Source organism: Arthrobacter sp. TE12231, assembly GCF_054062895.1.
Window position 1 is genome coordinate 3030584 of sequence record NZ_JBSSFS010000001.1, and the last position, 57671, is coordinate 3088254.

Annotated in this window: 52 protein-coding genes, 1 tRNA gene and 1 pseudogene (2 of these 54 running past the window's edge); 15 read left to right on the forward strand and 39 right to left on the reverse strand. The window is 67.3% G+C overall.

Annotated features, from left to right (window positions below):
- Together ACVWYS_RS13600 and ACVWYS_RS13605 are read right to left on the reverse strand one after the other, a co-directional pair.
- Positions 1-785, reverse strand: the 5' portion of a protein-coding gene (locus tag ACVWYS_RS13600; RefSeq protein WP_456507233.1) for a PhoH family protein. The gene continues 655 nt to the left of window position 1, outside the view; 785 of the gene's 1440 nt are visible here — the first part of the coding sequence; the start codon lies at positions 783-785; its stop codon lies beyond the left edge, outside the window.
- A gap of 233 nt (positions 786-1018) precedes the next feature.
- Positions 1019-1780: an isoprenyl transferase gene (locus ACVWYS_RS13605; RefSeq protein ID WP_456509067.1), complete on the reverse strand. Its 762-nt coding sequence runs from the start codon at positions 1778-1780 to the stop codon at positions 1019-1021.
- Positions 1781-1935: 155 nt separating this feature from the next.
- On the opposite strand from ACVWYS_RS13605, the gene trhA reads away from it, so the two are divergent.
- Entirely contained in the window at positions 1936-2652 is a 717-nt protein-coding gene (gene trhA / locus ACVWYS_RS13610; RefSeq protein WP_456507234.1) for a PAQR family membrane homeostasis protein TrhA, read from the forward strand.
- 463 nt (positions 2653-3115) lie between these two features.
- Here the strand turns inward: trhA and ACVWYS_RS13615 are convergent, their stop codons facing one another.
- The 4 genes from ACVWYS_RS13615 to mca form a co-directional block, all read right to left on the reverse strand.
- Entirely contained in the window at positions 3116-3781 is a 666-nt protein-coding gene (locus tag ACVWYS_RS13615; protein WP_456507235.1) for an HAD family hydrolase, read from the reverse strand.
- Positions 3778-6024: a thioredoxin domain-containing protein gene (locus ACVWYS_RS13620; RefSeq protein ID WP_456507236.1), complete on the reverse strand. Its 2247-nt coding sequence runs from the start codon at positions 6022-6024 to the stop codon at positions 3778-3780. Before ACVWYS_RS13620 ends, ACVWYS_RS13615 begins: the two co-directional genes overlap by 4 nt.
- Complete coding sequence (locus ACVWYS_RS13625) at positions 6002-6331, reverse strand: hypothetical protein (protein WP_344364192.1); 330 nt, start codon at positions 6329-6331, stop codon at positions 6002-6004. The genes ACVWYS_RS13620 and ACVWYS_RS13625 overlap by 23 nt, the downstream gene beginning before the upstream one ends.
- Before the next feature lie 136 nt (positions 6332-6467).
- A complete protein-coding gene (mca, locus tag ACVWYS_RS13630; protein WP_344364195.1) occupies positions 6468-7373 on the reverse strand; it encodes a mycothiol conjugate amidase Mca in 906 nt (301 codons plus the stop codon).
- Positions 7374-7567: 194 nt separating this feature from the next.
- Here mca and ACVWYS_RS13635 point away from each other — a divergent pair, with 194 nt between their 5' ends.
- The 3 genes from ACVWYS_RS13635 to greA all read left to right on the forward strand — a co-directional run bounded on the left by ACVWYS_RS13635 (position 7568) and on the right by greA (position 10097).
- Positions 7568-8020, forward strand: coding sequence for a DUF4307 domain-containing protein (locus ACVWYS_RS13635; protein WP_116766002.1), 453 nt, complete (start codon positions 7568-7570; stop codon positions 8018-8020).
- Positions 8021-8282: 262 nt separating this feature from the next.
- Positions 8283-9392, forward strand: a complete 1110-nt coding sequence (locus ACVWYS_RS13640; RefSeq protein WP_456507237.1) for an alkaline phosphatase family protein — start codon at positions 8283-8285, stop codon at positions 9390-9392.
- A 210-nt stretch (positions 9393-9602) separates the two neighbouring features.
- Positions 9603-10097: a transcription elongation factor GreA gene (gene greA / locus ACVWYS_RS13645; protein ID WP_091250802.1), complete on the forward strand. Its 495-nt coding sequence runs from the start codon at positions 9603-9605 to the stop codon at positions 10095-10097.
- Between the two features lie 171 nt (positions 10098-10268).
- Here greA and ACVWYS_RS13650 read toward each other — a convergent pair whose 3' ends face one another.
- From ACVWYS_RS13650 to ACVWYS_RS13665, 4 genes are all read right to left on the reverse strand, one after another.
- Entirely contained in the window at positions 10269-10892 is a 624-nt protein-coding gene (locus tag ACVWYS_RS13650; protein WP_116766001.1) for a rhomboid family intramembrane serine protease, read from the reverse strand.
- 8 nt (positions 10893-10900) lie between these two features.
- Positions 10901-12139: a threonine ammonia-lyase gene (ilvA, locus tag ACVWYS_RS13655; RefSeq protein WP_091250807.1), complete on the reverse strand. Its 1239-nt coding sequence runs from the start codon at positions 12137-12139 to the stop codon at positions 10901-10903.
- Between the two features lie 21 nt (positions 12140-12160).
- A complete protein-coding gene (locus ACVWYS_RS13660; protein ID WP_456507238.1) occupies positions 12161-13474 on the reverse strand; it encodes an AI-2E family transporter in 1314 nt (437 codons plus the stop codon).
- A gap of 84 nt (positions 13475-13558) precedes the next feature.
- Entirely contained in the window at positions 13559-14536 is a 978-nt protein-coding gene (locus tag ACVWYS_RS13665; RefSeq protein WP_456507239.1) for an aldose 1-epimerase family protein, read from the reverse strand.
- A 75-nt stretch (positions 14537-14611) separates the two neighbouring features.
- Here ACVWYS_RS13665 and galK point away from each other — a divergent pair, with 75 nt between their 5' ends.
- Both galK and ACVWYS_RS13675 read left to right on the forward strand, forming a co-directional pair.
- Positions 14612-15772 carry a galactokinase gene (gene galK / locus ACVWYS_RS13670; protein ID WP_456507240.1) on the forward strand — a complete coding sequence of 387 codons (1161 nt, stop codon included), beginning with the start codon at positions 14612-14614 and terminating at the stop codon, positions 15770-15772.
- A 20-nt stretch (positions 15773-15792) separates the two neighbouring features.
- Positions 15793-16973, forward strand: a pseudogene (locus tag ACVWYS_RS13675) (acetyl-CoA C-acetyltransferase).
- Between the two features lie 138 nt (positions 16974-17111).
- On the opposite strand, the gene ACVWYS_RS13680 reads toward ACVWYS_RS13675, so the two are convergent.
- Together ACVWYS_RS13680 and ACVWYS_RS13685 are read right to left on the reverse strand one after the other, a co-directional pair.
- A complete protein-coding gene (locus tag ACVWYS_RS13680) occupies positions 17112-18017 on the reverse strand; it encodes a Bax inhibitor-1/YccA family protein (protein ID WP_456507241.1) in 906 nt (301 codons plus the stop codon).
- Positions 18018-18236: 219 nt separating this feature from the next.
- A complete protein-coding gene (locus tag ACVWYS_RS13685) occupies positions 18237-19136 on the reverse strand; it encodes a hypothetical protein (RefSeq protein ID WP_456509900.1) in 900 nt (299 codons plus the stop codon).
- A gap of 577 nt (positions 19137-19713) precedes the next feature.
- Here ACVWYS_RS13685 and ACVWYS_RS13690 point away from each other — a divergent pair.
- The 4 genes from ACVWYS_RS13690 to ACVWYS_RS13705 are packed head-to-tail and all read left to right on the forward strand — an operon-like array spanning position 19714 to position 23851.
- Positions 19714-20997: a branched-chain amino acid ABC transporter permease gene (locus ACVWYS_RS13690; RefSeq protein WP_202615791.1), complete on the forward strand. Its 1284-nt coding sequence runs from the start codon at positions 19714-19716 to the stop codon at positions 20995-20997.
- Between the two features lie 9 nt (positions 20998-21006).
- Complete coding sequence (locus ACVWYS_RS13695) at positions 21007-21975, forward strand: branched-chain amino acid ABC transporter permease (protein WP_116765995.1); 969 nt, start codon at positions 21007-21009, stop codon at positions 21973-21975.
- Complete coding sequence (locus ACVWYS_RS13700) at positions 21972-23081, forward strand: ABC transporter ATP-binding protein (RefSeq protein WP_456507243.1); 1110 nt, start codon at positions 21972-21974, stop codon at positions 23079-23081. The genes ACVWYS_RS13695 and ACVWYS_RS13700 overlap by 4 nt, the downstream gene beginning before the upstream one ends.
- Complete coding sequence (locus ACVWYS_RS13705; RefSeq protein ID WP_116765994.1) at positions 23078-23851, forward strand: ABC transporter ATP-binding protein; 774 nt, start codon at positions 23078-23080, stop codon at positions 23849-23851. Before ACVWYS_RS13700 ends, ACVWYS_RS13705 begins: the two co-directional genes overlap by 4 nt.
- 654 nt (positions 23852-24505) lie before the next feature.
- Here the strand turns inward: ACVWYS_RS13705 and ACVWYS_RS13710 are convergent.
- The 24 genes from ACVWYS_RS13710 to ACVWYS_RS13825 all read right to left on the reverse strand — a co-directional run bounded on the left by ACVWYS_RS13710 (position 24506) and on the right by ACVWYS_RS13825 (position 50768).
- Positions 24506-25855: an ABC transporter substrate-binding protein gene (locus tag ACVWYS_RS13710; RefSeq protein ID WP_344364226.1), complete on the reverse strand. Its 1350-nt coding sequence runs from the start codon at positions 25853-25855 to the stop codon at positions 24506-24508.
- 290 nt (positions 25856-26145) lie between these two features.
- Positions 26146-26219, reverse strand: a tRNA-Leu gene (locus ACVWYS_RS13715).
- Between the two features lie 32 nt (positions 26220-26251).
- Positions 26252-27196, reverse strand: coding sequence for an N-acetyltransferase (locus tag ACVWYS_RS13720; RefSeq protein WP_456509901.1), 945 nt, complete (start codon positions 27194-27196; stop codon positions 26252-26254).
- Positions 27197-27337: 141 nt separating this feature from the next.
- Positions 27338-28813, reverse strand: coding sequence for an NAD(P)/FAD-dependent oxidoreductase (locus ACVWYS_RS13725; protein ID WP_456507245.1), 1476 nt, complete (start codon positions 28811-28813; stop codon positions 27338-27340).
- Positions 28814-28851: 38 nt separating this feature from the next.
- Positions 28852-30279: a S8 family serine peptidase gene (locus ACVWYS_RS13730; RefSeq protein WP_456507246.1), complete on the reverse strand. Its 1428-nt coding sequence runs from the start codon at positions 30277-30279 to the stop codon at positions 28852-28854.
- 81 nt (positions 30280-30360) lie between these two features.
- Positions 30361-31344, reverse strand: coding sequence for a Ppx/GppA phosphatase family protein (locus ACVWYS_RS13735; protein ID WP_344364236.1), 984 nt, complete (start codon positions 31342-31344; stop codon positions 30361-30363).
- The gene (locus tag ACVWYS_RS13740; RefSeq protein ID WP_456509068.1) at positions 31341-32009 is read right to left on the reverse strand and encodes a DUF501 domain-containing protein; all 669 of its coding nucleotides are present in this window, start codon (positions 32007-32009) and stop codon (positions 31341-31343) included. The genes ACVWYS_RS13735 and ACVWYS_RS13740 overlap by 4 nt, the downstream gene beginning before the upstream one ends.
- A gap of 209 nt (positions 32010-32218) precedes the next feature.
- A complete protein-coding gene (locus ACVWYS_RS13745) occupies positions 32219-33040 on the reverse strand; it encodes an FtsB family cell division protein (protein ID WP_456507248.1) in 822 nt (273 codons plus the stop codon).
- An 86-nt stretch (positions 33041-33126) separates the two neighbouring features.
- Positions 33127-34407: a phosphopyruvate hydratase gene (gene eno / locus ACVWYS_RS13750; RefSeq protein WP_091250844.1), complete on the reverse strand. Its 1281-nt coding sequence runs from the start codon at positions 34405-34407 to the stop codon at positions 33127-33129.
- Between the two features lie 203 nt (positions 34408-34610).
- Positions 34611-35204 (reverse strand): MazG nucleotide pyrophosphohydrolase domain-containing protein, encoded by a 594-nt coding sequence (locus ACVWYS_RS13755; protein WP_456509069.1) that lies wholly within the window; start codon positions 35202-35204, stop codon positions 34611-34613.
- A 76-nt stretch (positions 35205-35280) separates the two neighbouring features.
- The gene (locus ACVWYS_RS13760) at positions 35281-36450 is read right to left on the reverse strand and encodes an adenosine deaminase (RefSeq protein WP_116765986.1); all 1170 of its coding nucleotides are present in this window, start codon (positions 36448-36450) and stop codon (positions 35281-35283) included.
- A gap of 32 nt (positions 36451-36482) precedes the next feature.
- On the reverse strand, positions 36483-37244 hold the full coding sequence (locus ACVWYS_RS13765) for a DedA family protein (protein WP_456507249.1): 762 nt from the start codon (positions 37242-37244) through the stop codon (positions 36483-36485).
- 283 nt (positions 37245-37527) lie between these two features.
- Complete coding sequence (locus tag ACVWYS_RS13770) at positions 37528-38163, reverse strand: DedA family protein (RefSeq protein WP_344364246.1); 636 nt, start codon at positions 38161-38163, stop codon at positions 37528-37530.
- A 154-nt stretch (positions 38164-38317) separates the two neighbouring features.
- Positions 38318-39649: a thymidine phosphorylase gene (locus tag ACVWYS_RS13775; RefSeq protein ID WP_456507250.1), complete on the reverse strand. Its 1332-nt coding sequence runs from the start codon at positions 39647-39649 to the stop codon at positions 38318-38320.
- Complete coding sequence (locus tag ACVWYS_RS13780) at positions 39646-40050, reverse strand: cytidine deaminase (protein ID WP_091250852.1); 405 nt, start codon at positions 40048-40050, stop codon at positions 39646-39648. Before ACVWYS_RS13780 ends, ACVWYS_RS13775 begins: the two co-directional genes overlap by 4 nt.
- A gap of 2 nt (positions 40051-40052) precedes the next feature.
- A complete protein-coding gene (locus ACVWYS_RS13785) occupies positions 40053-41363 on the reverse strand; it encodes an ABC transporter permease (RefSeq protein WP_456509902.1) in 1311 nt (436 codons plus the stop codon).
- Complete coding sequence (locus ACVWYS_RS13790) at positions 41360-42760, reverse strand: ABC transporter permease (RefSeq protein ID WP_456509903.1); 1401 nt, start codon at positions 42758-42760, stop codon at positions 41360-41362. Before ACVWYS_RS13790 ends, ACVWYS_RS13785 begins: the two co-directional genes overlap by 4 nt.
- Complete coding sequence (locus ACVWYS_RS13795) at positions 42753-44408, reverse strand: ABC transporter ATP-binding protein (protein WP_456507253.1); 1656 nt, start codon at positions 44406-44408, stop codon at positions 42753-42755. Before ACVWYS_RS13795 ends, ACVWYS_RS13790 begins: the two co-directional genes overlap by 8 nt.
- A gap of 166 nt (positions 44409-44574) precedes the next feature.
- Positions 44575-45681 (reverse strand): BMP family lipoprotein, encoded by a 1107-nt coding sequence (locus tag ACVWYS_RS13800; RefSeq protein ID WP_425547158.1) that lies wholly within the window; start codon positions 45679-45681, stop codon positions 44575-44577.
- Between the two features lie 330 nt (positions 45682-46011).
- Positions 46012-47043, reverse strand: coding sequence for an NADP-dependent oxidoreductase (locus ACVWYS_RS13805; RefSeq protein WP_116765980.1), 1032 nt, complete (start codon positions 47041-47043; stop codon positions 46012-46014).
- A complete protein-coding gene (locus tag ACVWYS_RS13810; protein WP_456507254.1) occupies positions 47040-47471 on the reverse strand; it encodes an organic hydroperoxide resistance protein in 432 nt (143 codons plus the stop codon). The genes ACVWYS_RS13805 and ACVWYS_RS13810 overlap by 4 nt, the downstream gene beginning before the upstream one ends.
- A 150-nt stretch (positions 47472-47621) precedes the next feature.
- Positions 47622-48086, reverse strand: coding sequence for a MarR family winged helix-turn-helix transcriptional regulator (locus tag ACVWYS_RS13815; RefSeq protein ID WP_456507255.1), 465 nt, complete (start codon positions 48084-48086; stop codon positions 47622-47624).
- Between the two features lie 253 nt (positions 48087-48339).
- Positions 48340-49539 carry an amidohydrolase gene (locus ACVWYS_RS13820; RefSeq protein ID WP_116765977.1) on the reverse strand — a complete coding sequence of 400 codons (1200 nt, stop codon included), beginning with the start codon at positions 49537-49539 and terminating at the stop codon, positions 48340-48342.
- A 95-nt stretch (positions 49540-49634) separates the two neighbouring features.
- Entirely contained in the window at positions 49635-50768 is a 1134-nt protein-coding gene (locus ACVWYS_RS13825) for a mannose-1-phosphate guanylyltransferase (protein ID WP_116765976.1), read from the reverse strand.
- A 291-nt stretch (positions 50769-51059) separates the two neighbouring features.
- Between ACVWYS_RS13825 and sdhC the strand changes: the two genes are divergently transcribed.
- From sdhC to ACVWYS_RS13850, 5 genes are all read left to right on the forward strand, one after another.
- Positions 51060-51440 (forward strand): succinate dehydrogenase, cytochrome b556 subunit, encoded by a 381-nt coding sequence (sdhC, locus tag ACVWYS_RS13830; RefSeq protein WP_091250876.1) that lies wholly within the window; start codon positions 51060-51062, stop codon positions 51438-51440.
- Positions 51441-51443: 3 nt separating this feature from the next.
- A complete protein-coding gene (locus tag ACVWYS_RS13835; RefSeq protein WP_456507256.1) occupies positions 51444-51908 on the forward strand; it encodes a succinate dehydrogenase hydrophobic membrane anchor subunit in 465 nt (154 codons plus the stop codon).
- Positions 51909-52097: 189 nt separating this feature from the next.
- Entirely contained in the window at positions 52098-53897 is a 1800-nt protein-coding gene (gene sdhA / locus ACVWYS_RS13840; protein ID WP_344364279.1) for a succinate dehydrogenase flavoprotein subunit, read from the forward strand.
- Position 53898: 1 nt separating this feature from the next.
- A complete protein-coding gene (locus ACVWYS_RS13845; protein ID WP_026537821.1) occupies positions 53899-54681 on the forward strand; it encodes a succinate dehydrogenase iron-sulfur subunit in 783 nt (260 codons plus the stop codon).
- A 97-nt stretch (positions 54682-54778) separates the two neighbouring features.
- On the forward strand, positions 54779-55543 hold the full coding sequence (locus tag ACVWYS_RS13850; RefSeq protein ID WP_116765974.1) for an alpha/beta hydrolase family protein: 765 nt from the start codon (positions 54779-54781) through the stop codon (positions 55541-55543).
- Here ACVWYS_RS13850 and ACVWYS_RS13855 read toward each other — a convergent pair.
- The 3 genes in view from ACVWYS_RS13855 to trpS are tightly spaced (at most 4 nt apart) and all read right to left on the reverse strand, a layout consistent with a single transcriptional unit that may run on beyond the window.
- Positions 55506-56684 (reverse strand): YihY/virulence factor BrkB family protein, encoded by a 1179-nt coding sequence (locus ACVWYS_RS13855; RefSeq protein WP_456509070.1) that lies wholly within the window; start codon positions 56682-56684, stop codon positions 55506-55508. The genes ACVWYS_RS13850 and ACVWYS_RS13855 overlap by 38 nt on opposite strands.
- On the reverse strand, positions 56629-57243 hold the full coding sequence (locus ACVWYS_RS13860; RefSeq protein ID WP_116765972.1) for a 2'-5' RNA ligase family protein: 615 nt from the start codon (positions 57241-57243) through the stop codon (positions 56629-56631). The genes ACVWYS_RS13855 and ACVWYS_RS13860 overlap by 56 nt, the downstream gene beginning before the upstream one ends.
- A gap of 4 nt (positions 57244-57247) precedes the next feature.
- A protein-coding gene (gene trpS, locus ACVWYS_RS13865) for a tryptophan--tRNA ligase (protein ID WP_456507258.1) crosses the window boundary here: on the reverse strand, positions 57248-57671 show its final stretch. The gene runs 683 nt beyond the window's last position; only the last 424 of its 1107 coding nucleotides appear in the window; the start codon falls outside the window, past its right edge; the stop codon is at positions 57248-57250.

Sequence of the window (57671 nt, forward strand, 5' to 3'; positions counted from 1 at the left end):
CCCTTGACGAGCCGGACCTGCTTGTCCGACCCGACCCGGCCGAGGGCCGAGCCGCGGCTGGAGAGCAGGACAAGCCCCGTGTTGGTCGGCATTTCGGCCGCGGCCGGGATGAAGACCGGCTCGTGCCCGTAGAGGGTGGCGACCTCGTCCTCGCCCGCGTCGATCTCGGCGACGCCGGTCCAGCCGGAGTCCTTGACGAGTTCATTGCGGTATTCGTCGGCCATCAGCCCCATGGCCGAGGCTTTGACGCGCATCGGCAGGTCCTTGGACACCACCGTCACGTCGCGGCCCTCGTTGGCCAGGTTTTTGGCCACCGCGAGGATGCGGCTGTCATTGTCCGCCCCGCGGAAGCCGGCCGGCAACACCTCCGCGGAGATATGGTTCAGCTCCACCATGAGCGTGCCGCCGTCGCGGCCCAGCGGGATGGGACGGTCCAGGCCGCCGTGCTCAAGCCGCAGGTCATCCAGGAGCCGGAGCGCCTTGCGCGCGAAGTACCCCAGTTCAGGGTCGTGGCGCTTTCCTTCGAGTTCGGTGATGACGACGATCGGCAGGATGACCTCGTGCTCGGCGAAGCGCAGGAGGGCCCGCGGATCGGAGAGCAGCACGGAGGTGTCGATCACGAAACTGCGGGCCGTGCCCCGGATTCCTGTTCCTTCCCCGGAAACAGCAAGACCGGCCGCGGCGGAATCCGCTGCACCGGTCTTTGAGGTGGCTCGCTTGGCGCGAGAGGTAGCTTTCTGTCCCTGGTCGGAAATGACATCGGGCAGTTGCTCAGAAATAGCCACATCGACTCCAGCCCCGGGGCAATGCCCGGATTTGTTATTGGTGAGGCGGCTCGGCCTGAAGGCCGCACGCGGCCTCCCATACACCCGGTGCGAACTTCCGCTCCATGTACTGGCCTCCCCGATCGGCCGGCGAATTGCCCGCCGATGGGATAAACGTACGTCTCAAGGGGTGGGTTTGTCCGCCAATTTGACGGCGATTCTTGTTGCCGGTTTGTGAACTCCGCGTGAACGGTTCAGGCGCCGAAGCGGCGCTGCCTGCCGGCGTAATCGCGCAGGGCGCGCAGGAAGTCGACTTTGCGGAACGCCGGCCACAAGGCCTCGCAGAAGTAGAACTCACTGTAGGCGCTTTGCCACATGAGGAACCCGGATAGCCGCTGCTCCCCGGAGGTCCGGATCACTAGGTCCGGATCCGGCTGGCCCCTTGTGTAGAGGAACCGCGAGATGTCATCGACGGTGAGTTCATCGGCCAGTTTTCCGATGTCCGCTCCCCGGCTGACGGCGTCGTGCAGCAGCTCCCGGACGGCGTCGACGATCTCCCGCCGTCCGCCATAGCCGACGGCGACATTGACGTGCAGCTTTTCGTGCGCCGGAGTGCGGGCCGTGAGTTTGTTCAGCCGCTCGGCCAGATAGTCCGGCAGCAGTTCCGGGGCGCCCATGGCGTGGACGGAAATGTCGGCGTCCTCGTCCAGCCGGTCCAGGGTGTTGGCGATGATGCCCATCAGGAGGTCCAGTTCCTCGCCGGAGCGGTTCATGTTGTCCGTGGAGAGCATGTACAAGGTGACCACTCTGACGCCGAGTTCCTGGCACCAGCCAAGGAATTCGTGGATCTTGTCCGCGCCGGCCTGGTGCCCCTGGCTCGTGGGGGCGTTGAACTGGCGGGCCCAGCGCCGGTTGCCGTCCACCATGACGCCGATGTGCCGGGGGATCCGCTCCGGGTCCAGGGAGCGCTGCAGTTTGCGCTCGTAAAAGCCGTAGAGGAACCCGGGCATTTCCATCCGGAGATTCACCTGGCTTCCTTGAGATCCTTGGTTCAGTGCACATCCTAGGCTACCTGCCGGAGCGCCCGGCCGCGCGCAGGACTGCCGCCGGCTAGCCTCCGAACCATAGTTACCCGCAGGTAACTTACCAGTGCGTAGTTTATTATTGCGGCATGGAAAGCAACAGTCTGGAGCCCCGGCCGGAGCCTCCGGCAAAAAAGGGGACCCCGGTGGACGACGCCGCGGTGAAGCTTGCCGAGCTGCTCATGATCAAGCCCAAATGGCGGGGCTGGATCCACACCGTGACCGCTCCGCTGGCGCTCGTCGCCGGGCTGGTGCTGGTGCTCCTGGCTCCGCCAGATCTGAAGGTTGCGTGCGCCGTCTACGCCGTTACCGGGGTGCTGCTTTTCGGGGTCAGCGCCGTGTACCACCGCGGGAACTGGTCACCGCGGGTCAAGATTGTCCTCAAGCGCCTGGACCACACCAACATCATGCTGGTGATCGCCGGCAGCTACACGCCGCTGGCCTGGGCCCTGCTGGAGCGGCAGAAGGCCGAACTGCTGCTGTGGGTCATCTGGTCCGGGGCCATTCTTGGTGTGCTGTTCCGCCTGCTGTGGACCCACGCCCCGCGATGGCTCTACGTGCCGATCTACATCGCCCTGGGCTGCGGGGCACTGTTCTATCTCCCGGATTTCTTCGCCGCCAATGTGGCCTCGGCCGTGCTGATCTGCGTCGGGGGCGTCCTGTACATCACCGGAGCGGTCTTCTACGCCCTGAAGAAGCCGAACTTCAGTTACGAGCACTTCGGCTTCCACGAGCTGTTCCATGCCCTGACGGTGGTCGCCTTCGCCGCGCACTACATTGCCATTGCGATCGCGGTCCTGGGCTGACCCCGCGGGCCGAGGCTGAGCCGGGCCGAGGGCCGAGTCTGGCCGGGCTGAAGCTCAGGCGGCCTTGGCGCGTCAACCAGACCATGCAGTCCGCCGCACTTCTCAGCGCCAACCGGGTCACTGAGGGTCCGGATGGCCCTCGACCACCGATACTCCCCCGGCCCGTACCAGCTGCCCTCGTGCCCGTCAGCGGCAATTCTCCCCACCATTGTGACAACGACGCCGGGACTCACCGGCCCCTCTGCCCGACACGCCGGGCGAGCCCCCAAAGGTGGGGAAATTCCGACGTCGAGGGCCGGCGCACAACCGGGCTGCGGTTTTTCCCGGCCGTTCACCCTGCCCAGTCTCCCCACCATTGGGACAACGACGACGGGACTCACCGGCCCTTCTGCCCGACACGCCGGGCGAGCCCCCCAAAGGTGGGGAAATTCCGACGTCGAAGCTCAGCCAATTGGCCACCAGCTCAGGCGGGCCGCCCCGCCGCGATGAGCCCGGGCAGCTGCCGCATGTCTGAAAAGACTGTGGTCCCGGGGCCGGCCAGCCGGGCGGCCGGGGTCACGCCTCCGGCGTAGGCAAAGACGTGCATTCCGGCTGCCCGGGCGGCCTGGACGCCGTAGGCGCTGTCCTCGACGACGGCGCAGCGCTCCGGCGCCGTGCTGAGGCGGCGGGCGGCGTGGAGGAACAGGTCCGGCGCCGGTTTGCCGTTGGCCACCTCCGTGGCGCTGAAGAGGCGGCCCTGGAAGCGGTGGAGCAGCCCGGTCTTGCCCAGGGTGCGGTGCATCTTTTCGTGGCTGCCGCTGGAGGCGACGCAGTGCGGAAGCGGCAGCCGGTCCAGCGCCTCCTCTATGCCGTCGACCGCCTCAAGCCCGCGCTCGAAGGCGTCCTGGTACCACCGTCCGTACTCCTGATCCCAGCCGTCGGCCAGCCGGATTCCGAGGTGCTGTTCCACGGAGGCTACGAAGTGGGCCTCGGATCGTCCGACGAACCGTTCCACGATTTCATCGAGCTCCAGGTCCCAGCCGAGGTCCGCCAGGACCTTCTGGTCCACCCGGACGGCGATTACCTCGGAATCAACCAGGACGCCGTCGCAGTCGAACACCACCAGCTCAAAGCCGTGCTCAGAAGTCATCGGGCCATTGTAGCCAGCCGCTCGCGCACCCCTGCGACGGAACCCGTCGGACGGTCACAGACCATTCCGCGGCACAGGAACACCTGCGGGGCGCCGTCCGGACCCGCACCGCGGCCGCGCAGTAGCGGCACGGGCAGGGCGGCGCCGTCGTCCTGGACCGCGACCACCAGCCCGGGGCTGGGCGAGATCAGCAGCACCCGGTGCAGCGCGGCACGCCCGGGCGTGTCCGGCCCGGCGACGGCAGCCTCGACGGGTCCGGCGAGCGCCGCCTGGGCGGTTGCCAGCAGCCAGCCCGCCACGCGGGGCGCCCGGACCGCGAGCGGCGGCAGCAGGGAGAGAATGTTGGCCGCCAGGGTGCGGTGCTCCGGGGAGCCGGACAGCGCCGAGTGGGTCAGCAACGCCCCGGCCAGCGCGGCGGCACCGCTAGGGGCGGCGTTGTCGAACAGGTCCAGGCCGTCCCGGCCGCCCTGGGCCGCGGTGACCTGCGCCGACTCCCCGGCAGCGTCTTTCAGTCCGCCGTCGGCCGCGAACCGTACGCAGGCCGCATCCAGCACGGCTGCCGCCAGGTTGTACCAGCGGGTGTGCCCGGTCACCCCATAAAGCGCGAAGAGTCCTTCGGCGCAAAAGGCATAATCCTCCAGCAGGCCCCCGATTCCGCGTGCCGTCCCGCCGTGGGAGACGCGGATGAGCCGGCCGGGGCCGTCTCCGGGCGGCTGCCAGTGCACCCGTTCGAGATACGCCGCAATACGTTCCGCGGCGGCCACGAGCTCCGGCCGGGCCAGGACGGCCCCGGCGTCGGCGAGTGCCGCGACGGCCAGTCCGTTCCAGCCGGCCACCACTTTGTCGTCCCGGCCTGGCTGCGGGCGGCCGGAGCGCGCCTGCGCCAGCACCGGGCGCACCCGCTGCCACAGCACAGCGTCGTCGCCGGCGATCTCCCGGCCCGGATGCAGCGGTGAACCGTCGGCGGTCACACTCCCGGGTGTGCGGACGTTCATGAGGGCCGCCACGGCGGCGCCGTCGGCGGGACCCAAGAGTTCCTGGAGCTGGGCCGGGGTCCACAGGTAGCTGGCGCCCTCGGCGTGCACGCCGTCGACGACGGTATCAGCATCCAGCGAGGACGCCAGGGCCACCGCCTGCGCCGCTCCCCCGCCCGGCGCCGGGGCTTGGTCCGGCGGCAGCCCGAGGCAGGTGAGGAGCCAGTCCGCGGTGCGCCCGGCCACTGCTGCCGCCTCGGCCGCCGGGTAGTCGAGCGTGCCGCCCAGCCGTACCCAGTGGACGTAGACGCGCAGCAGCTGGGCGTTGTCGTAGAGCATTTTCTCGAAGTGCGGAACGGACCAGTCCCGGGTCACGGAGTAGCGGGCGAAGCCGCCGTCGAGCTGGTCGAACAACGCCGACCGGGACATCGCCGCGAGCGCGCGCCCCGCCATATCGCGGGCCGCCGCCGCGGTGTCAGCTCCTACAGCGTCCGGGCCGGCAGTATCGAGTTCAGCGGCTGCCGACGGCAGTCTGGCCCCGGGCACGGCGGCGTGCCGGATCAGGAATTCGAGCACGGCCGACGGCGGGAATTTCGGCGCTCCGCCGAAGCCGCCGTGGCTCTGGTCTTCGGACCGGGACAGGGCACGAACGGCTTCCCCCTGGATCGCAGCGTCCAGGGGCTCCGGCGGCCCGTCGAGCCGGACGGCGCTGGCCGGCTGGGACGCGGCCATGCCGCGGGCCAAGGTGGCGGCATTAGCTTCGACAGCGCCGCGGCGCTCCGTCCAGGCCTCACTCACGGCCTCAAGGACCTGCCGGAAGGAGGGACGCCCCGGCATGGGCCGGGGCGGAAAGTAGGTGCCGGCGTGGAAGGCCCGGCCGTCGGGCAGGAGGAAGACGGACATCGGCCAGCCGCCCTCGCCGCTGATCGCCTGCGTGGCGGCCATGTAGACGGCGTCGACGTCGGGGCGTTCCTCGCGGTCCACTTTGACGGCGACGAAGTGGGTGTTCAGGTAGTCGGCCGTGTCCTGGTCCTCGAAGGATTCGTGGGCCATGACGTGGCACCAGTGGCAGGCCGCGTAGCCGATGGAGAGGAACACCGGAACGTCCCGGGTGGCCGCGGCGGCAAAGGCCGCATCGCCGAACGGCTGCCAGTGGACCGGGTTGCCGGCGTGCTGGCGCAGGTACGCAGAGGGCTCCGCCGCCAGGGCGTTCGAGCCTCCTGGCAGCGGGCGGGGGGAACCGCTGTTAGCGGTTTCCTGGTCCTGCATCGCCGTTGACTTCCGGCCGGGCAGCCCCGCCCTCGGACGGGAACCGGGTGTCCTCGGTGCCGTCGGCGCCGGAGGTCCCTGCCTCCTCGGCGGCCGTACGCTCGGCCTCCACCTGGGCCCGGTAGCGGACCCGGCGGATGCGCCGCACCATGTCCACGATCAGCAGCGCGGTCAGCACCACGATGAAGGCTGTCAGCAGGAAGCCCAGAAAACCCGGGGTGACCTGGTCCTCGGACAGGCCCGGTCGCAGCGACGGCGTGGGGGTGGGCGCCGGAGCTGTTGCCAGAGCGATGAGCAAGGAATGCACGGTGAAAACCTTCTGTGGAAACCGGTGTCTTTTCTTCGGCGCCTCTTCTACGGCGCCTCTTCTACGGGGCGTTAATCCTACGGGGCCTCAATTCTACGGGGCCTTTTCTACGCCGGATAGAAGAAGTCTATCCCGTCTATCTTAACCCGGCGAAGAGGTCCGTTTCGGGCAGTTCGACCGGGATCCGCGACTCGATCAGGGAGTAGTCCTCCCACGGCCAGACCTTGCGCTGCATGGCCGCGGATACCGCAAAGAAGAATCCTTCCGGGTCCACCTGCGTGCGGTGGGACCGGAGCGCGTCGTCGCGGGCTTCGAAGAAGTCCCCGCACTCGATCTGGGTGGTGGTGGGGTGCGTCGGCGGCGGCGGGGTGTGCCCCTCGGCGTCCGCCTCAAGCCAGGTGGCCAGCCGCTCGGCATACGGGGACTGCAGGCCGGCCTCTTCCAGCGCAAAGTGGAGCGCGCGGAAGCGGTCCGGGCTGAAGGCGCGGTCGTAGTAGAGCTTGCTGGGCGCCCACGGCTCCCCGATGCCCTGGTAGCGGGCGGGATCACCGGCAGCCGCGAAAGCCTCGACGGCCACCCGGTGCGCCATGATGTGATCCGGGTGCGGGTAGCCTCCGTTCTCGTCGTAGCTCACGATCACATGGGGCCTGAAGTCCCGGACCAGCCGTACCAGCGGCGCGGCCGCCCGCTCCAGCGGCTGCAGGGCGAAGCAGCCCGGCGGCAGGGGCGGCAGCGGATCGCCTTCCGGCAGTCCGGAATCCACGAATCCGAGCCAGCGCTGCCGGACCCCGAGGACCTTCGCGGCGGCGTCCATCTCAAGGCGGCGGGCCCCGGCCATGTCGCGCTTGGGGTGCGGCTGGCCCTCCATCGCGGGGTTCTGGATGTCGCCGCGCGAGCCGTCGGTGCAGGTGGCCACCAGGACATCCACGCCCGAGGCGGCGTACATGGCCATGGTGGCGGCACCCTTGCTGGATTCGTCGTCGGGATGAGCATGGACCGCCAGCAGACGAAGCGGTGCTGACGGGCTGGGGGATGCTGTCATCAGGGGACGGCTCCTCTTTCTGCTGTTCTCTGTTCTGGCGGACTTGCTGGTGTGGCGGACATGCCGTTGTGCCGGACGCTGCGGAGCTGCTACGGCACGGCCACCCGCAGGCGGGCCGGCCGTCCATGGCGTAGCCTGCAGGGTCAGCCGCCGCCGCGGATATATCCCGGTCCGATCCACACTAAACTGGACTGGTGACTTCCGAGGATCAGCATGCCGCGCCGGCACCTACCAGCCTAGCCAATCGTTACGGCGGCCAAAAGCGCGCACTGACACGCAAGGGCAAACGCAACATCCTGATCGCCGTCCTCGCCGTGGGCATCGCCTTCCTTGCCTGGGTGACGACGTCGGCGGCCACTACCAGCGTCAGCTTCAAGGACATCGGCTACAGCACCACCGACGCCACCCTGACGGAGGTTGACTTCCAGGTGACCAAGGACCCCGCCGCGGATGCCAAGTGCGCTGTCAAGGCCATGGACTCCAAGTTCGCGATTGTCGGCTGGAAAGTCGTGGACATCGGCCCGAACCCCACCGATGCCGGCACCGACGGCGGACACACCACCGGCCACAGTACCCAGCTGCGCACCGAATCCCAGGCTGTCTCCGCCGTCGTGGACAACTGCTGGATTCCGGACGCGGGAAAGTAGGCCGCGGCCCCCCGCTGGCCGCAGCGCCCCGTCCGGCCGTTGCCAACGCCTCCGCATATGCGCCACCCGGGACCCGCCGGGCTGCGGGGAGCTGGTCATTCACCGCGACGCCGCGCCAATCAATGAACTCAAAAGGTGTCCGCGGAGGGACATCCTTGGACCGGAGACCTATGCTGGTGCCAGCGACTCGTCGGTCTCGAGAGCAGGGCAGTGACCGAAGCGGTGCCGGGCCCCCTGCTGCACGCTTCAACAAGAAAGCGGGATGCGCATGAACCCCGGAAAGTCGAAAGGAACCATCGGCCGGGGCGCGGCCGCCCTGCTGGTGCTGGCAGCGGCAATAGTCCTGGCAGTTTCCGGCTGCGAGCCATGGCGAGCCGCGGATCCTCAGGCGCCCGCCGCGGGCGCCCGCGCCGACCGCCCGGGGCATGTGTTTGTGATCAATCTCGAGAATGAAGGATTCGACAAGGCCTGGGGCGCTGACTCGGACGCTCCCTACCTCTCGGAGACGCTTCGTTCCAAGGGCGTGTTGCTTTCCAATTACTACGCAATCGCCCATCACTCCGCTCCCAATTACATCGCGCAGATTTCGGGGCAGGCCTCCAACCCCATGACCCGGAACGATTGCGGCACATATGTCCCCTTCGTACCAGAGGGCACCGCCGAGCCGGGGCAGGTGAAAGGTACCGGCTGCATCTATCCCGCGTCGGTACCGACCGTCGCGGGCCAACTCAGTGCGGCCGGTAAGACCTGGAAGGGCTACATGGAGGGGATGAAAAGTCCATGCCGGCATCCTGAGACCGGCGCCGAGGACGGTAACCAGGACGCCTCACCGGATGATCAATACGCGACCCGGCATAACCCCTTTGTCTACTTCGCGGCGATCACATCCTCGCCGGATTGTCAGAAGAACGTGGTCGACTTCACCGAATTTGCCGGGGACCTTAAGTCCGCGGCGACCACCCCCAACCTTTCCTTCATCAGCCCCAACTTATGCAATGACGGGCATGACAGTCCCTGCGCGGACGGCAGGGAGGGAGGCTTGGTCAGCTCCAACGTCTGGTTGCAGAAACAGATACCCGCGATTCTGGACTCCCCGGCCTATAAACAGGACGGAGTGCTTGTCATTACCTTTGACGAAGCTGACGGTGCCAGACAAGGCCCAGAGGGCGTTCCCGGCGGAACAGCCGGGGGCCGCGTCGGTGCCTTAGTGCTCTCCCCCTTCGTCCGGGGCGGCACAATCTCGGACAAGACGTACAGCCACTACAGCCTTCTGGCCACGATCGAAGACATCTTCTCGCTACCACGCCTCGCGTATGCCGGTGCCCCCGGAGTCGACGGTTTTGGACCCGACGTCTTCAACTCGCGGCCGTGACCAGCCCCAGCCGCCCCGGGTGGCGGCACCAGCGGGACAAACCGTGCCAGATGGCAACACGATGTGATCCACGCCGCAGTCCTCTTTGGTTTATCCACAGGATTGACTACAATGGATCAATACCTTTCCCCCGCTGAGCTGGTTACTGCGTCATAAAAGTGGCCACCGTGGCGGGGTCTTTGCTTGTATGACCACCCAAAGGAGAAGTCCGTGTCTACCACCAACAGCGCAACTGCGGCTTGGCTTACCCAGGAAGCTTTTGACCGCCTGAAGGCAGAGCTGGACCACCTTTCCGGCCCCGGCCGGGCAGAAATCGTCCAGAAGATCGAAGCCGCGCGCCAGGAGGGCGACCTCAAGGAGAACGGCGGCTACCACGCCGCCAAGGAGGAGCAGGGCAAGATCGAGGCCCGCATCCGCCAGCTCACGGCCCTTCTGCGGGACGCCCACGTCGGCGAAGCCCCGGCCGATGACGGCATCGTGGAGCCCGGCATGATCGTCGTGGCCAAGATTGCCGGCGACGAGGAAACCTTCCTGCTCGGCTCCCGCGAGATTGCCGGCGACTCGGACCTGGACGTCTTCAGCGAGAAGTCCCCCCTCGGCGCGGCGATCGTCGGCCACAAGGAGGGCGACAAGCTCAGCTACACCGCCCCGAACGGCAAGGACATCACGGTGGAGATCATGTCCGCCAAGCCGTACGCCGGCTAGCACCGCAGCACACGTTCCCGCACGGAACACCTTTACGAAAAATAGCGACGCCGGTCTCCCCCTCGCGGGGAGGCCGGCGTCGCCTTTTTCTGCCTGCTTGGTGGATCAGCACGGCGGTTAAGCATTGCGGATCAGTGTGGCAGGTCGGTGTGGCAGGTCAGTGTGCGCGGGTTAGCGCCCGGCGGGCAGCGACCGCGGGCGCCGTGTGCTCAGCAGCACGGCCGCTGCGACGCCGCCGATCGCCCCACCCAGGTGCGCCTGCCACGAGACGAAACTTGCCACGGTGGGCAGCACGCCGAAGAGGATCCCGCCGTAGGCCATGAACAGCACCACGGACAGCACGATCTGCCACCAGTTCCGGTTGAAGAAGCCGCGGACCAGCAGGAACGCGAACAGCCCGAACACCAGTCCGGACGCGCCGACGGTGACGCTGGTTCCGCCGATGAGCCACACCACGATTCCGGACGCCAGCCAGCTGGCGGCCAGGGCCGTGATGAAGACCCGCCGCCCGGACAGGAACACGATAAACCCGAAAATGATCAACGGGAGCGTGTTGGACATCAGATGGGCGAGGCTCGCGTGCAGCAGCGGAAACGTCAGGATGTCCAGGATCCCGTCCATGCTGCGCGGCCGCAGGCCGAATATGCGGTTCAGGGAATGGAATAACGCGGTGTTGACAATCTCGATCAGGTAGAGCAGCACCACGAAGGAGCCCACCACCAGCAGGCCCGTGCGGGCCCGCGCCCCGGGAGAGTCCCCTGCTCCCGGCTGCCCGCCGGGAGACGCGTCCAGCACCCCGGCCCCTAGTGCACCACGATCGGCTGGAAGCCCTCGGCCCGGAGCGCCGCCAGGACCTGGCTGCAGTGCTCGTGGCCCTTGGTTTCCAGGTTGACCGTGATGGAGACGTCGCCCATGCTGATGGAGCCGCCCACCCGGGTGTGGTCCAGTCCGGTGACGTTGGCGTCGTTCTCGGCGATGATGCGGGCAATTGTCGCGAGCGAGCCCGGACGGTCATCAAGCATCATCCGCACAGTCATGTAGCGGCCGGCAGCGGACAGACCGCGCTGGATCACCTTGAGCATCAGCATGGGGTCGATGTTGCCGCCGGAGAGGACCACCGCCACGGTGCCGGGGTTCTCGATCTTGCCTTCCATGAGCGCCGCGACGCCGACGGCCCCGGCGGGCTCAACCACCATCTTGGCGCGTTCCAGCAGGAAGATCAGCGCCCTGGCCAGGGCGTCTTCGCTGACGGTGACGACGTCGTCGACGAGCTCGCGGATGATGCTGAACGGCAGCTGACCCGGCCGGCCCACGGCGATACCGTCCGCCATGGTTGAGACCTTCTTGAGCGGCACGAGGGCGTCCGCGGCGAGCGAGGGCGGGTAGGCGGCGGCGTTCTCGGCCTGGACACCGATGATGCGGATTTCGCGTCCGAGCTCCTTGGCACGGGCCTTCACGGCGACGGCAACGCCGGCGAGGAGTCCGCCGCCGCCGACGCCCATGAGGATGGTGTCCACGTTCGGGACCTGCTCCAGGATTTCCAGCCCCACCGTGCCCTGACCGGCGACGACGTCGACGTCATCGAAGGGGTGGACAAAGACCGCGCCGCTTTCATCGGCATAGCGCTTGGCCTCGGCCAACGCCTCGTCCACGTTGTGGCCGTGCAGCACCACTTCGGCGCCGTGGCTGCGGGTGGCGGCGAGCTTGGGCAGTGCGACGCCGAGCGGCATGTAGATGCGGGCCTTGATGCCGAGGCTCTTGGCCGCGACGGCAACGCCCTGGGCATGATTTCCGGCGGAGGCCGCCACGACGCCGCGCTTCTTCTCGGCGTCAGAGAGCTTGGCCATGCGCACATAGGCGCCGCGGACCTTGAACGACCCGGCGCGCTGCAGGTTTTCGCACTTGAGGAAGACCTCGCCGCCCACCATGGTGCCGAGGGCCCGCGATGACTCCACGGGTGTCCGCGTAATAATCCCGTCGAGCAGCTTCTGCGCCTCCAGGACATCGTCCAGCGTGACGGGCAGGCTCTCAAGGGTATTCACGAACTGTTCTCCTTCTTCGGATCAGGCGTCGGTGCCCCGTCCGGCATCGCTGCCCGGAGCACCGCTGTTGGGTGCGGCGCCCTCGCGGCCGGGCGTTCGGCCCGGCAGGTGGACGTCTGTGAAGGTGGTATCTGCGCCGGGCTCGGGGGCAGGGCTTCGCCCTGGTCCCGCGGTTGCCAGCACTTCATCATGTTCCCACGTTCTGCCGGCAATGTAGCGAATCGACGAGTTTGCTACGGCGAGGAGCGGAACGGAAAAGAGCGCACCGGGGATCCCGGCGAGGTAGGAACCGGCTGCGACCGCCAGGATCACGGCCACGGGGTGGAGGGATACGGCCTTGCCCATGACGAGCGGCTGCAGTATGTGGCTTTCCAGTTGCTGGACCAGGAGCACGATCGCCAGCATGATCAGGGCGTTGACCGGTCCGTTGGCGACAAGTGCCAGCAGAACGGCGATGGCGCCGGTGACCAGCGCGCCGACCACCGGGATGAAGGAACCGAGGAAAACCAGCACGCCCAGCGGCAGCGCGAGCGGCACGCCGATGATGGCGGCGCCGACGCCGATTCCCACAGCGTCCACGAACGCGACGAACATCTGGATGCGCGCGTAGCTGACCATGGACGTCCAGCCGCGGCGGCCCGCACCGTCGGTGGCGCGGCGCGCGTTCCGGGGCATGAGACTGACCAGGAAGGCCCAGATCCTCTCACCTTCCAGCAGGAAGAAGATCAGCACGAACAGCGCCAGTACCAGGCCTGCGGCGAAGTGCCCGGCCGTGCTCCCGAACGTCAGGGCACCGCTGAGGATACTGCTGCTGTTGTTCTGCAGCGCGGCCGTGCCTTCCTGGACGTATTTGTCGATCTGGGCGGCCGTCAGCTGCAGAGGGCCTTCCGACAGCCAGGTCTGGACCTGCTGGACGCCCGTGAGTGCCTGGGACCACAGCTCCCCGAACCCCTGGGCGAGCTGGCGCCCCACCAGTGTCAGGGCGCCGATGATCAGGCCGATGAAACCGAGGACCGTGATGGCGACGGCGAGCCCTTTGGGCACGCTCCGCTTGGCCATCCAGCGCACGGCAGGGCTGAGGAGCCCCGCCAGCAGGGCGGCCACCATCACCGGGATGATGAGGAAGCTGACATGGCTGAGCAGCCAGATCAGGCCCCCTAGCACCAGCAGGATGAGCCCGGCGCGCCACGCCCAGGCGGCGGCGATCCGCACGCCGTAGGGAATGTCCTGGTCAATCTGTCGGTCGGTCCGCACCCGGGCCCCGGCACGGGATCCGGCCCCGGCCGCGGAAATGGCGGGTGTTGTGGCGGGTGCGGCGTCCTCAGCTGGCGTCATAGCCCCATAATTCCCTAGCAGCCGTTCAATAGGAAACCGGCAACGGGCAAGTGGAAACCAGCAAACGGCGTCCGGCTCTCCGGGTCAGTCCGCAGCGGCCGTCAGCGAGGAGGAGATGCCCCAGCTCATGGAGAACTGCTCCCCCGGCGCCAGCCAGCGAAGTCCCTCGCCGCTGTTGAACGCATTGGCCGGCCCGGTCATCGGCTCAATCGCGACCGCCTTCGTCCGGCCCGGAAATTCCGTCGTCACGAAGACGTGGACGTACGCGCAGTTCGCGTCCTGCCAGAGGCTTACCGTCCGCCCGTCAGGTGCCCGCAGCGTATGCCGGGCGACGCCACCGTCGAACTCCAGGTCCGTATAGGCCGAATCGAGGTCCAGGTCCCCCACCGGCCGGCCGTCGCGCAGATCGAACTCGCCGCCAACCGGCGTGGTGCTGCGCGGAATGAGGCGGTCATCGGCGACAAGCCGGGTCCGGGCATTCACGCTGACCGTGAGCTCCTCGCTGGGCACGTCCCCCAGCCGCAGGTAGGGGTGGGCGCCGAGCACGAACGGCGCGGGATCCTGGGAGTCGTTGATGAGGGTCTGGCGCACCACCAGCCCGAGGTCCTCGGCCAGTTCGTAGCGGACCCGGTGCCTCAGCAGGAACGGGTAGCCGTGCTGCGGGAACACGGCCGCTTCCAGGGTGACGGAGAATTCGTCCTCGTCCACGAGTTCGTAGGAAGAGTTCCGCAGCAGCCCATGGCTGGCGTTGTTGCGGGAGACCTCGGTGATGTCGAGCTGCAGTTTCTTGCCGTTTAGATGCCAGACGCCGTCCTCCACCCGGTTGGCCCAGGGCGCCAGGGTGATCCCGGTGGCGCCGGGCGGGATGTCAGCGTCGCCGTAGGTCTCGGTCAGGGCCGTGCCGCCGCGGCTGTAGAGGCGCAGCCCGGCGGCGAGTTCGGTGACGACGGCCAGGGCGTCGCCGCGCCGGAGCTCGTACTGCCGCCCGGACGCGTACCGCCGCACGGCGCCATTGGCGGAAGATGCAGTGCCGGATGCAGAATGTGTCGCTGTGAGATCCATGGTGACCACCGTACAGACCACCCGGCAACCCGTATACCTTGGATCCATGACTTCCAGAAGCGCAGGTGCCAGGCCATGAACCCTTCCCTGGACAGCGGCGGGCTTGCCGCGCGGTTTGAGTCGGTCTTTGGCGCCCGGCCCGACGGCGTGTGGCGGGCACCCGGACGCGTCAACCTCATTGGCGAGCACACGGACTACAACGAGGGCTTCGTCCTGCCGTTCGCGATCGACCGGGCAGCCCGGGTGGCCGTCAGGGTCCGGCCGGACTCCAGCGTGCGCATGCTGTCCACCTTTGGGAACCAGGGGCTGACGACGGCGGACATCGGCGCCCTGACCCGCGCCGGCGCCCGGGGCTGGACCAAGTACCCGCTCGGCGTCATCTGGGCCCTGCAGCAGCAGGGTCTCCCGATCCCCGGCGTGGACCTGCTTCTGGATTCCGACGTCCCCCGCGGCGCCGGCCTGTCGTCCTCGCATGCGATCGAATGCGCCGTGATCTCCGCGCTGAACGAGCTCACGGCCGCCGGGCTCTCCGCCCAGGAGATGGTCCTGGCTACCCAGCGGGCCGAAAACGACTTCGTCGGCGCGCCCACCGGCATCATGGACCAGTCGGCCTCGCTCCGGGCCACGGCCGGCCACGCCGTCTTCCTCGACTGCCGGGATCAGAGCGTCCGCCTGGTGCCGTTCGACGCCGACGCCGCGGGGCTGGTGCTGCTGGTCATCGACACCAAGGTCTCGCATTCCCACGCCGACGGTGAGTACGCGGCCCGGAGGGAATCGTGCGAACTTGCCGCCGAAGTGCTCGGCGTAGCGGCCCTGCGCGACGTCGGACTGGAGGACCTCGAGGAGGCCAGCGGGCTCCTCGACGCGGAGACGTTTCGACGCGTCCGCCACGTGGTCACGGAGAACGACCGTGTGCTGCAGACAGTCGAGCTGTTGGACTCCCTGGGCCCGGCCGCCATCGGCCCTTTGCTGGATGCCTCCCACGCCTCGATGCGGGATGACTTCGAGATCTCCTGCGCCGAACTGGACCTTGCCGTGGATACGGCGCGGTCGGCCGGCGCGATCGGCGCGCGCATGACCGGCGGCGGCTTCGGCGGCTCCGCGATCGCCCTGACCCCCGCGGGCTCGGCGCATCGGGTGCGTTCCGCCGTCGAACGGGCCTTCGCGCAGGCGGGGTATGCCGCACCGGAGATCTTCGGCGTCCGCCCCGCGGCCGGGGCCATGCGACTGGCGTAGGCGGGGCGTAGTCTGGGCGCATGCCAGAGGCCGTCATCGTTTCCACTGCCAGAAGCCCCATCGGGCGTGCCTTCAAGGGCTCGCTGAAAGACGAGCGGCCGGACGATCTCGCCGCCGCTATGGTCACGACGGCCCTCGCCGGAATCCCGGCGTTCGACGCGGCTGCCGGGCCGGGCCGCGGCCTGGATGACATCTATCTGGGCTGCGCCGAACCGAGCGGCGAGGCCGGCTCCAACATGGCCCGGGTGGTCAGCATCCTGGCCGGGCTGGACCACGTTCCCGCGGCCACCATCAACCGTTTCTGCGCTTCCAGCCTGCAGACGCTCCGGATGGCATTTCACGCCGTCAAAGCCGGCGAGGGACAGGCGTTCGTTGCCGCCGGCGTGGAGTCGGTGTCCCGTTACCGGGACTGGGCCGGCGCCGGCGAGACCGACGCGAGCACCCACAACCCGCGCTTCGAGGCGGCCAGGGAACGCTCTGCGGCCACCGCGGCCGCCAACACGCCGTGGACCGATCCGCGGCTGGGAGGCCGGATGCCGGACGTATACATCGCCATGGGCCAGACGGCGGAGAACGTTGCGACGAGCTATGGCATCGGCCGCGCGGAGCAGGACGCCTGGGCGGTGCTCAGCCAGAACCGGGCCGAGGCGGCCATCGCCGCCGGGTTCTACGCCCGCGAAATCGCGCCCTACACCCGTGCCGACGGCTCGGTGGTCGATCGCGACGATTCACCGCGGCCCGGCGTGACGGCCGAGGCCGTCAGCGCCCTGCAGCCGGTCTTCCGCAACGGCGGCACCGTGACGGCCGGCAATGCGTGCCCGCTCAATGATGGGGAGCCCGGATCGTCTCCACGGGTGTCAGCGCCCTGTCCCCGGAGCTGATGGGCATGGGCCCGGTCGAGGCCACCCGCCGGGCGCTCAGCCTCGCCGGGCTGACCGTCCGCGACATCGATCTCGTGGAGCTCAACGAGGCTTTTGCCGTCCAGGTCGTGGCCAGTGCGCGGGAGCTGGCCATCGATCAGGACAAGCTGAATGTCCACGGCGGCGCGATCGCCCTCGGACACCCCTTCGGCATGACCGGCGCACGAATGACCATCACCTTGCTCAACGGGCTCCGCGCCCGGGACGCCTCCCTCGGCCTCGCCACGCTGTGCGTCGGCGGCGGCCAGGGCATGGCGGTAGTGTTCGAACGGCTCAGCTGACGCTGTCCCGCTAAGGCGGCGCTGCCGGGAGCACCCGGCCGGGGCCGCCGGCCGGGAAAATCGAAGGGCCCCGCCAGCGGCGGGGCCCTTACTCGGAAAGCAGGTTGGACAACCAGTGCGTTCCGGAAACGACGGCGGTTAGTCGTTGCCGCGGAGAATCGACAGCAGGCGGATGATTTCGACGTAGAGCCAGACGAGCGTGACCGTGAGGCCGAACGCGGCGGTCCATGAGAAACGCTGCGGGGCTCCGGCGCTGATGGCCGCCTCGATGCTGGTGAAGTCCATGATCAGCGAGAACGCGGCCAGGCCGATCGCCAGCACACCGATGAAGACGCCGAGCGGGATGCCAAAGATCTCCACGCTGGTGCTCAGGCCGAACGGCGTGTTCACGGCCCCGGTCCACATCATGACGAGGTTGACGAGCGCGAACACCGCGTAGCCGATCAGCGCGATCATGAAGAACCGCATGAGCTTGGGCGTCGCCCGGACCTTGCCGCTCTTGAACAGCACCAGCGTCACCGCGAAGACGGAAAGCGTCCCGACGACGGCCTGGATGCCGACTCCCGGGTACAGGTTGTCGAGGATACGGGTCAGGCCACCGAGGAAGAAGCCTTCCAGCAGCGCGTAGGCCAGGATGAGCGCCGGAGACGGCTGCTTCTTGAAGGTGTTGACCATGGCGAGGGCGAAGCCGCCCAGCGCGCCAAGGATCATCAGCATGGACCCGGTGCCCTGCGGGACCGCGAGCGCCATTGCGGCGCCGACCACCAGAACGGCGAGGCACCCGGCAGTCTTGATGATGACGTCGTCGTACGTCATCCGGCCGATGTCAGCGGGGCCGGCCGCCGGCCGGTTGTACAGGTCCTGGAGCTGTTCCTGGGTCATCCCCTGCGGGGCCTGCCCATAGGCGTTCTGGCCATAGGAGTTCTGGCTGTAGGGGCCTTGGCCGTAAGAGCCTTGACCGTACGGAGCCTGCGGGGCAGGCGGTGCCTGGGTGGCTTCGCGGAAATTCTTTCCGCTGAAGATCGGGTTTCCGCCAGGTGCCATTACGGGTGTCCTCCAAGATTAGGGTGCGGGGTTGATCCGGTGCGATGCGGATAATTACGGTGCGAATTATTACGGTGCGGATAACTAAATGCGGACAATACGAATGGGACTGTACATAGTCACGCTACCAATTCCCACGGGCGGCAGGGAGGGATAGTTCCCCCTTGCGGCCGCCGCAACCGAACCGTGACCTGAAGGCGAGGGATCGGCGGTGCCGGATCAGGCCCGGGCCATTCGCACGGGGCGCCGGCCACGCCGGACAACGGTGTCCGCGGCCAGAGTCCCCGCGGCCAGCACAACCGCCTGTCCGTCCCCGCGGAAGTCGTTGAAGGGCTTCGACGGATCCCCCTTTGACTCCGGGAGCGGGCCGGGAACCGGCGCCGGCGTTCCCGTGCCGCTGGTGACGATGACGTCGTCGACGTAGATGTCGGCCATTTGCTGGTCGTGTTCGGAGCCGAGTTGCACCATATCCACCGTCGTCGCCGGAATGCTGACCGTGCCCGCATAGACGGAACGCCCGTCCCACCAGATTTGGACGTTCGTCCCGGGACCGTTCGGGACAACATGCATGACCAGCCGGTGCCAGGAATTCGTGGGCACATCCTGCCGCAGGGTGGTGTACGTGAAGCCTTCGGGTGTAGAAATCCGGAGCATCAGCTCATGGGAGACGTTTTGACGGAAGACATCCATGACGCGCAGGCGGCCGGAAAAGAACCGGAAGTAGGGAACGTTGTTCCCCACCTGTCCCTCTCCAGCGATGTTGAACCAGCCGTCCGCATACGCTTCTGTGGTCCCGGGCGTCAGGCCCACCGTCATCTTGGCCATGGAGCCGGGCGCCGTGGTGGTGTGCAGGACGGCGGCGCAGTTTCCGGAGTGCGACAGCCCGGCGGACACCGAGACATGACCTGTCCCGGAAGTGGAAACGCCGAACCCGTCCAGCGTGCCCGCTTCGAAACTGGAAGCTGCCGCTGCCGTCCCCGGATAAGGAACGGAAGGTGGCCCGACAGACGGCGTGCAGGCTTGTGCCCCGGCAGTCACGGGGCCGAGGCTGAGCGCGGGAATACCCAGAATCGCCAGCACAACTGAGCCCGCGAGGCATAGCTTGACCACCCGGTTCATCGGTCGGCCCTCCAAGATCGGCCCCTGCTATCGGCACCGGACCCGGGTTCCGGACTGAGGGACCCGGACGTGGCGTCCGGACTTCGGTTCTGGACCTCGGCACTGGACTCCCGCACTGGGCTCCAGGTTCTGGCGCTCTTCGCACCATAACCCGGGAGCACTTGGAAAAAGCTTGGAGCCCCGGCTCCGGCGAGTTGGCTGAACTGGCCCGGCTGACCCCCGCCCGGCGACGGCACGCGTCCCGGGCCGGGCCGCGCGGATCGGAGCCCCGTTGTCCCACTGTTTAGGCATACTCGGACTCAACAAAAGTTTTCTTTAGCAACCCTAAAGTGAGGCTCCGGCGCGACTTCACGGTTGTTACCCGATCGCGACGTTCTGCCTGCTCGCAGCGGCATTCATTAGGCCGCCCGGGCTGTAGCATAGGCCACACAGGGTGACGGACATCACAAGCCGGATCCCTGACCGTTCGCAGCGGTTGCAAAGGCGCAACCCACAGCACCCCCATGTGGAGGTTTTCAATTTGAGAAGCACAACGAGCGGCCTGTCGCAGCGACGGCGCGGCAGACTATTGAGGACTGTGGGGGCCGTATGTGCCGCCATAGCCGCGCTACTGCTCATCGTTGCCCCGGCATCCAGCGCTACGACCCCCTCGCCGACACCATCCCCGTCGGCTACCGAGTTCACCAACAGCATCAGCGGCTTCTTGCGCGGCGACGACCGCGCGCCGATCGCCGGGGTCACCATCACCGCCACGAACGGCGACTTCACGGGAACCACAAAATCCGGAGCCAACGGCGCCTGGACCATCGGAGTCCCCACCCAGGGAACCTACGTGGTCAAACTCGATGACTCGACGCTCCCGAAGGGTATCAAGCTCGCCGAGGGCCAGGAGAACCCCCGCAAGGTCACCTTCAGTCAGACCTCGAACCTTTCGGTGATCTTCGCCTTTGGCAAGGGCATTGTCGTCGAGGAGCAGAACTTCTGGCAGAACCTGCTCAACCGGTTGGTGGCCGGCCTGAGCTTCGGCCTGCTGCTTGCCCTGGCGGCCGTCGGCCTCTCGCTGATCTTCGGCACCACGGGTCTGACGAACTTCGCCCACGGTGAGATGGTCACGTTGGGCGCCGTCCTGGTGTTCGCCTTCAACGCCATGCACCTGCCGTTCTGGCTGGCCATCATCCTGGCCATCATAGGCGGCGGCTTGTTCGGTTACGTCCAGGATGCGGGACTGTGGAAACCGTTGCGGCGCCGCGGAACCGGGCTTGTTCCGATGATGATCGTCAGCATCGGCCTGGCTCTGGCCGTGCGTTATGTGATCCAGTTCTACTTCGGCGGCGCCACCCAGCAGCTGCCGTTCGCACAGAGTGCTGAGATCCTGATCGGTCCGGTTTCCATCTCCCCCAACAACCTCTGGTCCCTCCTCATCAGTGCCGCCGTGATCGCCGCCCTCGGCGTCGTCCTGCTCAAGACCCGCCTCGGCAAGGCCACCCGCGCGGTGGCCGACAACCCGGCGCTGGCCGCGGCCTCCGGCATCGACGTCGACTCCGTCATCCGGATCGTCTGGGTGGTCGGTGGCATGCTCGCCGCCCTCGGCGGCATCCTCTGGGCCTACTACCGGCCCGGCGTCACCTTCGACATGGGGTCGCAGATCCTGTTGCTCATCTTCGCCGGCGTCACGCTCGGCGGCCTCGGCACGGTCTGGGGCGCCCTGGTCGGTTCCATCATCGTCGGCATCTTCGTTGAGCTGACCACCGTGTTCGGCCTCGCGGCCGACCTCAAATACGTGGGAGCGTTGTTCATCATGATTGTTGTCCTCTTGTTCCGGCCTCAGGGCATTTTGGGCCGCCGCGAGCGCGTGGGTTAGGAGACAGCCATGGATTTCGGATTCATTTTTTCCAGCGCCGCCGGCGAACTGTTCAGCCCGACGACGGCTGCCTACGCCCTGGCCACCCTTGGCCTTGCGGTCCACTTCGGCTATGCCGGCCTGCTCAACTTCGGCCAGGCGGGCTTCATGGCGGTGGGAGCCTACGGCTTCGCCATCTCCACCCTGACGTTCCACGTGCCGTTCTTCGTCGGACTGCTCGTCGCCGTCGTCTGTTCGGCCATCTTTGCCCTCCTGCTGGGCATCCCGACGCTGCGGCTCAGGGCTGACTACCTGGCCATCGTGACCATCGCGGCGGCGGAAATTGTGCGCTATGTCGTCACGACCAACCAGTTGACCGCCGTCACCGGTTCGGCCAACGGCCTGGCGGCCTTCGAGGGCGATTTCTACGCCATGAACCCCTTCCCTCCGGGGACCTATATCGGCATGAACAACCGCGACTTCTTCATCCGGGTGGTTGCCTGGGCCGTTGTGGCCGTGTTCTGCCTCCTGGTCTGGCTGCTGATGCGCAGCCCGTGGGGCCGGGTCATCAAGGGCATCCGCGAGGACGAGAACGCCGTCCGGTCGCTCGGCAAGAACGTCTACGCCTACAAGATGCAGGCCCTCATCATCGGTGGCGTGCTCGGTGCCCTGGCGGGCATGATCTTCACGATCCCCCGCGGCGCGGTCCAGCCTGCCAACTACGGCACGGAACTGACCTTCTTCCTCTACACCTGTCTGCTGTTGGGCGGTCTGGGCACCGTCCTTGGCCCGGTGGTCGGCGCCATGATCTTCTGGGTGGTGCTTTCGCTCACCCAGGGCATCCTCTATGGCCTGATCGAGTCCGGGACCATCACCTGGCTGAACACGGTCCAGGCCGGGCAGCTGCGTTACATCCTGGTCGGCGTGGCGCTCATGCTGCTGATGATCTTTAGGCCCCAGGGCGTCCTCGGCAACAAGAAGGAGCTGGCATTCGCATGAGCATTCCAAGCGAAGAGTCGCGCGGCGAACCCCGCATGTCGGAAGAGACCGACTACATGACGGACACCCGTCCGATCGCCGCCGGAGAGATCGCCCCCGGCTGCAAGAAGCGTGATCCGATCGTGGTGGCCGAAAACGTCACCCGCAGCTTCGGCGGCATCAACGCCGTCGACGTCCAGCACCTCGAGATCCCGCGTCACAAGATCACGGCGCTAATCGGCCCGAACGGTGCCGGCAAGACCACCCTGTTCAACCTCCTGACCGGATTCGACACCCCAAATTCGGGCAGCTGGCAGTTCGAAGGCCAGAGCATTGCGGGTGTCTCCTCCTACAAGGTCGCCCGGATGGGCATGGTGCGCACCTTCCAGCTCACCAAGGTCATGGGCAAGCTCACCGTCATGGAGAACATGCGTCTGGGCGCCTCCAACCAGTCCGGCGAGAGGCTCTCCAAGGCCCTGTTCAAGGGCATCTGGGGCGGCCAGGAGAAGAAGATCACCCAGGAAGCGAACGTGCTGCTGGAGAAGTTCAAGCTGGACGCCAAAAAGGACGACTACGCGGCGTCCCTGTCCGGCGGCCAGCGCAAGCTGCTCGAAATGGCACGCTCGCTCATGGTCCGGCCCAAGCTCGTGATGCTGGACGAGCCGATGGCCGGCGTGAACCCGGCCCTGACGCAGTCGCTGCTCGATCACATCAAGAACCTCAAGTCCGAGGGCATGACGGTCCTGTTCGTCGAGCACGACATGCACATGGTCCGGCACATTGCCGACTGGGTCGTCGTCATGGCCGAAGGCAAGATCGTCGCCGAGGGCCCGCCCGCCGAGGTCATGAAGAACCCCGCAGTGATCGACGCCTACCTCGGCGCCCACCACGACGTCGACCTCGGCGACGCTGAGGGCATCAAGGAACTGGCCGCCGAGCTGGTGGCCGACGAGGACTCGATCGTCGGCACTGAAAACGCCGGCATCATCTCCGCCGACGTCCTCACCACGGAGGCGGAGGAGCCGAACGGGACAGCGCACGGCCGCCGCAGCTCCGAGGAGCCGAACCGCACTGATGAGTCGGGCAGCACAGCGCAGCCGAACCGCACAGAGAAGGACACAGAATGAGCGCCACCAGCGCGGCACCCTCCGCCCATCCCGCCTTCGAAGGGGACTCGGTCGTCAAGGTCACCGACCTCGTGGCCGGCTACATTCCCGGTGTCAATATCCTCAACGGCTGCAGCATCGAGGCCCGGAAGGGCGAACTGATCGGCATCATCGGCCCCAACGGCGCCGGCAAGTCCACGCTGCTGAAGGCCATGTTCGGCCTGGTCAAGGTCCACTCCGGCTCCGTGGTGGTCCGCGGGCAGGACATCACCGGGCTCAAGGCCAACAAGCTCGTCAGCCGGGGTGTCGGGTTCGTGCCGCAGACCAACAACGTGTTTGCGGCCCTGACCATCGAGGAGAACCTGCAGATGGGCATGTTCCAGCGGCCCAAGGACTTCTCCCAGCGCTTCGACTTCGTCACCAGCCTGTTCCCGGAGCTGGGCAAGCGGCGCGCGCAGCGGGCCGGTTCGCTCTCCGGCGGCGAGCGCCAGATGGTGGCCATGGGCCGGGCGCTCATGATGGATCCGGCCGTGCTGCTGCTCGATGAGCCGTCGGCCGGCCTCTCCCCTGTCAAGCAGGATGAGACGTTCCTGCGGGTCCACGAGATCAACCGGGCCGGCGTCTCCGTCATCATGGTGGAGCAGAACGCGCGCCGCTGCCTGCAGATCTGTGACCGCGGCTACGTGCTGGACCAGGGCAAGGACGCGTACACGGGCACGGGCCGGGAGCTCATGAAGGATCCCAAGGTCATCCAGCTCTACCTGGGAACGCTCGCGGACACCGTCGAGTAGTTCTGCTTCGGGCAGTATCCCGAGCAGAGGGGCCGTCACCAGCCGGTGGCGGCCCTTTTGCATGCCCGGCGTGCGCGGTAGCGGGAAGTTGCACCCGCTGGAGGCTCCGGGCGCACTTAGCCCCACCGGGCGCCTCCGCAGCCACTTGCCAGGCGCCTGCGCATCGCGCTCCCCGGCGGCTCCCTCCCCAGGCACGCCCGGACAGAGATCCCTGCCGCCGTGGGCCCACCCGGCGGGCCCCTCACCCGAGCCAGTTTCCGCACCGGATTCGGACCAGCGCCCCTCGGATCCGGGCAGCCCTCGTCCGGTTCCGTAGCGTATTGCCGATTCCGTAGCGTATTGCCAGTTCCGCGGCCTCCCTATGGCACACAGCACCCCTCCCAGCGCTTCGCCCGCCGGAGCCGACCCCACGAAGCCGGTCCACTCCCGGCGTCCTCAGGTCCCGTTTCCGCACCGGTTCCGGACCAGCGCCCCTCGGATCCGGGCAGCCCTCGTCCGGTTCCGTAGCGTATTGCCGATTCCGTGGCGCCCAGCCGGCTCCGTAGCCCCCGCCTGGTTCCACGGACCCGGAGCTGTTGCCCCGGGTCTCCGGAGACGCAAAAGACCCCCGCCCGGTGAAGGACGGGGGTCTTCGGTGTGTCGAGGGGAAGCGGCTTACAGCTTGCCGAATTCTTCCTTGACGGGGACGTAGGTGTTGTCATCCTTGTACTCGTAGATGCCGATGTACGCTTCCGTGGGGTCGCCGGCGTCGGAGAACGTGACTGGACCGGACTGGCCGTCGTAGTCGATGTCCTTGCCGTTACGGAGCAGGGTGACGCAGGACGGGAAGTCGTTGCACTTCTCGCCGCCCTGGGAAACGTCCTTCAGGTGTGCGGCGATGTCGACGCCCTTGGTGCTCTTGGCTTCCTCGGCCGCCAGCGCGATCAGGTTCACTGCGTCGTAGGACTCGCCTGCGTAGCTGTAGTCCTTCAGCGCCGGGTCAATCGCCAGGAGCTTCTTCTTGAAGTCATCCTTGGCGAAAGTGCCCGGGATGGTGCCCTGGGCGCCCTTGAGGGTTCCCGGCTGGAAATCCTTGCTGTAGTCGGACATGTTGCCGTCCACCATGAAGATCTGGTTGGGCTTGACGCCCTTGCCCGTCATGAGGGGGACAATGCTCTTGGCCTGGTCGAAGGTGATCAGGGCAATGGCGTCCGGCTTGGCGGCGAGAACCTTGTCCACCTGGCTGCTGAACTGGGAGTCGCCTTCATTGAAGAGTTCCTGGGCAACAACCTTGCCGCCGGCTGCCTCGAAAGCGGCCTGGACGTTCTTTGCCAGGCCCGTGCCGTAAGCGTCGTTGAGCACGATCATGCCCAGGGTCTGAGCTCCACAGGACGCCATGTAGTTGCCGAGGACCTTGCCCTGGAGCACGTCCGAGGGGGCGGTGCGCCAGTAGAGGCCCTTGTCATCCCAGGTGGTGAAGTCCGGGGACGTGTTGGCCGGCGAGAACTGGACCACGCCGGCGCCGGTGATCTGGTTGATCACGGTCTTGGATACGCCCGAGGAGGCTGCGCCGATGATTGCGCTGACGCCCTGCCCGAGCAGTGCCGTGGTGGACTGGGTGGCGATGTCGGTCTTGGTGTCACCGGAGTCACGGTGGATGACCTCGACCGGCTTGCCCAGGACGCCGCCGGCGTCGTTGATCTCCTTGATGCCAAGGTTCACGCCGGCAATTTCGGGCGGGCCGAGGAAGGCGAGGGAACCCGTGGTCGGCAGGAGCGAGCCGATCTTCAGGGGCGTTTCGGTGGTGGTGGCCGAGGCGGGGACGGACCCGCCCGCGTTAGCGGCGGTGGTTCCGGCGCCGGAGGCGCTGGGGGCCGGGCAAGCGATGCCGGCGGCCGCGGCTGAGCTGGAGCCCGACGAACTCGGGGTGGACGAACCACCACAAGCCGTAGCCAGAAGGGCGACGCCGATGCTAAGCGCTGTCAGCTTAGCGATGCGGGGCGCAACCTGGGGGAGTGAAGTCATGTACAAGCTCCTCGATCTAAAGGTGCGAACGGCCTTTGACGCGAAAGATCAGGTGTTCCTGATTCCACTTCAAGCTAGTGCAAATTTGACGCGAAAATAAGTGACTACGGTCACATCCTTATAACACTCGTTGCATAGAGGAAATCTGGACGGTTCCCTGCGGTCTTTTGGCGCGCGGCGGAGGCATCAAGGGACAGGACAGAACCGGGAAACGGGCCGCCAGCGGAGCGGCGCGGCGTGGGGCCAACGTGCGGCGTCGAGGGACAACAACACTGCGTAGCGTAAAGATGTGCCCCAGGTGGGACTCGAACCCACAACACGCGGATTTTAAGTCCGCTGCCTCTGCCAATTGGGCTACTGGGGCGCCCGGTCCATGGTATCCCGTCGCGGGCCGGATCAGCCCGAAAAAGGGCCTGCGTAACGGAAGGTGCCGCTCACGCCGCCGGGCCAGACGGCGAGCGGGAGAAGCTGGAAGTGGGCGCCCCAGCCTGCCTCCGGCGGCTCCACCCCGAGGGACGTGGACGGCACGAAGCCGAAGCGGGAGTAGTACTCGGGGCTGCCCAGTAGCGCGATCCCCCGCTCCCCCGCGGCGTTGGCCCGCGCCACAGTCTCCTTCATGAGCGCGGTGCCGATGCCGTGGCGCTGCAGCCGCGGCAGGACGCTGATCGGCCCGAGTCCCAGGAGCTCGAGCTCCCCCACCCACCCGCGGGTGCTGATGACGTGGCCCACCACCTCGCCGTCGAGTTCCGCGACAATGCTGAACTCCGGCAGGTACTCGGGGCAGTCGAAGAGCCGCCGGAGCAGGCCAACTTCCTCCGGCTCGCCGTCCACAGGCAGTCCGGTCACCGGGGAAACGGCGAAGGCCGCGGCCGTCAGGGCCAGGATGGCGGGACGGTCTTCGGGCTGCTCCGTGCGCAGCACGAGCGTCGGCGCGGGGCCTTCCCGGCGGTTGTCCGCCGCCAGCTCGTGCAGCACTTCCAGCGCCCGGTCGGCGTCGGCCACCGGCACCAGGAGATGGTCATGGTGGAAGCCCGCCAGCACGTTGCAGCTGATCTTCGCCTCGGTCAGGGCGGCGCCGACGGCGGCCGTCAAACCCACCGCTTCCAGCGAGGAATGCACCTCAAGGGTTATCCAGGCCCCGACAAAGTCGTAGGACAGCCCCATGCTGTCCGCGTCGGCCCGGGGCATCACAACGGTCAGCCCCTCGGCTTCCCGGACGGCGGCCATGATTCCGCCGGCCAGCGGCCTGCCGTGCGGCCACAGGACATAGACGAACTCGCCTCCGCGGCGGACGGGATGCATGGCTGCCAGAAGCGTGGGGAGATCCTTTTCACCGGTCATGGACTTCAGTCTAGGCGCGGGCCTGCACCGCCCAGCCACCACGGTGGCGGAACCAAAAAACGACGGCGGCTGCTCCCCTGGGGGAACAGCCGCCGTCGTAGGCCAACTGCCAGCTAGCTGGCAGCAGTTACGGCAAGTACGCTACTTGGCGTCTGCCGGGACCGATGCCTTGGCGTCCACCTTCGACTCTGCCTTGGCGTCGGCCGCAGGCTTGGCTGCTTCCGGGGCCGGGACAGCGGCTGGCTTCGGAGCCGGAGTCGCTGCGGTCACGAAGGCGCCGCGCGGGTTGTCCAGGTCCATGAGCTGCGTGGTGTCGCGGCCCAGGAAGAAGGCCCAGAACCAGCCGGAGATCACGCGGATCTTGCGCTCAACGGTGGGCATGGCCATGCCGTGGTAGCCACGGTGTGCCAGCCAGGCCAGCGGGCCCTTGAGGCCGATGCGGCCAATCAGGTTGATGTTCGCCACGCCCTTCCATTCGCCGAAGCCGGCGACGGCGCCCAGGTTCTTGTGCTTGTAGTCCGTGAGGGGCTTGTTCCAGCGGGAGGCCCACAGGTTCTTGGCCAGGCGCTTGGCCTGGCGCAGGGCGTGCTGGGCGTTCGGCACGCAGGTGCCGTCCGGCAGGCCGCTGCCCGTGAGGTCGGGAACGGCAGCGATGTCGCCGGCAGCCCAGGCGTTGTCGATGATGCCCTCGTCGCCGGCGATGCGCAGGTCGGCAAGGACGCGGACGCGGCCGCGCGGTTCGAGCGGGAAGTCGGTGGAACGGACCATCGGGTTGGCCTGCACGCCGGCAGTCCAGACAAGGGTGTCAGTTTCGAATTCCTGGGCCGGGGTCTTGTCCGGGAGGTTGATGAGCTTCAGGGAGCCCTCGGCGTTGTCGAGCGAGGTGTTGAGCAGGACCTCGATGCCGCGGCTGCGGAGGTGTCCGACGACCCATTCGGCCTGCTGCGCCGTGACCTCGGGCATGATGCGGCCCATGGCCTCGACCAGGACGAAGCGGACTTCTTCCTGCTTGACGCGGGGGTTGTTCTTGACCGCGGCGCGGGCGAGGTCTTCCATTTCGGTGATGCACTCGATGCCGGCAAAGCCGCCGCCGACGACGACGAAGGTCAGGGCGCGGGCACGCTCGACGGGGTCGGTCATGAGCGAGCCGGTCTCGATGCGTTCGAGGACCTTGTTGCGCAGGGCAACGGCTTCCTCGATGGTCTTCAGGCCGATGCCCTTGTCCGCCAGGCCCTTGATCGGGAACGTGCGGGTGATGGCGCCGGCAGCCAGCACGACGTCGAAGTAGGGAACCTCGAAGGTGTCGCCGCCGTCCGCGGGGGCGACGACGGCGGTGCGGTTGGCGTGGTCGATCGAGGTGACGCGGCCCTCGATGAGTTCGGTCTGCTTCAGGTGCATGCGGTGCGAGACCACCGCGTGGCGGGCCTCGATGTTTCCGCCGGCAACTTCCGGCAGGAAGGGCTGGTAGGTCATGTAGGGCAGCGGATCAACGAGGGTGACGATGCCACCTGCATTCGCGATCTTTTTCTGCAGTTTGAGGGCTACATACAGGCCGACGTACCCGCCGCCGACGACGAGTACCCGGGGACGGTCCTGGAGCTGAAGGGAGGATGCCATGCGTCAAGAATACAGTAGTTTGTGAAAACCTTCACTAACTATGACGGGTGGCTGGAATCCACCGAATCGGCGGCTCCCGGCCCGGCTCCCGGGCCGGGCCGGTCCGGCCGTTCGGGCGTGTCAGCGCCTTCCTTGGGCGAGCTGCGCATCGCGGCCCGCAACTGGAAGGCGGCGGCGGCAATGATGCCCACAAACAGGAATCCGAAGCCCAGGACCACGGCGGCCGGCACGGCGCTGTCCAGCTGCGAGGGCTTCTCCGCGACCGGCACGGTCGCCTCAGGCAGCGTGGGGGCGGCGCTGGAGGGCGCGGGCGTCGCAGCAGGCGCCGTCGTGGCCAGGTTGCCGCGCCGCTGAACCCGGATCCAGTCCGAAATGGACCCCAGCGGATTGACCTTGGTTTCGGGCACATCGGCCTTGAGGGCGGCCTCGGCGTTGAGGACGCCGAACCCGTAGAGCGGATCCTTTCCCGGAGCCCCGGCGTCCTTGGCCGTGCTGACGATCCTGTTGATCACCTGGCTCGCGGACATCTCCGGCCATTTGGAGCGGATCAGGGCCGCGACGCCGGCCACGATGGGGGTGGCGCCGGAGGTGCCCGCCCACTCGGCATAGCCGCCGCCGGGCATGCCGCCGATCAGGTCTTCAGCGGGAGCGGCGACGCCGATGCTGATGCCCTGGGAGGACGCGTCGATGCTGGCCGTTCCGTTGCGGTCCAGGCCCGCGACCGTGAGGACACCCGGAATCGTGGCCGGGGCGCCGACCTGGACGTTTCCGCCGACGCGGTTGCCCGCGGCGGCCACGATCACCACGTCCTTCTGTTCGGCGTAGAGAAACGCCGCGTCCCAGCTCTGCGGCCACTCCGGCGACGTGCTGCCGAGTGAAATGTTGATGACGCGGGCGCCGTTGTCGACGGCCCAGCGCACGGCCTCCGGAATCTGGTCCTGGTCGCTCTTGCCGCCCGGGTTGGCGGAACCGAGCCAGGTCGAGACGGACAAGATCTGGGCCTCAGGGGCGACGCCGACCACCCCGTCCGGGCCGGCGTCCGAGCCCGCGGCCGGGCCCGCGGAGGCACCGGCACTCGGCTTGGCGGTCGCACTGGCGGGCTGGTGTCCGCGCCCTGCGAGCATCGTGGCCACGAGGGTTCCGTGTTCGGGTTTGGCGCCGATGCTCTCCTGCCCGTTGGCACCGCCGGCGCCGGAGATGTCGGCGCCGCCGGCAAGCACGCCCGCTAGGTCCGGATGCGTGCCGTCCACGCCGCTGTCAATCACAGCGACTTTGACACCGGCGCCCTTGGACACTTCCCAGGCTTTGGTGATGCCCGATTCGGCGAGCCAGTATTCCTTGTCCCGCCAGGAGTCGGCGTGGGCGGGCGCGGCTGAGGTCAGCGCCGCCGCGGACATGCCGCCGGCAAGGGCCAAAGCCATCAACGCGGAGGCGGTCCGGCGGTGCCGGGCTGTTGCTCTGGTCATACAGGTCCTATCGGCGGATGCGCCAGTGGCACAAGCACTCTGTCGGTACACAACGGCTAGTGCACTACTGCTGGTGCGACATCAGCTGATGCTGAGGGCAATTCCGTCAAGAATATCGTGTTCGCTGGCCACTGCCGTGGTGATGCGGCCGGCCGTGACGTCGGCCAGGCGCTCCAGGACCCGCCGCCACACGAGGCCGCCGGCGCCAATCACGTCCACCCGCCCGGGGTGCATGAACGGCAGCGCGGCCCGCTCTTCCCGGGTCATGTCGAGCAGTTCGGTGCAGGCTTTCCGCACCGCGTCCAGGTCCAGTTCGGTGCCGTGGATTGCGGCCGGCGAATACTCCGGCAGGCGCAGCGCATGCGCCGTGATGGTGGTGACGGATCCGGCCACGCCGACGACGGCGGTGGCGCGTTCCAGCGGCACGGTGCGTGCCGCCTCGCTGATGGCGGCGTCGACGTCGGCCTCCGCCGCTGCGATCTGCTCCGGGGTGGGCGGATCGCTGCGCAGGTGCCGTTCGGTCATCCGGACGCAGCCGACGTCGACCGAGCGGGCGGCGATGACGCCTCCGGCGTTGCCGAGCACGAACTCCGTGCTCCCGCCGCCGAGGTCCACCACGAGCACGGGGTCGTCGCCGCGGGAGGGCAGGACGCTGCTGGCGCCGGCGAAGGACAGTGCGGCTTCCTCATCGCCGGTGATCACCTCGGGCTCGACGCCGAGGATGGCGCGGATGCCGTCGACGAAGACCTGCCGGTTGCTGGCGTCGCGGGTGGCGGAGGTGGCCACGAAGCGCACCTTTTCCACCCCGTGCTCGCGGATGAGGGCGGCATAGTCCCGGGTCGCGGCAAACGTTCGCTCCAGCGCTTCCGGGGCGAGTTCGCCCGTCGAGTCCACGCCCTGCCCCAGCCGGACCACGCGCATTTCCCGCACGACGTCGGTCAGCCGCGGGGCGGGCTGCCCGGTCGCGGCGTCCGTGCCGGTACCCGTGTCTATGTCTGCGTTTATATCCGCGATCAGCAGGCGGATCGAGTTGGTGCCGCAGTCCACGGCCGCGACCCGGGTCATTTGGTCTCCTCCGTGCTCGCGGTGCCGGCGGCTTCCGCGCCGTCTGCAGCACCGGCGGCTTCCGCGCCTTCTGCAGCACCGGCGGCTTCCGCGCCGCGGGACTTGCGCACGGGGGCGGGCCGGCCAACGATCTCCGGCAGGCCCTGCGGTCCGTGGCGGCTGAGGTCCCGGGACGGGACCTCTCCCCCGGTGTCCCAGGCGCCGTCGCAGTAGCAGCGGTCCGCGGTCCACCACTCGGCGATGGCGGCGATCGCCTCGTCACCGAGCGGGTTCACGCCCGCTCCGGCGGCCAGCGAATGGCCCACGAGTACATGCAGGCATTTGACGCGCGTCGGCATTCCGCCGGCGGAGACGCCGTCGATCTCGGGCACGGCGCCAATGCCGGACCGGGCGCCGATTTCTGCGCGTGAGGCCAGGTACGCCTCGTGGGCGGCGCGGTAGCGCGCCGCGAGATCGACGTCGGCGGCGAGCCGGACGTTCATCTCGTTCATCAGCCCGGCAGCCTCCAGCCGCGACACCGCGGACGTGATCACCGGGTGCGTGAGGTAGAACGTGGTGGGGAACGGCGTGCCGTTGCTCAGCCGCGGCGAAGTGGCGGCCACGAGCGGGTTTCCGCAGACGCAGCGGGCGGGGATCTCGACGACGTCGCGCACCGGCCGGCCCAGCTGGCGGCTGAGGACCTCGAGGTCGTGCGGTGAGGGTTGGCGGGAGGCCGCCGGTGCACTTGAGGCGGGAAGTGGCGCCGGGGTCTGCGGTGCCTGCGGCTGGTTCTCGTCCGCTCGGTTCTGGTCCACTCGGTTATCGTCCACGGGAGTGGCACCTTCCTGCCCTGTTCCGGGTGTCCTCGGGACAACCTCGGCGGCGGGCGCCGCTTCTAGTCTGTTGCCGATCGCCTGATGGACTCCCAGAGGGCGTCCACCCAGGGCAGGTTGGCCGGGTCTTGTGCTGATGCTGCACCCGCCGTGCCACTGGACTGCGCGGCAGGAAGATCGCTGCCGAAGACCCAGTAGCCCGTCTCTCCGGGCATAACCATGTTAATGCGATCGCGGGCCTGCTGTTTCACGTAGTTGGGATCCTGCCACCGTGAGACCTGGCGTTTGAGGTCCTCCTGCTTTGACTGCTTGGCCGCGATATCCGCCTGAAGCGCCGCGATCTCGGCGCGCTTGTCGAGGAAGATCTTGACCGTGGGCGCGAGCAGGATGGTGATGGCAATCATGACCACGCCGAGCGCAAGCAACCGGCCCGAGAACGCCTTGGCGGGTACCGGATCCAGTGAATCGTCGGTGTCCCGCGCGGCGGCCCGGCGCGCGGCTTTGCCGCCGGCCTTCCCGGGCGACTTCCCTGGCGACTTCCGTGGCGCCTTCCCGGGCGAGGGCCGGGATCCTGGCGTTGCCGTCGGCCGCTTCTGGCCGGTGGCCGGGACGTCGGGGGACTCGGGGACTGGGCTTTCGGGGGTTCGGCCGTCGGAGCCGCGCTTGCCTGCAGCACGTGCTGCCGTCTGGGAAGATGCCGGCCCGGCGCCGGAGGACTTGGCCGGCGTCGTTGTGCCCGCGCTGCTGCGGGAGCCGCCGAAGTCCGCCCGGATGACGTCGCCGCCGTCGACTGTTGCACCCAAGCCCGTGGCCGCAGGCTTGGCGGCAGCAGCCTTGGGGGCCGCGGGCGTAGCCCGGGGAACATTGGGACGTCGGGTAGCCATGTCACTCCTTCAAAAGCGGACCAAAAACAGAACCGGTGGCCATGGTCTTTCAACCATAGCCACCGGTTACCGGTTTTCGCGGCTAACTAGCCCTTGAAACGCGGGAAGGCGCTGCGTCCGGCGTAGCGTGCGGCGTCGTCGAGTTCTTCTTCGATGCGCAGCAGCTGGTTGTACTTTGCGACGCGCTCGGAACGGGCCGGTGCGCCCGTCTTGATCTGGCCGGCATTGGTGGCAACCGCGATGTCGGCGATCGTGGTGTCCTCGGTCTCGCCGGAGCGGTGCGAGGTGATGGTGGTGTAACCGGCACGCTGGGCCAGGGACACGGCATCCAGGGTCTCGGTCAGGGAGCCGATCTGGTTGACCTTCACCAGCAGCGAGTTTGCCGTGGCGGAGTCGATGCCCTGCTGCAGGCGGACCGGGTTGGTGACAAAGAGGTCGTCGCCCACGAGCTGGACCTTGTCGCCGATGGCGTCGGTGAGGGTCTTCCAGCCTTCCCAGTCGTTCTCGTCCAGGGGGTCCTCGATCGAGACCAGCGGGTAGTCGGCGACGAGTTCGGCGTAGTAGTTGCTCATCTCGGTGGCCGTGAGGGCCTTGCCTTCGAACTGGTAGGCGCCGTCGGTGAAGAATTCCGAGGAGGCAACGTCCAGGGCCAGGGCGATGTCCTTGCCCGGGGTGTAGCCGGCGTTCTTGATGGCTTCCTGGATCAGGTCCAGGGCAGCGCGGTTGGAGGGCAGGTTCGGGGCGAAGCCGCCCTCGTCGCCCAGGCCGGTGGACAGGCCCTTGGCCTGCAGCACGGACTTGAGGTTGTGGTAGACCTCGACGCCCCAGCGCAGACCCTCGGAGAAGGTCTCGGCGCCGATCGGCGCGATCATGAATTCCTGGATGTCGACATCGGAGTCGGCGTGCGAGCCGCCGTTGAGGATGTTCATCAGCGGCACCGGCAGGACGTGGGCGTTCGGGCCGCCCAGGTACTTGTACAGCGGCAGGTCGGCGGACGCCGCGGCAGCGTTGGCGACGGCGAGGGACACGCCCAGGATGGCGTTGGCACCGAGCTTGGACTTGTTGGCAGTGCCGTCGAGGTCGATCATGGCCTGGTCGATGCTGCGCTGGTCGGTCGCGTCGAAGCCGATCAGGGCCGGGGCGATCTGGTCGATGACGGCGTCGACGGCCTTCTGGACGCCCTTGCCGAGGTAGCGGCCCTTGTCGCCATCGCGGAGCTCAACAGCCTCGTGCTCGCCGGTGGAGGCGCCGGAGGGAACTGCTGCGCGGCCGATCTGGCCATCGGAGAGCAGGACTTCAACTTCTACGGTCGGGTTGCCACGGGAATCGAGGATCTCGCGGGCGTGGATGGCATCGATAAGCGCCATGGATATGCTCCTTTGGGTGAAGCGATCTGCAGGGAATCTGACTGCTGGGAATCTGGCTGTACATCAAGCTGATAAGCCGACGTCGTCGTCGCTACTAGCCTAGTCGAGAGCGGGATAAGTTACGGAAACCTATCCAATCCCCGGACGTCATGATGCCGGCGCCACTTGCCCGGCACTATGAGGCCTACGCTACCGTGCCGGCGCTATGATGCCGGCGACACAGGGCCGTGACTGTCCTGGAAGCGGCGGAGGGCTCCGCGGAGGGCGCGCTCGGCGTCGAGCCCGCCGGCCCTGGCGGCCGCCACGATCCCGAACAGCAGCTCTCCGAGCTCCTCTTCGGTGCCGGGGATGTCTACGCCGGTCACGCCGGCGGCCGTCGGCAGGCCGGCGCGCTCGGCCCGGTCCAGGAGCTTTTGGGCCCGCGCGAGGGCAGGAAGCGCGCCGGGAACGCCGTCGAAGCCGTGGCCGCCTTCCGGTTTCTCTGCTTTCTTGACGGCATCCCACGTCAGGACGATCTCCTCGACCGTTGCAGGGAAGGAATCCTGCAGTGAGCCGTCGGGGCGGAAGACGTGCGGGTTCCGCCGGATCATCTTGGCGTTAAGAGAGCGCGCGACGTCGTCGAGGTCGAAGGCGCCGCGTTCCTCCGCGAGCCGGGCATGCAGGACCACCTGGAGCAGCACGTCCCCGAGTTCGGATTTCAGGTCGGCGTCGCCGCCCTCCGTCTCGATGGTTTCGGCCACCTCGTACGCCTCTTCGAGGAGGTATTCGACGAGAGACTCGTGGGTGAGGGCACCCATCCAGGGGCAATGGGCGCGCAGCTCGGCGATCGTTCGCACCAAGTCACCGAGCGGCGCGCCCACCGCGTTATCCCGGCTAGCCAAGGTCGGCGTAGGCCTCGTTGATGTATTCCACCAGTGCTTCCTTCTCCTCGAGCGGGAGGAAGGCGGCCTCGGCGGCATTCAGCGTCAGCTCCAGGAGGTCGTCGAGGTCGTAGTCGAAGGTCTCGACCAGGAGCTCGAACTCGTCCGTGAGGGTCACGCCGCTCATGAGCCGGTTGTCCGTGTTGATGGTGACGTTGAAGCCCAGCTGGTAGAGCATGTCCAGCGGGTGGCTTTCGATCCCCTCACCGAAGCCGGCAATGGCACCGGTCTGCAGGTTCGACGACGGGCAGATCTCCAGCGCGATGCCGCGGTCGCGCACCCAGCTGGCCAGCTCGCCCAGGGTCACCATGCCGATGGTGTCGCTGACCTCGACGCCGAACCCGTCGGCGTCCTCCCAGGCCTCGCTGTCCTCTTCGAATTCGATCGTGACATCCTCGGCGATCCGGACACCGTGGCCCAGGCGAAGCGCCCGGCCGTCCACCAGGGCCGACTGGATGCTCTCCAGGCCGGCCGCCTCGCCGGCGTGGACAGTGGCCGGGAAGTTGTGCTCGGCCAGGTAGGTGAAGGCGTCCTTGAAGCGGGAGGGCAGGAAGCCGTCCTCGGCGCCGGCGATGTCAAAGCCCACCGCGCCCTTGTTCCGGTGCCGGACCGCCAGTTCGGCAATCTCCTGGCCGCGGTCGGCGTGGCGCATGGCGGTGATGAGCTGGCCCACCTGGATATCGCGGCCTGTCTCGGCGACGGCGTCCACGCCTGCTTCCAGCCCGGCCTGGACGGCCTCCACCACTTCGTCCAGGCTCAGGCCCTTCTGCAGGTGCTGCTCGGGGGCCCAGCGAACTTCGCCGTACACGACGCCGTCGTCGGCCAGGTCTTCGACGAATTCCTTCGCGACGCGGAACAGGCCTTCCTTGGTCTGCATCACGGCGATGGTGTGGTCAAACGTTTCCAGGTAACGGACCAGCGAGCCGGAATCGGCGGACTCGCGGAACCACTCCCCCAGTGCGACGGGATCGGTCGAGGGCAGCGTGTGGCCCACGGCCTCGGCAAGCTCAATGATGGTGGCCGGGCGGAGCCCGCCGTCCAAGTGGTCGTGAAGGGAAACCTTGGGAAGGACCGTCAGGTCGAAGTCGAGGTCAGGGGCAGCGTCAGGATTAGTCTCAGTCACGTTCCAACCATAGGGTCGCAGGGCGCGGGATGCTACTTTCTGGAAGCTCCGGCCTCAGTGGCCGGGCCGGCCAGCATCGTGCCGTGCCCTTGGGGAGCGGACTCCTGGGCAGCAGGGTCCTGGGGCGCGGTCCCCGGAACGGACGTGCCGCCGGACGTGGCGCCGGCCGGAGCGGACCGGGTGTCGTTGCGTCCAAGGCGCTTGTGCCACCAGCGCAGCAGGTGGTCAATGAGGACGCCGAGCACTATCGCGAACACCACCGCAATCCCCGCGCTGAGCAGCGGGTTGTGGTGCAGCCACGGGAAGGAACTGGCCAACACGCCGATGCCGATCGAGTAGCCGACCCACGTGACGCACGCGATGGCGTCCAGGAAGAAAAATCTGCGGTGCGGAAACGACGTCGTGCCCGACACGTAGTTGACGGCTACACGGCCCCAGGGGATGTACCGGGCCGTGAAGATCAGGACGGCGCCGCGTTTCTCGAGCTCGTAGTGTGCCCAGGCGAAGACCTTCTGGACTTTCGGCTTGCGCATCCAGCGGAACCGCTCAAGACCGATCTTCCGCCCGAGCATGTAGGCCATGTTGTCGCCGGCCATGGCTCCGACCAACGCCGTGAGGGCGAGGAGCCAGAGGTTGGGCTGGCCGCTGTGCAGGGAATACGCCGCGAGAGCAACGATGAGGGTCTCACTGGGGACCACCATCGCGAAGCCGTCCACGAAAAAGAAAACCAGCAGCAGCGGGTAGATCCACCACTGGCCGGCAGCATGGAGCACGGCCTGGTTAATGAACTCCATGCGGGCGGTGCTCCTTGATGATGAGGAACGGACAACTAAGCCGTGACGAACATGCGATGGGCGTGTGGGTGGAACCTGCAACGAACTGCAGCAAACAAACGTGATGCAAATCGCTCCTAAGTGTCCCACGGGCGGGGCACGGTCCGCTACGGTCGGGCGTCCGGTGACTAGGACGCGGACGGGGCCGCTGGTGCGGGCGATGATCCGGCGTCCGGGACGGGTCGCGTCTGCAGTTCACGTTGTTGTGGGGGTAGGAACAACGGGGGCAGCCTGTCCGGTTCACTTAGGATTCAACCGGCGGAATGGACGGCGTGGACTCCTCCGGAGTGCGGCCGCGCAGCCTGCTGATGGTGAAGTCCACGGCGACACCCAGGACGATCGCGCAGACGATCGCGATGGCCGCACCCAGTACGTGGTTTTTCTCAAACCACGGGCCGACGAACAATCCGATTCCGACCGAATAGCCGGCCCACAGGACTGCCGACAGCACGGTCAAGATCATGAATCTGGGCCTCGGGTAGTGCGTGGCCCCGGCGGTCAGGTTGACGGCCACACGCCCGATCGGGACGAAGCGTGCCACGAGGATCAGCGACGCGGGCCGTTTCCGCAGTTCCCGTCCGGCCCAGGCAAAGGCCGCCTGCGTCCTCGCACCACGCTGCCAGGCCCACCGCCGTGTCCCGGTTCTGCGGCCGATCAGGTAAGCGAGGTTGTCGCCAACCCAGGCCCCGGCGGCGGCGGTGAGGATCAGGAGGACCGGGTTGGGAACATTCGCGGTGGCGGCGACGGCGGCCAGGCCCACCACCACCGATTCGCTCGGGATCGGCGGGAAGAATCCGTCGATCACGCAGCAGGCAAAAACAAGGACGAGAACCCAGGGCTGCCCTGCGGCGGCGAGGATGAAGTCGTTGATTGCCTGCACAGCTTCCTAACGCACGGCGGGGCCTGAAAGATCCTGATGTGGAGTCAGTGTACCGCCGGCGGTCCCCGCCGCCACTTGCCCTATCCCTTATGGCGGCTAAACCCGGGGTTTGGGGACCATAAGTGATAGGGCAACGGAGGGTGGGCGGCGGGGGTTAAGCGATGCGGTCGATAATGAGCTTCTGGGCGGGCCGGGAGCCCTCCGTTGCGATCACGGCGGCGTGTTGGAGCGCCTCCTTGGCCCGCTCGAACTTCTCCGGGGTGTCCGTCAGAACGGTCATGAGCGGTTCTCCGGCCCGGACCGTGGCGCCCGGCTTGGCGTGCATCCGCACCCCGGCTCCGGCCTGGACCGTGTCCTCCTTGCGGGCCCGTCCGGCGCCGAGACGCCAGGCCGCGACGCCGACGGCCATCGCGTCAAGCTCCACCAGGACGCCGTCGGCCGGGGCGTAGATGACCTCGGATTCCCGGGCCACCGGAAGCTTGGCGCGCGGGTCGCCGCCCTGCGCCTCGATCATCCGGTTCCAGACGTCCATGGCCCGGCCGTCCCGCAGGGCCGCGCGCGGATCCGCGTCGCGGACGCCGGCGCACGCCAGCATCTCCTCCGCGAGCCGGACGGTGAGTTCGACGACGTCTTCCGGGCCCCCGCCGGCCAGGACCTCCACGGATTCCTCGACCTCAATCGCGTTGCCCGCGGTGAGGCCCAGGGGCGTGTTCATGTTGGTCAGCAGGGCAACGGTGTTGACGCCGGCGTCCTTGCCCAGGGCCACCATGGTCTCGGCGAGTTCGCGGGCACGCGCCTCGTCCTTCATGAAGGCCCCGCTGCCCACCTTGACGTCGAGCACCAGCGATCCGGTACCTTCGGCGATCTTCTTGCTCATGATCGAGGACGCAATCAGCGGGATGGCCTCCACGGTCCCGGTGACATCGCGGAGCGCGTAGAGCTTCTTGTCCGCCGGGGCCAGCCCCGCGCCGGCGGCGCAAATGACCGCGCCGACGTCCTGGAGCTGGGCCAGCATTTCCTCATTGCTCAGGTCCGCGCGCCAGCCCGGGATCGCTTCGAGCTTGTCCAGGGTGCCGCCGGTGTGGCCCAGGCCGCGGCCCGAGAGCTGCGGCACGGCCACGCCGAAAACCGCCACCAAGGGCGCCAGCGGCAGGGTGATCTTGTCTCCCACGCCGCCGGTGGAGTGCTTGTCGCTCGTCACCTTCACGCCGCCGTCGGGCCGCCGCAGGCTGGAGAAGTCCATCCGCTCGCCGGAGGCGATCATGGCCGCGGTCCAGCGGGAGATCTCGGCCCGGTCCATGCCGTTGAGCAGGATCGCCATGTTCAGGGCGGCCATCTGTTCGTCGGCGATGGCGCCACGCGTGTACGCGTCGATCGTCCAGTCGATCTGGGCCGGGCTGAGCACGCCCTTGTCCCGCTTGATGCGGATGATGTCGACGGCGTCGAACGCTTCAGTGGTGCTGGTGGTCTGTGTCGATTGGGTCACCGGGGTTCCTCCAGGTGTTGGGGGCCAAAGGCATCGGGAAGGACCTGGTCCATGGTCTTGATTCCCTGCGTGGTCATGAGCTCCATGTCGGGAGCCCGGAATTCGTAGAGCAGCTGGCGGCAGCGCCCGCAAGGCATAAGGACGTTGCCGCCGGCGTCGACGCAGTAGAAGGCGCGGAGAAGTCCCCCGCCGGTCATCTGCAGGTTGCCCACCAGGGCGCACTCGGCGCACAGTGTCAGCCCGTAGCTGGCGTTTTCGACGTTGCAACCGCTGACGATCCGCCCGTCCCCGGTGAGGGCTGCGGCCCCCACCGGGAACTTCGAATACGGCGCATAGGCGTTCTGCATGGCGGACACTGCCGCGGCTTCGAGCGCGGCCCAGTCAACCTCGGTAGTCTCCACGGTCAGCCCTTGACGTACGGGATGCCGTCGGCGGCCGGCGGCCGGGAGCGGCCGACGAGTCCGGCCACGGCAAACACGGTCACGAGGTACGGCAGCATGGCCATGAACTGGCTCGGCACGGGGGTGCCGATGATCGTCACGATGCTCTGCAGGTTGTCGGCGAAGCCGAACAGCAGCGCGGCGAAGAACGCCCCGATCGGATTCCAGCGGCCCAGGATCATGGCGGCGAGGGCGATGAAGCCGCGGCCTCCGGAGATTTCCTTGGTGAAGCTGTCGATCGCCACGAGGGTGAAGAACGATCCGCCGATTCCGGCCACGGCGCCGCCAAGGGTGACGTTCCAGAAGCGGGTCGCGTTGACCTTGATGCCCAGGGTGTCGGCCGCCTGCGGGTGTTCGCCCACGGCACGGACGCGCAGGCCCCACTTGGTCTTGAATAGCGCGATCCAGATCACGATGACGGCCACGTACATCAGATAGCCCACCACGGACTGCTTGAACAGGATGGGCCCGATGACGGGGATGCTGGACAGGACCGGGATATCGATGATGGGCAGCCGGCCGGGCGAATTGTACTTCTCCGGATCGGACTGCATCACGGTGCTGAACAGGAAGCCTGTGAGTCCGGAGACCAGGACGTTGAGCACGACGCCGACAATGATCTGGTTGACCACGTACTTGATGCTGAATAGGGCCAGGACCATTGAGACGAGGGCGCCTGCCACGGCCGCCGCCAGGAGGCCCGCGTAGGGGTTGTGGGTCAGGCTGGCCACGAGCGCGGCCGTGAAGGCGCCGCCCAGCAGCTGCCCTTCGATGGCGATGTTCACGACGCCGGCGCGTTCGCACAGCACGCCGGACAGGGAACCGAAGACGATCGGCACGGCGAGCGTCACAGACCCGGCGATGAGGCCTGCCAGCGAGATGCTGGGGGTCCGGGCGCCGCCCACCACCCAGATCAGGAAGGCGACCACGAACACCACTGTGAAGACGACCGGCAGCCAGCGCGGGGGCCGCTGGTTCCGGTTCGCCTTCAGGACCAGGGCGTAGCCGGTGAGGCCCAGCAGGATCACGGAGAGCACCATCCCGGACAGGAACGCGGGTACTTCGATCGCGGGCAGTTGGAAGAAGTCCCCGCCGGAGGATACCCCGAACTTGGCGGTCCCTTGCGGGCCCAGCAGGCCAAAGAAGATGAAGGCGACGACGGCGAGCACGGCGAGCGTGACCGGCAGTTTCCAGGTCACGGGCTTGGCGGAATGCGCCGGTGTGTGGCTTTCGTCCGGCTGCGGTTTTACGGGCGAGGTTGCTGTTGTGCTCATGCGGCACCTCCGGTGGTTGCTGCCTGCTTGGATGCGCCGGCGGTTGCTGTCTTCTTCTTGCGCGGGTTGAGTCCGAAGATCGCCCGGACCAGGGGCGGCGCCGCGATGAACAGCACAATGAGCGATTGGACCACGAGCACGATGTCGATCGGGGTTCCGGTCTGGATCTGCATCTGCACGGCGCCGGCACGGAAGGCCCCGAACAGGAGGCCTGCGGCAAAGGTGCCCCAGGGTGAGGAACGTCCGAGCAGGGCCACGGTGATCGCGTCAAAGCCATACGTTGCCGCGACACCGTCGGTGAGGACCTTTTCGGTGCCGGCCACCTGTGCGACGCCGGCCAGGCCGGCCAGGCCGCCGGCGATGGTCATCACCAGGATCGTGGCCCGGGGGACGTTGATGCCGGCAGTCAGGGCTGCCTTGGGGTTGGCCCCGACGGCACGGAACTCGAAACCGATCGTGGAGCGGTTCAGCAGCCACCAGACGAACACCGTGGCCGCGATGGCCAGCAGGAAGCCCACGTGCAGCCGGTACTGGCTGCCGAAGAGCAGCGGGTATACGGCGCTGGGGTCCAGGATGGGGGAAATCGGGGTGGACTCTCCCGGACGCTGGAACAGGTCCGTGTCGAGCAGGTAGCGCAGGAGATACAGGGCGATGTAGTTGAACATGATGGTCACGATGACCTCGTGGGCACCTGTGCGGGCCTTGAGCACGCCCACAATGCCGCCCCAGACGGCGCCCCCGACGACGCCGGCCACGAGGACGAGCAGCAGGTGCAGCCCCACGGGCAGGTGCAGAGCGAAGCCCACCCACGAGGCGAGGATGCCGGCCATGATGATCTGGCCCTGGGCGCCGATGTTGAACAGACCCGCGCGGAAGGCCAGAGCGACGCCGAGGCCCGCGGTGATCAGCGGGGTGGCGATCGTCAGGGTCTCCATGAGCGGGGCGAACTGTCCGGCCACCCCGGTCCCGTGCGGGTTGAACACCGCGCCCTGGAACAGGGCGACGTAGGAGCTCGTGGCGGCGGACCAGACGGCGGTGAGGAAGTCACTGGGACGTGCGAAGAGGTAGCCGGCCGTGGTGCCGACCACCTTGTCTGTCAGGGCGATGAGCAGGCCGCCGAGGATCAGTGCGAGCAGCACCGCCAGGATGGTCACCATGCCGTTGCCGGTGAAGATCTTCCGCATCACCGACTCGGATTCCTCCGGAGCGCCCAGGTGGCCGCTCTGGGTCGAAACCGGAACCGCCGATGGCTGCATGGCGCCGCCGGCGGTGTCCAGCGAGGTGACAAAGGCCTCGTCGTCCTCAAGCGGCTCGAGTTCCGGCGCCGTGGCCTGGTCAGCCGGAATCGGGTCCGGGTCCGTCGCGGCCGCGTGCCGCGGCTCGGTGTTCTCAGTCATGGTGGTCTCCTACGGCGCCGGAGCTGGGCTCCTGCACGGACGGGGCGGCGGGCGCCGGGTACGCTGCTGGGGTGTCGGCTGGGTTTTCGGCAGATTCCGGCGCCGGTGCAGGCGCCGGGTGTTTGCCTGCGGCGTCGGTCAGGGCCTCTTCCGCGGATACCCCGGCCATCATCAGGCCCAGGACGTCGCGCCCGGTGCCGGCCGGGACGATCCCGACCAGCTTGCCCTTGTACAGCACGGCGATCCGGTCGGCGAGTTCAATCACTTCGTCCAGTTCGGTGGAGACGATCATGACGGGCGTGCCGTTGTCCCGCTCCGCGACGATGCGTTTGTGCAGGAACTCGATGGATCCCACGTCCACGCCTCGGGTGGGCTGTGAGGCGATGAAGAGCCGCAGCGGCCGGGAGAGTTCCCGCGCCATGACAACCTTCTGCTGGTTGCCGCCGGACAGGGTGCCTGCGGCGAGCGAGCCGGACGGGGTGCGGACGTCGAATTCTTCGATCCGGGTCTTGGCGTTCTCCAGGACCTTGGCCGGGCTCATGCTGATGCCCTTGGCGAACGGTGCCTGGTCGTACCGGTCGAGGATCAGGTTTTCGGCGATGGAGAACGTGCCGATCAGCCCGTCGAGGGAGCGGTCCTCCGGGACGAACCCGACCCCGGCGTTCAGGACCTCTTTGACGCTGCGGCCCACGAGTTCTTCGCCGTCGAGCACGATCGAGCCGTGGACCCTGCTGTGGAGGCCGAGGACGGCTTCGGTCAGCTCAGTCTGGCCGTTGCCCTGGACGCCCGCGATGGCGAGGATCTCGCCGCGGGCGATCCCGAAGCTGATGCCGTCCACGACATGCTGGCCGCTGGGGGCGATCACGGTGAGGTCTTTGACCTCAAAGGTGGTCTCCTGCGGCTTGGCGGGAGCCTTGTCCAGGGTGAGGCTGACGGCGCGGCCGACCATCATGGACGCCAGCTCGGTGGTGGAAGCGTCGGGATCGGCCGTGCCTACTACTTTGCCGCGCCGGATCACGGTGATGGTGTCCGAAACGGCTTTGACCTCACGGAGCTTGTGCGAAATGAAGACGATGGACGTGCCGTGGCTCTTGAGCTGGCGCATGATGTCCAACAGCTCGTCGGTGTCCTGCGGGGTCAGGACGGCCGTGGGCTCATCGAGGATGAGCACCTTGGCGTCCCGGACCAGTGCCTTGATGATCTCCACCCGCTGCTGCACGCCCACGGGCAGGTCTTCAATCAGTGCATCGGGGTCGACGTCGAAGCCGTACCGGTCCGAGATCTCCCGGATCTTCCGGCGGGTGTCGTCAAGGTCCAGGAATCCGCCGGTCTTGGTGGTTTCTGCTCCCAGGGCGACGTTTTCCGCGACGGTAAAGACGGGGACCAGCATGAAGTGCTGGTGAACCATGCCGATGCCGGCAGCCATGGCGTCGCCGGGGCCGCGGAAGGTGACCGGTTTGTCGTCGATCAGGATTTCGCCCTCTGTGGGCTCGTACAGTCCGTAAAGGACATTCATCAGCGTGGACTTGCCAGCGCCGTTCTCGCCGAGCAGACAGTGAATCTGCCCGGGTTCAACAACCACATCAATGTGATCGTTGGCTACCAGGGAGCCGAAGCGTTTGGTAATCCCCTTGAGTTCAAGTTTCAAAACTCTGACCAATCTCGAAGTGTCCGGAAGGCTTGGTCCGGACGCGAAGTGGGGGCCGCAGCACCAGCTTAGTGCCTGCGGTCGCAGGCGCAGCGGGCCGCGAAACGAAAAGCGCCACAGCCCGTGCGGTGGTGACCGGACGGGCCGTGGCGCTCAGCGGAAGAAGTTAAGACTTCGGGCTTGCTGCGGATTCAACCTTCAGCTTGCCGGAGGCGATGTCCTTCTTGATCTGGTCCAGCTCGGACTTCACGTCCGCCGGAACCTGGGAGTCCATGTCGTGGAACGGAGCCAGCTGGACGCCGTCGTTCGCGAGGGTGCCGACGTACGGCGCGTTGGTGAACTGGCCGTCCTTGTCCTGCTTGACGACCGTCTCGACGGCCTCGCCCATCAGCTTCATGACGGAGGAGAGCATGATGTCCTTGTAATCCGGTGCCGTGAGGAAGCCGTCGGAGTCAACCCAGATGAGCTTGACGTCCTTGCCTGCTGCCTTGGCTTCCTTCAGGGCCGCACCTGCACCCTTGCCGACCGGACCGGCGACGGGCATGACGATGTCGGCGCCCTGGTCCAGGAAGTTCTGGGTGAACTGCTTGCCCTTGTCCTGCTTTTCGAAGTCACCGGTGAAGGAGCCGTCCTGCTTGGCCTTGTCCCAGCCCAGGAGCTTGACGTCCTTGCCCTTCTGGTCGTTGTAGTACTTCACGCCGTCGGCGAAGCCGTCCATGAAGATGGTGACCGTGGGGATCTTGATGCCGCCGAACGTGGCGACCGTTCCCGTCTTGGTGGTGCCTGCCGCGAGGTAGCCGGCCAGGAACGCGGCCTGGGCGGTGTCGTAGATGATCGGCTTGACGTTGGTGATCGGGGTGTCGTAGCCGAAGTCGATGATGGCGAAGTGCTTGTCCGGGTTCGCGGTGGCCTGGGCCTTCGTGGCGTCACCGAGGAGGAAGCCGACCGTGATGGTCAGGTTGCAGCCGGCGGCGACCATGGCGCGCAGGTTCGGCTCAAAGTCGTTGTTGGTCTTGGACTCGGCCTGGTTCGTCTGGATGCCGAGATCCTTCTCGGTCTTCTTCAGGCCCTCGTAGGAAGACTGGTTGAACGACTGGTCGTCGAATCCACCCGAGTCGGACACGATGCAGCCCTTGTAGTTGCTGGCAGTCTGGGTGGCGGTGCTGGCCTCCGGGGCAGCTCCGCAGCCGGTCAACAGGAGTGCAGCCGCGCCCGCGGTGGCGACCCCGGCCATTGATCCGCGCTTGAGGGTGGCACGCAGGGAGTTCTTCAATTTTCCTCCAGGAAGAAAGAGTAGGCGCTACGACGGAGCTCAATGAGTGTCTGTCCGCGGTGTTCCGCTGAACTCTGTTTGTCACTGATGGATTCGCAGCACTGCGCCGAGGCGCACTGATGAAGTTACTTTAGTGTCCTGCGACACGTGCACGTAGCAGACTTCACAGCAATTACCCAGATTGTTGAGAACTTGTTACCTAGTAGTAGCCCGAATCTTCCTACCGGCCCCTGCGCGCAGACGCCTCCGGCACCGGTCCCCGCGGGGACCGGTGCCGGAGGCGACGGAGTACAGCGGCGGCTGCCTGTTTGGTGGCGCGCCGACGCCGGACTACAGCCGAACGAGCATCTTGCCGGTGTTGGCGCCGTCCAGCAGGTCCATGAACGCCTGCGGTGCGTTCTCCAGGCCGTCCACCACCGTCTCGTCGTAGCGGACGGTTCCGTCGGCCAGCCAGCCGGACATGGCTTCGACAAACTCGGCCATGTGCTGCCAGTAGCCGCTGACGAGGAAGCCCTTGAGCGTCAGCTGCTTGCCGATCGCCTGCATGAGGTTCCGCGGCGCCGGAGTCGGCTCGGTGGAGTTGTACTGCGAAATGGCGCCGCACATGGCCACCCGGCCGCCGACGGTGAGCGCGGACAGCGCCGCTTCAAGGTGCTCGCCGCCGACGTTGTCGAAGTAGACGTCAATCCCGCGCTCCCCCGCGGCGGCGGCGAGCTGCTCGGCCACAGGGCCGTCGTGGTAGTTGAACGCGGCGTCGAAGCCGAGTTCCAGGAGCCGTGCCACCTTTTCCGGCGAGCCGGCGCTGCCGATCACGCGGGACGCACCCATGGCCTTGGCGATCTGCCCGACGAGGGAGCCGACCGCACCTGCGGCGCCCGAGACGAACACGACCTCGCCGGGTTTGAATTCGGCGACCTTCAGCAGACCCGCGTAGGCCGTCAGGCCGGTCATGCCGAGGGCGCCGAGGAACGCGGAGGCGGGGGCCAGGTCCGTGCGCGCCGGGGTGGTGGCCGCGGCGTCGAGGACGGCGTATTCGCGCCAGCCGAGGCTGTGCACGACGGTATCGCCGACGGCGCGCCCTTCGGCCCGGGACGCGATGATTTCACCGACTGCGCCGCCGTCGAGGGCGGCATCCAGGGCGAACGGCGCGGAGTAGGACTTGACGTCGTTCATGCGGCCGCGCATGTACGGGTCCACCGAGATGTAGAGGTTGCGGACCAGGACCTGGCCGTCCTGCAGTTCGGGCAGCGGCGATTCGGCGAGGCGGAAGTTCGCCGGGACGGGACGGCCGTGCGGACGGGACGCCAGCTGGATCTCGCGGGTGGTGACGGGAAGGGTGGGAGTTTCGGTGTGGGTGCTCATGCGGCTACCTCCAGGATTTTGATGTCGACAGTGATGTTGCCGCGGGTGGCGTTGGAGTAGGGGCAGACCTCGTGGGCCTTGGCCACGAGGGCCTCAGCGGTTTCCCGGTCCACGGCGGGCAGGGCGATCTCGAGTTCGGCGGCGATGCCGTAGCCGGCGCCGCCGTCGAGGGTGCCGAGGTGGATCCTCGCGGCGACGGCGGAATCGGTCAGGTCTGCTTTCTGCTGGCGGCCGACGAGGCGCAGCGCCGAGTGGAAGCAGGCCGCGTAACCGGCGGCGAAGAGCTGCTCGGGATTGGTGCCCTCGCCGCTGCCGCCGAGTTCGACCGGGCTGGCCAGGGCCACGTTGAGTTTGCCGTCCTTGGTGACGGCGGTGCCGTCGCGGCCTTCGCCGGAGGCCAGGGCCTCGGCTGTGTAAAGGGTTTTCATGGGGTTTCCGTTCTGTCGGCGGGACAAAGTGGTTGAGACAAAAGGGCTCCAGCGGGGAACTCGCCGGAAGCTAGCGGAGTCGCCGTGGACTTCCGGCGAGACGGCACGCCACCGGCGATTTCGACGTCGGACGCGTCTGCCGGGGTGAGCTCAGTGGGAGGCCTGGAGTGCACTGGCCAGCCGGCCCAGGGTTTCGCGCAGCTGGTCGAGTTCGGTCGGCGTGAGGCCGGCGGCGTCGGCGAGCCGTTGCGGGATGCCACTGGCTTTGGCGCTTAGCGCAGCTCCGGCGTCGGTCAGGAAGATCTCCACGCGGCGCTCGTCTTCGGTGGACCGGCGGCGCCGGACGAGGCCGAGGGCTTCGAGCCGCTTGAGCAGCGGCGAGAGTGTCCCGGAGTCGAGCCCGAGCTCCTCCCCCAGTTCACGGACGCTGCGCGGCTCCGCTTCCCACAGCACCAGCATGGCGAGGTACTGCGGGTAGGTCAGGCCGAGCTCCTCCAGCATGGGCCGGTAGGCGGCCGTGGCGGCGCGGGAGGCCGAGTACATGGCAAAGCACACCTGCCGATTCAGGCGGAGCGCTTCGGGCCCGTGCGGGCGGGCCCCTTCTGGCGTGGTCATAGCTTTAGCCTACTCCACAATTCAGTTGCGCACAATTCAATTGTGCACAACTGAATTGTGGAGACTCCAACCGTGCCGCCGATCAGCGATGGGACATCGATGCCAATACCGGCGTCGCCGAATTTCCCCATGTTCGCCGGGCGCCGACGCCGTGTCGGCCCGAACGTCAGGCGCGTCCCGGCGTCGTGCCGCCAGAGGTGGGGAAACCCCCGCACGGCGGGCACCGCGGAGGTCCGGACCGAGCGGGGCCGGGTTAGAGGTCGCGGATGGTGCGCAGGGCCGCCGCCGTGAGCACCTGGATGCCGAGGCCGAGGGCCCGCTCATCGAGAATGTAGTCGCCGCGGTGGAGGTCGTACTCTTCCCCGCCGGGGGTCTTGGTGCCGAGGCGCATCATGGCGCCGGGGGTCTCGGCCAGGAACCAGGCAAAGTCCTCCCCGCCCATGGACTGCGGGGTCAGGACGACGGCGCCCTCGCCGATTTCGGCGCGGGCGGCGGCCTCGATCAGCGCGGTCTCGTGCTCGGAGTTGACCACCGGCGGCACGCCGCGGGTGTGCTCAAGGTGGACGTCGACGCCGTACGGCTCGGCGATCTGCCGGACGACCTCGTCGAGCAGCTCACCGGCATCGTGCCAGGCGTCACGGTCCAGGCACCGCATGGTGCCGGCCATGTAGCCGCTGCCCGGGATGGCGTTCGGGGCCGAGCCTGCCGAGATCTGTCCCCAGACCACCGATACGCCGCTGCGGACATCGACGCGGCGGGACAGGACGGCGGGAACGTTGACCGCGATCTGCGCGAGGGCGAAGACCAGTTCCTCGGTCAGGTGCGGGCGCGAGGTGTGCCCGCCGCGGCCGGAGAGTTCAATCTTGATGGTGTCCGAAGCGGAGGTGATGGCCCCGATCCGGGTGCCGATCTTGCCGACCTCGATCCGGGGATCGCAGTGCAGCGCAAGAATGCGCGGCACGCCCTCGAGTACACCCTGTTCGATGCACGAGGTGGCGCCGCCGGGCATCGTCTCCTCGGCAGGCTGGAAGATGATCCGGACGGTGCCGCGCAGCGGGGACTGCTCATGCATGCGCTGCAGGACCAGGGCGATGCCGAGCATGGTGGTGGTGTGGACGTCGTGGCCGCAGGCGTGGGTCACACCGTGGTTCTTCGACGCGAACTCAAGGCCCGTTTCCTCGATGATCGGCAGGGCGTCAATGTCACCGCGCAGCGCCGTGGCGATGGGCCCCTGTCCGACGTCGACCGTCAGGCCGGTTCCCTCAAGGCGCCGGGGCTTGAGGCCGGCTTCCTCGAGCCGCTTCGCGAGCTTGTCGGTGGTGCGGAATTCCTTGAACGACAGCTCGGGGTGCGCATGGAGGTCGCGGCGGAAAGCGATCAGCTCCGGCAGGAGGGGCTCCAGCCACGGCCCCACGAGAGTCGTGGGCTCAGCTTCAGTAGAGTAGTTGCGCACGGAACAACTCTATCCAGCCGACAACGAATAGCGGCATCGCGTACGGCGCGTTACGGTTTGCTGAACGCGGGATGGCCGAAAAGCCGCCCGCACGCCTACAGGACGTCGGTGTCGCCCTTGGCCTTGATGGCGTCCACTGCCTGCTTGACCCGCTGCGAGTGTTCCTTCGTGGTGACCAGCAGAGCGTCCGGGGTGTCCACGATCACGACGTCCTTGATGCCGATGAGGGCGATCACCCGCTTGGTATCGGAGACCACCACACCGCTGGCGTTCTCGGTGAAAACGCGTGCGCCTTCACCCAGCACCGTGACTTCGTCGACTTCCTTGGCGCTGTTGAGCCGGCCCACGGAGGCAAAGTCCCCGACGTCGTCCCAGCGGAACGTTCCGGGCACCACGGCGACGTCGCCCGCGGCCGCGGCCGGTTCGGCGACCGCATAGTCAATGGCGATCTTGGGCAGGGTGGGCCAGACCCGGGCAGTGACGGCGTCGCGCTCCGGGGTGTCCCAGGCCTTGGCGATTTCCTGCAGTCCGGCGAAGAGCTCGGGCTGGTTGGCTTCGAGGTGCTTGAGCATCAGCGAGACCGGCGCAACGAACATTCCGGCGTTCCAGACGTATTCGCCGCTGTCAACGTACTGCTGGGCCACTTCCTCGCTGGGCTTCTCTACGAACTCCACCACGGACTGCGCGCTGGGGGCGTCGGGGATGTTGAGGTTCGCGCCGGAGCGGATGTAGCCGAATCCGGTGGACGGGTGGGTGGGCTTGATGCCGATGGTGACGATCTTCCCCGCAGCCGCGGTGTAGACGGCCTCGCGGACGGCATCCTGGAAGAGCGCGTCTGGGCTGATGACCTGGTCCGCGGCGAACGAGCCCATGATGGTGTCCGGATCCCGCTCATGGAGGATGGCCGCGGCGAGGCCGATGGCCGCGCCGGAGTCCTTGGGCTCGCTTTCCAGGACGAGGTCGGCTTCCAGGACCTCAGGCAGCTGGCGGCAGACGGCGGCCCGGTGGGCGGCACCGGTCACCACCAGCACGTGCTTGCCGGCGACGGGCTGGAGGCGGTCGTAGGTCGCGCGCAGCAAAGTGCTGCCCGAACCGGTCAGGTCATGGAGGAACTTGGGGGCCGCTGCCCGTGACAGGGGCCAAAGACGGGTCCCCACCCCGCCCGCCGGAATGACCGCAATAAAACGGTCCAGCGGTGAATCCTGGCTTGTCACTTTGTCTGTAGTCATCACCGCTACTTTAGCCGACGGCGGCCACATCACCCCCGAACGGGAAGGAATCCCGCCCCCGCGGCCCCCGCAGTCGGGGCCGCGGTCACGGCCGCAGCCGCAGCCGAATGTGGCGTTCGTCTCAAAAGAGACGAAAAACCGCGCCGGGGCTTGTCAACAACCTGTCCCTAAATTGAATAAGCTGTGAGCGAAGCCTAGATTTAGGCTTGAGCTTACGAGTGCTCTCGCAGCAGGCGTTCCCCCCGCGTGGATCCCATGCCAGCGCCGCTGTGTTGCAGGGAGGTTTATTCAGTGCCGACAAAACCAGCTGGCACCTTGTACCGCGGCCGTGAAGGCATGTGGTCCTGGGTTGGACACCGCATTACCGGTGTAGTGATTTTCTTCTTCTTGTTGGTCCACGTGCTGGACACCTCATTGGTGCGTGTGTCCCCCGAGGCCTACACCGCCGTGATTGGCGCCTACAAGAACCCCCTCATGGCCCTGGGTGAAACGGGCCTTGTCGCAGCGATCGTGTTCCACGCCTTCAACGGCCTGCGGATTATCGCCGTCGACTTCTGGAAGAAGGGTGCCAAGTACCAGCGTCAGATGCTCTGGACGGTCCTGGGCCTCTGGGTTGTTGTCATGGCCGGCTTCGCGATCCGCCACCTGTCCCTCGCCCTTGGAGGTCACTAAGCCATGACTGCAACCATTCAGAGTCCGCGCAGCGGAAAGATCCAGCCCAAGTACCGCCGCGGCGGTGGGTCCAAGGGCAACTTCGAGATGCTCGCGTGGCTTTTCATGCGGCTCTCCGGCGTCGTGCTGGTGGTGCTGATCTTCGGTCACCTGACCGTCAACCTGCTGGTCGGCGAGGGCATCCACGCGATCGACTTCGGCTTTGTGGCCGGCAAGTGGGCCGACCCGTTCTGGCAGTTCTGGGACTTGGCCATGCTGTGGCTCGCCATGCTGCACGGCACCAACGGTGTCCGCACGATCATCAATGACTACGCCGAGAGGGACGCCACGCGTCTCTGGCTGAAGATCGTGCTCTACGCGGCCACCACCGTCATCATCATCCTGGGCACCCTGGTCATCTTCACGTTCGACCCGTGCCCCGTGGTCCATGGCGTCCAGCTTCCCGGCGGATTCTGCCCCGCACCTTAGGGGCGCAGCCGCCACGGCTCAGCCATAACAGCGGAGCCGCCGCGGATCGCTGCCCCCGCGGGCAGGGACGGTCCGTCACGGCAACTGATCTTGCCTGCCGAGCGCAGGCGCAGATTGCACGAGACTTCACCGGACAGGCGCGAACCTGCCGGTAGGTTATAGCGAATTTTGAGAGAAAGAGCGTCTGGTATGCAGGTCCATAAGTACGACGTCGTGATCGTCGGTGCCGGTGGCGCCGGGATGCGCGCGGCGATCGAATCAGGTCAGCGCGCCCGAACAGCAGTATTGACCAAGCTCTACCCCACGCGGTCCCACACCGGCGCGGCGCAGGGCGGCATGTGTGCGGCCCTGGCCAACGTCGAGGAAGACAACTGGGAGTGGCACACCTTCGACACCATCAAGGGCGGCGACTACCTGGTTGACCAGGACGCCGCCGAGGTCATGGCGAAGGAAGCGATCGACGCCGTCCTGGACCTGGAGAAGATGGGCCTGCCGTTCAACCGCACGCCCGAGGGCCGCATTGACCAGCGCCGTTTCGGCGGCCACACCCGCGACCACGGCAAGGCACCGGTCCGCCGCGCGTGCTACGCCGCGGACCGCACCGGACACATGATCCTGCAGACCCTGTACCAAAACTGCGTCAAGCACAACGTTGAGTTCTACAACGAGTACTACGTGCTGGACCTGCTGACCGTCGAGGAAGACGCGGTCCGCGAGGACGGCACCCCGTACAAGCAGAAGCGCGTTGCCGGCGTCGTGTCCTACGACCTCGCCTCCGGCGAACTGCACGTCTTCCAGGCCAAGTCCGTGGTGTTCGCCTCCGGCGGCGCCGGCAAGGTCTTCAAGACCACGTCCAACGCCCACACCCTCACCGGTGACGGCATGGGCATCGCGTTCCGCCGGGGCATCCCGCTGGAGGACATGGAGTTCTTCCAGTTCCACCCGACAGGCCTTGCCGGGCTGGGCATCCTGCTCTCCGAGGCCGCCCGCGGCGAAGGCGCCATCCTGCGCAACTCCGAGGGCGAACGTTTCATGGAGCGTTACGCGCCCACCATCAAGGACCTCGCCCCGCGCGACATCGTGGCCCGTTCCATGGCCAACGAAGTCCGCGAGGGACGCGGCTGCGGCCCGAACAAGGACTACGTCCTGTTGGACCTGACGCACCTTGAGCCCGCGCACATCGACGCCAAGCTGCCGGACATCACCGAGTTCGCCCGCACCTACCTGGGTGTGGAGCCGTACACGGAGCCGGTCCCGGTGTTCCCGACGGCGCACTACGCCATGGGCGGCATCCCCACGAACATCAGCGCCGAGGTCCTCCAGGACAACGACACCGTGGTTCCGGGCCTCTACGCCGCCGGCGAGGTCGCCTGCGTCTCCGTCCACGGCTCCAACCGCCTGGGCACCAACTCGCTGCTGGACATCAACGTGTTCGGCAAGCGCGCCGGCATCGCCGCCGCCGAATACGCCAAGACCGCGGACTTCGTGGAGCTCCCGGCCGATCCGGAGGCGTACACGCTGAACCTGCTGGACCACGTCCGCACCTCAAACGGCACCGAGAAGGTCGCTGCGATCCGCAAGGAACTGCAGGACACCATGGATGCCAACATGCAGGTGTTCCGCACCGCCGATACCCTGAACCAGGTCCTGAAGGACATCGCGTCCTTCGAGGAGCGGTACCAGCGCATCAGCGTCCAGGACAAGGGCAAGCGCTTCAACCTGGACCTGCTCGAGGCCGTGGAACTGGGCTTCCTGCTGGAGCTTGCCAAAGTCATGACCGTGGCGGCCCTGCACCGCGAGGAGTCCCGCGGCGGACACTTCCGTGAGGACTTCCCCGAGCGCGACGACGAAAAATTCATGAAGCACTCCATGGCGTACAAGGATGAGCATGCTCCGGCGGATGGTTCTGCCGAGGCTATTGCCGGCATCCGGCTTGCCACCAAACCGGTGGTCTTTACGCGCTACGAGCCGATGGTGAGGAAGTACTAAGATGAGCGCTGAACTCGCTGAGCCAGCATCCAAGATCGAACTGCCCGCCGGCGTCGGCGGGGGCGGGGAAATCCCGTCCTTTGACGTCACGCTGCGCGTGCGCCGCTACAACCCCGAGGTCTCCGAGGACGCCACGTGGGATGACTTCAAGGTCACCATGTACGGCACGGACCGCGTGCTGGACGCCCTGCACAAGATCAAGTGGGAGATGGACGGCAGCGTCTCCTTCCGCCGCTCCTGCGCCCACGGTGTCTGCGGCTCCGATGCCATGCGCATCAACGGCCGCAACCGCCTCGCCTGCAAGACCCTGCTGAAGGACCTGGACACGTCCAAGCCCATCACGGTCGAGCCGATCAAGGGCCTGCCGGTGGAGAAGGACCTGATCGTGGACATGGAGCCCTTCTTCCAGTCCTTCCGCGAAGTCATGCCCTTCCTGATCAACCGCGGCCACGAGCCCACCAAGGAACGCCTGCAGTCAGCCGAGGACCGCGAGCGGTTCGACGACACCACCAAGTGCATCCTGTGCGCCGCGTGCACCTCGTCCTGCCCGGTGTTCTGGACCGACGGCCAGTACTTCGGCCCGGCGGCCATCGTCAACGCACACCGCTTCATCTTCGATTCCCGCGATGACGCCGGCGACATGCGCCTGGAGATCCTCAACGACAAGGAAGGCGTGTGGCGCTGCCGCACCACCTTCAACTGCACCGAAGCGTGCCCGCGCGGCATCCAGGTGACTCAGGCCATCGCCGAGGTCAAGCAGGCCATCCTGTCCCGCAAGGTCTAGCGACTCCTCCAGAACCACGAGAAACAGACGACGGCGCCTCTCACCTTATGGGTGGGGGCGCCGTCGTCGTCTTCGCGCTCACACGAAAGGGGACACCGTGTCCCGTTCAGAAAAAGTCTCGTTCCAGGGTTCCACCGGCGAACTGCTCTCCGGCGTCGTGGACCTGCCCGAAGGCCCGGTGAAGGGCTGGGGCGTGTTCTCGCACGGCTTCACCCTGGGCAAGGACAGCCCCTCGGCGTCGCGGATGTGCAAGGCCCTGGCGGACAACGGCGTGGGCATGCTCCGGTTCGACAACCTGGGGCTCGGCGAGTCGGCGGGGATGTGGTCGGAGGGCTCGTTCAGCCACAAGGTGGCCGACACCGTCAAGGCCGCCGAGTTCATGCGGGACTCGGGTCGGCGGGTGTCGTTGCTGGTGGGACATTCGTTCGGCGGCGCTGCCGTCCTGTCCGCGGCACGGCAGATTCCGGAGCTCAAAGCTGTTGCCACGGTGGGCGCCCCGTTCTCGCCCAAGCACGTGGCCCACGTCTTTGACGCGGCGCTGGACCGGATCCTGGAGGAGGGAAGCGCCGAGGTGGATCTTGGCGGCAAGCGTGTGGAGATCCGGCGTCACTTCGTCGAGGATCTGGAAAACGCGGACCTGACGGACTGCATCCGGCAGCTGCACAAGCCGCTCATGGTGCTGCACTCCCCTACCGACAACACGGTGGGGATCGAAAACGCCAGCACCATCTTCCGGACGGCACGCCACCCGCGCAGCTTCGTCTCGCTGGAGGGCAGCGACCACCTCCTGACGGGTAAGGGGCAGGCGGCGCGTGCCGCGAAGATTATTTCGGCGTGGGCCGACCAGTACCTCGACGCCTGAACACGGCGGGCAGTGCCCTGCGGCGTGCCCGCGGCTCAGCCGGCGACTCCACCGGTGTTTTGCCGGGCTGGACCCGCCGGGCGCCCCACCCGGTGGTCGTCGAGACGGGCTGCGATTTAAGGTCTTCCTCCCGGATCGCCACCCACGCGGCGCAGAACACGTAAACCTGGCTGACCAGGTTGAACCAGATCAGCAGGCCGATGATGATGGCGAAAGGCGCCAGAATCGGGTTCTTCCCGGCACTGGCCAGCAGCTGGGTGCTGAAGATCTGCAGCACGGTGGCGCCTACCGCGGCGAGGGTGGTCCCCTCGAGCAGTGAGCGGCGGGCCGGTTTCAGCCCCGCGGCCACCCGGTACATGATCAGGGCGGTGCCCCAGCCGAGCAGCAGCGGCACGAGGATTGTGATGGACGTCGTCAAAGGCCCGGCCACTACCGGGTCCAGGCCCAGTTGCTGGGCCACCCAGCCAGCCGCCGTGCCGAAGATCAGGGAGACTGCCGAGCTGACCACCAGGGCCACGCCCATCAGGAGCAGCGTGCCGACGTCCTTGAGTATCTGCAGGATCGGATTCATCACCAGCGGGCCGAGCCGCATCATGCCCCGCACGCCGTCGCGGATGCCGCTGATCCAGCCCAGGGAGGTGAATACCGTGACGATGGCGGCAATCCCGGCGGCCCAGCCGAGGCTGGCGGGGTTCAGCAGCTGGTAGGGATCAACCAGCCCCGCGCTGCCGTCGACCTGCAACAGGCCGGGCGCGGCGGCGTCCACGCTCCTGATGATCGTGTCCAGCAGAGCCGGATGTCCGCTGAGGACGAGGCCGGCAATGGAGAATCCGGTGGCCAACAGACCCGTGACGGAGAAAAACATCCGGAACCCGATGCCGGCACTCAACAACGGGCCGCGCTGGCGGAGGTAGTGCGTGTAGGCCCGCACGGGCAGCAGCGCGTTGACCTTGGCCAGCAGCCACGCCACCATCGCCATGAGCGAAGCCATCCATCCGCCGCCGGAGCGTCGTACCCGGCCCCAGTCGACCCTTTTCCGGATCACTTCCAGCTTCAGCCCGGCCAGGTCGGTGGGAAGCGGCGGCTTAGCGGGCGTCTGCGGTGCCGTCCTGGCCTCTGTCGTCGTCGAGTTTGGTCCCAAAGTCAAGCTCTTCCCGTAGCTGCCAGATGCCGTTGTCATCGTGCTCGTAAAGTCCCATGCTAGCCACCGGGAACGTGGCCGAGTAATCCTTCAGGACCGTTTCGGCCTCATCGAGGCTTTCCGGGGCGACGTCGTGGGCCACGGTCACGTGCGGGTGGTAGTCGAAGGGCAACTCCCGTTCCAGGGGACCGGACTGCAGCTGACGGTGCAGGTTCACGCATTCGCCGAAGCCGTCCTCCACGTTCAGGAAGACCACCGGGGACACCGGGCGGAAAGACCCGGTCCCCGCGATGGTCACCGTGAACGGCTCCTGCCGGCGGGCCACGTCCCGGACATGGGCGCAGGTCGCGTCCCAGTCCTGCGTCATGGTGGTGGTGACCAGCGTGATGTGGGCCGGGACGACGGAGGCCATCGGGTCCCCGAAGGACGCCCGCCAGCGCTGAAGCTCCTCGGCGATGTCCGCCGGGAACCTCAGGATCACGCCGATGCTAATGCCTTCGCTGCGTGCCTGCCCGTTTGACGTTGCGGCTTTCGCGGTGACTTTGCTGACGGAGGACATTGACCTAGCGGACTCCGTGAGCGCCGGCGTACGGCAGGAAACCCACCTTGGAGTAGACGTCGCGCAGGGTGACCGAGGCGATCTCGCGGGCCTTGTCCGCGCCGAGGGCCAGCAGCCGGTCCAGCTCCGCGGGATCGTCCAACAGCTCATTGGCGCGGTTCCGGATCGGCGTCAGGTGCTCGGTGACCACCTCGGCGAGGTCCACCTTGAGGTGACCGTACATCTTGCCCTCATAGGCGCCGACCAGGGCGTCAACGGTTTGCCCGGTGATCGCCGAATAGATGGTCAGGAGGTTGGACACGCCCGGCTTGGCCTCGCGGTCGAACCGGATTTCGGTCTCCGCGTCCGTCACGGCCGACTTGATCCGTTTGGCGGTGACCTTGGGATCGTCGAGCAGGTTGATCAGGCCTGCAGGCGACTCCGCCGAC

Bases quoted from the DNA above. Each gene is read 5' to 3' on its own strand.
- ACVWYS_RS13605 (WP_456509067.1), bottom strand. From the start codon at position 1,780: ATGGAAATGCCCGGGTTCCTCTACGGCTTTTACGAGCGCAAACTGCAG.
- trhA (WP_456507234.1), top strand. From the start codon at position 1,936: ATGGAAAGCAACAGTCTGGAGCCCCGGCCGGAGCCTCCGGCAAAAAAG.
- ACVWYS_RS13615 (WP_456507235.1), bottom strand. From the start codon at position 3,781: ATGACTTCTGAGCACGGCTTTGAGCTGGTGGTGTTCGACTGCGACGGC.
- ACVWYS_RS13620 (WP_456507236.1), bottom strand. From the start codon at position 6,024: ATGCAGGACCAGGAAACCGCTAACAGCGGTTCCCCCCGCCCGCTGCCA.
- mca (WP_344364195.1), bottom strand. From the start codon at position 7,373: ATGACAGCATCCCCCAGCCCGTCAGCACCGCTTCGTCTGCTGGCGGTC.
- ACVWYS_RS13640 (WP_456507237.1), top strand. From the start codon at position 8,283: ATGCGCATGAACCCCGGAAAGTCGAAAGGAACCATCGGCCGGGGCGCG.
- ACVWYS_RS13660 (WP_456507238.1), bottom strand. From the start codon at position 13,474: ATGACGCCAGCTGAGGACGCCGCACCCGCCACAACACCCGCCATTTCC.
- ACVWYS_RS13665 (WP_456507239.1), bottom strand. From the start codon at position 14,536: ATGGATCTCACAGCGACACATTCTGCATCCGGCACTGCATCTTCCGCC.
- galK (WP_456507240.1), top strand. From the start codon at position 14,612: ATGAACCCTTCCCTGGACAGCGGCGGGCTTGCCGCGCGGTTTGAGTCG.
- ACVWYS_RS13680 (WP_456507241.1), bottom strand. From the start codon at position 18,017: ATGGCACCTGGCGGAAACCCGATCTTCAGCGGAAAGAATTTCCGCGAA.
- ACVWYS_RS13685 (WP_456509900.1), bottom strand. From the start codon at position 19,136: ATGAACCGGGTGGTCAAGCTATGCCTCGCGGGCTCAGTTGTGCTGGCG.
- ACVWYS_RS13695 (WP_116765995.1), top strand. From the start codon at position 21,007: ATGGATTTCGGATTCATTTTTTCCAGCGCCGCCGGCGAACTGTTCAGC.
- ACVWYS_RS13700 (WP_456507243.1), top strand. From the start codon at position 21,972: ATGAGCATTCCAAGCGAAGAGTCGCGCGGCGAACCCCGCATGTCGGAA.
- ACVWYS_RS13705 (WP_116765994.1), top strand. From the start codon at position 23,078: ATGAGCGCCACCAGCGCGGCACCCTCCGCCCATCCCGCCTTCGAAGGG.
- ACVWYS_RS13710 (WP_344364226.1), bottom strand. From the start codon at position 25,855: ATGACTTCACTCCCCCAGGTTGCGCCCCGCATCGCTAAGCTGACAGCG.
- ACVWYS_RS13720 (WP_456509901.1), bottom strand. From the start codon at position 27,196: ATGACCGGTGAAAAGGATCTCCCCACGCTTCTGGCAGCCATGCATCCC.
- ACVWYS_RS13725 (WP_456507245.1), bottom strand. From the start codon at position 28,813: ATGGCATCCTCCCTTCAGCTCCAGGACCGTCCCCGGGTACTCGTCGTC.
- ACVWYS_RS13730 (WP_456507246.1), bottom strand. From the start codon at position 30,279: ATGACCAGAGCAACAGCCCGGCACCGCCGGACCGCCTCCGCGTTGATG.
- ACVWYS_RS13735 (WP_344364236.1), bottom strand. From the start codon at position 31,344: ATGACCCGGGTCGCGGCCGTGGACTGCGGCACCAACTCGATCCGCCTG.
- ACVWYS_RS13745 (WP_456507248.1), bottom strand. From the start codon at position 33,040: ATGGCTACCCGACGTCCCAATGTTCCCCGGGCTACGCCCGCGGCCCCC.
- eno (WP_091250844.1), bottom strand. From the start codon at position 34,407: ATGGCGCTTATCGATGCCATCCACGCCCGCGAGATCCTCGATTCCCGT.
- ACVWYS_RS13755 (WP_456509069.1), bottom strand. From the start codon at position 35,204: ATGGGTGCCCTCACCCACGAGTCTCTCGTCGAATACCTCCTCGAAGAG.
- ACVWYS_RS13765 (WP_456507249.1), bottom strand. From the start codon at position 37,244: ATGGAGTTCATTAACCAGGCCGTGCTCCATGCTGCCGGCCAGTGGTGG.
- ACVWYS_RS13785 (WP_456509902.1), bottom strand. From the start codon at position 41,363: ATGAGCACAACAGCAACCTCGCCCGTAAAACCGCAGCCGGACGAAAGC.
- ACVWYS_RS13790 (WP_456509903.1), bottom strand. From the start codon at position 42,760: ATGACTGAGAACACCGAGCCGCGGCACGCGGCCGCGACGGACCCGGAC.
- ACVWYS_RS13805 (WP_116765980.1), bottom strand. From the start codon at position 47,043: ATGAGCACCCACACCGAAACTCCCACCCTTCCCGTCACCACCCGCGAG.
- ACVWYS_RS13810 (WP_456507254.1), bottom strand. From the start codon at position 47,471: ATGAAAACCCTTTACACAGCCGAGGCCCTGGCCTCCGGCGAAGGCCGC.
- ACVWYS_RS13815 (WP_456507255.1), bottom strand. From the start codon at position 48,086: ATGACCACGCCAGAAGGGGCCCGCCCGCACGGGCCCGAAGCGCTCCGC.
- ACVWYS_RS13825 (WP_116765976.1), bottom strand. From the start codon at position 50,768: ATGACTACAGACAAAGTGACAAGCCAGGATTCACCGCTGGACCGTTTT.
- ACVWYS_RS13835 (WP_456507256.1), top strand. From the start codon at position 51,444: ATGACTGCAACCATTCAGAGTCCGCGCAGCGGAAAGATCCAGCCCAAG.
- sdhA (WP_344364279.1), top strand. From the start codon at position 52,098: ATGCAGGTCCATAAGTACGACGTCGTGATCGTCGGTGCCGGTGGCGCC.
- ACVWYS_RS13845 (WP_026537821.1), top strand. From the start codon at position 53,899: ATGAGCGCTGAACTCGCTGAGCCAGCATCCAAGATCGAACTGCCCGCC.
- ACVWYS_RS13860 (WP_116765972.1), bottom strand. From the start codon at position 57,243: ATGTCCTCCGTCAGCAAAGTCACCGCGAAAGCCGCAACGTCAAACGGG.